The following is a 57671-nucleotide window of genomic DNA, read 5'->3' on the forward strand; positions in this document are numbered from 1 at the left end:
AGATGAGGTATGATTCTGCTTTAGCTGTAGGACGTGTAGCAGGCTTCTACCAAGAGCTTATGCTACAGATTATGGGTGATGATGATAGATTGATTCTAGACTCAGACTTACAATGGTATAACTCATCTGGTTTGATGGATAAGAAATCTAATTTTAATTTTTATATTACTACTGACTTTGCTACTTCTGAAAAGCAGTCTGCTGACTATTCATTTATATCTGTATGGGCTGTTAATAATAAGGGATTCTACTTTTGGGTAGATGGTATTTGTGCTAGACAGACCATGGATAAGAACCTAGATGATTTATTTAGATTGGTTTCTAAATATAACCCACAGACAGTAGGGGTAGAAGTATCAGGACAACAGGGTGGTTTTATTCCTTGGATTCAAAGAGAGATGATGGAACGTAATATATTCTTTACCTTGGCTTCTAACTCTAAAGATGGTCAGTTAGGCTTGAGACCTACAACCAATAAATTAGAAAGATTTAATATTGTTGTGCCTGATTTTAAATTAAAGAGATTCTTCTTTCCCATCGATAAGAAACATACCCCTGTAATGAAAGAGTTATTACTTGAATTATCACAGGCTGCTGTAGGTGGGTTTAGAAGTAAACATGATGATGGTCTGGATACCATCAGTCAATTAGCCTTACTTAATGTATGGCTACCTAGCAATGAAACAACCTATGTTAATAATAGTGGTATATGGTCTGATGAAGAAGAGGTTAATTCATCTTATACATTAGACAGTTATACAGTATAAGGAAACCAAATGATAACAATAAAAGAGTTAGTAGATAACTTAGTACAGACTGAACTACATAATCTAAAAATGAAAGATTCAGAAGGTGTACTAAGAGAGAATAGATTAGAACAGATTATTAATAATATTAATCTTGGTTTAACTGATTTATATACCAAGTTTGTTCTAAAAGTAGTAGAAGTTAAGTATATTGTTGAACCACATCAAAGAATGTTTAGTCCCGTGGTTAATACAGATAATGAAATACTAGAAGTATTGAGTGTATTCCATAATGATGAACGTTTATTTAATTCTGGTTTTAGGGCATATACCAGAATTAGTGCATCTAATGGTGCAGCTATTAAGCTTAACTACAGCCCTAATGAGGGTGATATTATTCGTATTATCTCTAAAGCTAACCATAGAAGATTTACTAAAGAAGACTATCACGATGAAACAAAATGTGAACTACCGCTAAGTTACATAACTGCATTGAACTATTTCGTAGCTAGTAGAATGTTTACCAGTATTGTTAATCAGTTAGATGGTGATTTGAATGAACCACAAAGATGGTATCAAATGTATCTTACTGAAATTAAAGAGTTAAGGGATGCAGGAATGGAAGCAGATAACCTAGACAGTAATTATTGGTTTCAAGAGAGAGGTTTCGTATGAAGGATATTAGTAAGATTAACGATGAACAACTAGCTAGGTATGTTGATTCAGGCGAATTAGAGAAAGATGTTAAAGAGCAAACGAAGAAAGTAAGACTCACTAAATGGAAGAAAGAACCTACACTACAACAGTTAAAGCATGACTTCACACAGGCACAGTATTCACAAAGTACTCATGTAGGTAATATCAATAAATGGGATACATTGTATGATGCACCTAAGAAACCAATGGATAAAAGAAGAGGTAGTAGGGTTGAACCTAAACTGGTTAGGAAGCAAGCTGAATGGAGATGTCCTGCACTATCTGAACCATTCCTAGCTACATATAATTTATTTGAAGTTAAACCACTAACCCATGAAGATACTCAAAGAGCTAAGCAGAATAGTTTAATTCTTAATAGACAGTTTAATACTGAACTTAATAAAGTAAGTTTGGTAGATAAAATTATTCGAGGTGTTGTTAAACAAGGTACAGTCATCGTACGTGTAGGTTGGGAATTTCAAGAAGATAAAGTTAAAGAAAAGGTAATGCAGTTTCAATATATGCCTGTACAAGATGAGCAAATGATGCAACAAGTACAAGCACAATATGAAGAACTAGCACATCTACAACAACAGTATCCTGATAGCTATGAGCAGTATGATGAAGCTATTAAAGCAGGGTATGAGATGAGTCAAGAACAAGGTCAATTACTGATTGCTCAACCTGTAGGAGAGATAGAACAAGAAGTAGTCAAACCTATTATTAATAGACCTACTGTGGAAGTATGCAATCTAAAGAACATTTATATTGACCCTACTTGCCAAGGTGATTTAGATAAAGCACAGTTTGTTATTCATAGTTATGAATCTAGTCTTAGTGAATTACAAAGAGTAGGTTACTACCAGAATCTAGAGTTTATTAAACATAGAGAAGAGATGGGTGGTTTTGACCATGATAAAAGTGACGATGCCAAGACTTTTACTTTTCAAGATAAAGCAAGACAGAAGCTAATTGTATATGAGTATTGGGGTTATTGGGATATTGATGGTACAGGTGATACTAAACAAATTATTGCTACTTGGGTAGGTGATACTCTTATTAGATTAGAAGAGAACCCATTCCCTGATAAGAAAGTACCATTCGTTGTATTTAATTATATCCCTGAGGAGAACAGTATTTATGGCATCCCTGATGCAGAGCTGTTAGAAGATAACCAAGCGATTGTGGGTGCTGTTACTAGGGGTATGATTGATTTGTTAGGTAAAAGTGCTAATAGTCAAACAGGTTATTCTAAACAGTTCCTAGATGCTTCTAACAAAGCTAAGTTTAGGAATGGCGAGGATTATGAATTTAATCCTAGCTCAGACCCTAGAGTTCATGTATATACACATAAGTACCCTGAGATTCCTGTATCAGCAATGAACATGATTCAAATGATGTATTCAGATGCTGAAGCTATTAGTGGTGTTAAAGCATTTAGTGGTAATGGTGGTATTACAGCACAATATCTTGGGGAAACAGCAGCAGGTGCTCGAGGTGTACTTGATGCAGTATCTAAGCGTGAGATGTCTATTCTAAGAAGAATCTCTGAAGGCTTCATTGTATTAGGCAAGAAGATTATCTCAATGAATAGTGAGTTCTTATCTGAAGAAGAAGTGGTAAGAGTAACTAACAGCCAGTTTGTTAAAGTAAGACGTGAAGACTTGTCAGGCAACTTTGACTTAGTACTTACTATTTCTACTGCTGAAGCTGATGATGCTAAGGCTAAAGAATTAGCATTTATGTTACAGACTATGGGTAACACTATGGGGCAAGAAGTATCACAAATGATTCTAGCTGAGATTGCTGAATTACGTAAAATGCCTGACTTAGCAGAGAAGATTAGAACATACGCACCTGAACCAGACCCAGTACAGCAAAAACTACAAGAACTAGAAGTAGCTAAACTAGAAGCAGAGATTGCATTACTACAAGCACAAGCACAAGAGAACAGTGCTAAAGCTGAAGTACAATCAGCTAAGGTGAACGTAGAACAAGCTAGAGCAGCAAGTCTACAAGGAGATGCTGATAATAAAGCATTAGACTTCGTAGAACGTGATAGTGGGGCTAAACACCTACAAGAGCTTGAGAAAGAGCAAGCCAAACAAGATGGTGCTAATAGATTACAGCAAACCAAGAATCAAGGTGAACTGGATAAACAGATTGCAGGGCATAATCATACATTACTACAACATCATGCAGATGTTGAGTTACAACAGCGTTTAGCACAACAACAAGCAATACAGCAATCACAGCAATTACCAACTAAAATTTAAAATAAATTTGGTATTGTACAAATAATTGTAGTATAAATTCACCGAATAATTAGGAAATAAGATAATGACTGATAAAGAAATACATAAAGTCAATGTAGAAAGGGCTAATCATTTTAGGTTGCTACAAACTAATATTAATTTCCAAGCACTGGTACTTGACCATTACTTTAATGGATATGTTCTAGAGTTGCATAACCAACTTAGCGAATACACACGTAACTCTGAACAATATAATGAAGTATTAAGAAAGCTAGATGCTATCAGTATTACTAAGTCTTATTTCCTTGGTTTAAAAGAAACAGGGCGATGGTCAGAAGAAGAGTTGCACTTTCTAATGATTAACCCTAACGGAGATATAGATGACTAACCTTTATGAACTATCTGATGAAGAACTTGCTAGTCTAGATGTTGCTGAAGTAGAACCTTTAAACGAAGAAGTCAATGAAGAGACTACAGAAGAAACCAATGTAGATAATCAAGATGCTACTGAGATTGAAACCCCTGCAACGGAAGTAGATGAATCTATGGGCGGAGATTCTGATACTCATGTGCAAGATGGGGGTGTCATGGAAGAACAAAGCTCAGGGGATGAGCTTGAAGTAGATACTACTGAATCAGAAACCACAGAAGATAAAGAAGTAGATGTCAATCATCAAGAGTTCTACAATACTCTGACTAAGCCATTTAAAGCCAATGGTCGTGAGTTCCAGATAACGAACCCTAATGATATGATTGCACTAATGCAAAAAGGTTTAAACTATTCCAAGAAAATGGAAGAGATGAAACCTAATCTCAATCTGATTAAAACATTAGAACAGTATGGTTTAACAGATGAATCTAAATTATCTTACTTGATTGATTTGCATAACAAGAAACCAGAAGCAATCGCTAAGCTAATTAAAGATTCTGAAATTGACTTATACGAGTTCGATACTGAACAAGCTAATCACTATGTACCCCAAAGTAAAGTAGTGCATAAATCACAGCTTGAGGAAGTAATCTCTGAAGTAGTAGATGCTAATCCAGAGTTTAATTCAGTATTGAATAGTATATATACAGATTGGGATAATCAATCTAAACAAGCTGTTATTGATAACCCTAACATTCTTAGAATCATTAGCGAACAACAAACTAATGGTATCTATGATAAGATTATGAATATCATGGAGTATGAAAAAGCAGTAGGCAGGTTACAGGGAACAGCTTATCTACAAGCTTACAGTGAGATTGAAAATAGACTTCTAGGTGGTAGTACAGAAGGTCAAGCATCACAACAACCACAACAGCAAGCCCAAGCATTTACAGCACCAAGACCCAATCAAACTAACAATAGTTCAAATACATCTGAGCAAAAACGTAAGGTAGCAAGTCCTAGTACCAATACTACCAAGCCAAGTACAGAAGTTATTGACCCATTGAAAATGTCTGATGAGGAATTGATTGCATACATGGAAAAACTCAATAAATAATTATAAAAGGATATTAATATGCACGTTTATGGTAATGAACAGCCACCTGTAGCACTAAAAGCACAACAACTACAACCTTATGCATTTGAGCGTAAAGCACTCATTGATGCACGTAAAGAGCAGTACTTTGGTCAGCTTTCTAATACTAAAGCCATGCCTAAGAACTCAGGCAAGACTATTAAGCAATACCACTACCTACCCATCCTAGATGACCGCAACATTAATGATATGGGTCTGGATGCTGCAGGTTCTAAGTATGCTAATGGTAACTTGTATGGTTCATCTAAAGACGTAGGCACTATCCCATCTAAGTTCCCAGTACTATCTGAAACTGGTGGTAAAGTGAACCGTGTTGGTGTTACTCGTAGAACCATCGAATCTAACCTTGAGAAATTTGGTTTTTATACCGATTTCTCTACTGACCTACTGGCAATGGATTCTGATGCAGAACTGCTATCTCACATTACCCGTGAGCTTATGAATGCTGCTGTAGAAATTCAAGAAGACTTGCTGCAAAAAGACCTTCTAAATGCAGCAGGTACAGTACGTTATGCAGGTACAGCTACTAACAATGACACACTAGATGAGACTTCAGTACTTACTTATAATGACCTAATGCGTCTGACTATTGACCTAGATAATGCCCGTTGCCCTAAGCAAACTACTATCATTACAGGTACTCGTTTAATCGATACTAAGACCATTCCTTCATGTCGTGTAGCTTATGTAGGCTCTGAACTTATCCCTACTCTAGAAGCTATGGAAGACCTACATAATAGACCAGCCCTAGTACCAGTACAACAATATGCAGCAGGTACTACTGTTCTTAATGGCGAGTATGGTACCATTGCAGGCTTTAGAATTGTTGTAGTACCTGAAATGATGAAATGGGCAGGTAGAGGTGCAACAGGGCTTAGAGGTACATTCTACGCTACTGGTGGTAAATTTGACGTATTCCCATTCCTAGTTGTAGGTGGTGATTCATTTGTTGATATTGGTTTCCAGACTGATGGTAAATCAAACAAGTTTAAAACCATCATGAAGAAAGGTGATGAGCTTGCTGACATGAACAATCCTTATGGTGATGTTGGTTTTAGTTCAATCAAATGGTGGTATGGCTTTATGGCTCTACGTCCTGAATGGATTGGACTAATCAAATGTACCGCTAAGCTTTAATGTAAGCTAAAACATACACCAAGTACGCAGTACTTGGTGTATATTCTTAAACTAAATAAAGAGAGAACCAATATGACTGAAGAAAACAAAACAGAACTACAACTACTTAAAGAGAAAGCAGATTCACTAGGTATTGAGTATAAGTCTAATGTATCAGCTAAGACACTCACTAAGCTTATTAAAGAATTCGAAGAACAAGAAGAACAAGACGATGGTCTAACAGATAATGAACGTATCAAGCAAACTATTGATGAGGCTACCAAGCTAGTACGTGTAATTATCACTCCTATGGATTCTACTAAACGTGATTATCAGGGCGATGTATTCTCAGCAGGCAACTCTGTAGTACCTACCATGACTAAGTACATTCCTTTTGGTGTTGAGTGGCACGTACCACAGATTATTCTAAATACCATTAAAGAAAAGGTAATGAATAAGTTTATTGCTAAGAAAGATGAACGTGGTCGTGAGTATCGTGAGTATCAAGAAGCTAAAGCATACTCTATTCAAGAACTTCCTCCACTAACTAAAGAAGAACTAGAAGAACTGGCTAAATCTCAAGAGATGCGGCAAGCTATTAAATAAGTATAAGGGTATCAAAGATGAGTATTACTATTCCTAACAGTACGATTAATGAAGAATTTAACATTAGTGAATTAACGGAAGTTAATGTTAATGGTAATGGTATCTTTGATACCCTAATGCGTTCTGTTAAACTCCATATTAAAGAAGAATGGGATAAGGAACGTATCAGAGACACTGATTATTCCAATGTTTATCTGGGGGCTTTAAAAGAAATCCTTGGTTTATCTGTACAGTATGCACAGATGAAAACAAAGCTAGGTATTGAGCTCGAAATACTACAAGCTGAATTAGATAAAATAAAAGCAGATATTACTTTTGTAGAAAAGCAAGGTAATTTAGTAGACGAACAAGCAAATAGAGAAAGAGCAGAAACTTCAAGAATTACATACGAAGTAGGTAATAAATTACCTAGTGAAGTTAAGAATATTGAGTCTAATACAGCTATTAATACCAAACAGCTAGATGTACTAGGTAAACAGATTGACAAAGAAACTGTTGCTACAGATATTCTATCTTACGAGTTGGCACATAAATTACCTACTGAAAAAGCTAGAATAGAATCAGATATTGAAAATACACAATCTAATATTCTAGCTACCAAACAACAGATAAAACTAACTGAACAACAAGTAAAAGCAGTTAAAGCAGATACAGACCTAAAAGAAGTAGAATTAGGTAATTTACCTAATAAACTTACTCTTGAATCTCAATTACTAGAAGCTAAAGTCAATCATACTGCATCAGAAACAGTATTGGTTACTAAACAAGGTGGTTTGGTAGATAGTCAATCTAACAAAGAAGATACTGAAACTGCTAAGCTACAGTATGAGATTCAAAATAGATTACCACTAGAAGTATTACATCTACAAGCTGAAACCAGAAGTATAGATGCTAAGATTAGAGGTATTGAAGCTGAAACACTACTAGCAGGTCAGCAATTAGAAATTGCCAAAGTAGAGCAACTAATTAAAGGACAACAGGTAGAACTGGCTAAAGTTGAACAGCAACTTAAAACACAAATGCTAGAACTACAAGAACGTGAAATGGATTTGAAAGAAGCACAGCTACCTATGATTCAAGCTGACGTAGAATTGAAGAAAGCCCAGCTACCTTTACTACAAAAAGATATAGAAGTTAAAGAACAACAGATTAATTTGGGTGCTGAAGATATTAAATTAAAGAAAGCACAACTTCCTATCATGGAAAAAGAACTGGTTATTAAAGATGCTCAAGTTCAAATGTCTGCTGCTGAAGTAGCTATTAAAGAAGCTCAATTACCTATTATGGCTTCTGAAGTTAAAATTAAAGAAGCTGAAGTTTCATTGAAAGAAGCACAGATTCCTTTATTAAATAAAGATATTGAACTGAAATCCAAACAGTTACTGCTAGCTGATGAAGATATTAAGACTAAGCAAGCACAATTACCATTAATTACTGAAGAGCTTAAACTTAAACAAGCACAGCTACCTTTAACACAGCAAGAGACTGCATTAAGACAAGCAGATGTACAGCTTAAAAATGCACAGCTACCAATTATGACTGAAGAGGTTAGATTGAAACAGAATCAAGTAACACTTGGCGAAAAAGAGCTAGATATTAAAGATGCTGAGATTGCCTTGAGTACTGCTGAAGTAAGTTTGAAACAAGCACAGCTACCATTACTACAAAAAGACTTAGTTCTAAAACAAGCACAGCTGGATTTGAGTGCTAAAGAGCTTGGATTGAAAGAACAACAAATTGCAGTATCTAAATCAGAAGTAGCTATCAGAGCAGAAGAGCTTAAACAAGCACAGTATGAATTAGCTAATAAACTGCCTGCTGAAGTTAAGAATGTTCAAGCACAGGCTGCATTATATGAACAGAAAAAGATTACTGAAAAAGCACAAGTAGATAATACCGTTGTAGGTGCACATTCTGTTATTGATAGAAATAATAAGCTAATTGGAGAACAAGCTAAACAGTTCCAAAAGCAAACACAGATGAACTTATCTAAGATTATGGTAGATTCTTGGGTTACTAGAAAGACATCTGATGATGCTACAAGAGCCGATGCTACAAACAAACTAGGCGATGAATATATTGCTAAAGTATTAACAGAAACTGCTAAACAAGCAGGAATAACACTCTAAAGCTAATGCTACTATAATAATAACCAAGCCGATAGGCTTGGTTATTTTATTAAGGAAAGATATTATGGGAGTGTTCAGCTCAAAGATTAGAGTACATGGTCAATCTGTATCCCAAAGGATGACAGATGATGACTCATTTATAGATTCTGTTAAGTATGCAACCATAGCTAAAAAACATTACAACTTACAGAATGATAAAATAGATTTAAATGAATCAGTATTTAATGATACTGTTAGAGAGAGGATTATACAAAATATACCTAATAAGTTTAATAAGGCTTATAGGATGGCTGAGGATACTTCTAAATATATATTTGGTAATCCTACGACAGCTTCAGTACATAAACCAGAAGAAACACTAAAACGAGCAGTTATTAGATACTTAGAAGATACTACAGGCAAGAAGGTTACTTTAGAGTACTTCTACGTAGGAGATAAAAGACACATACATTATGCGTATGATAAATTAACTAAAAGTTATAGATATAATCTAAATACCAATAAATTAGTTATGTATGGAAAGGAAGCAACCATAACCAGTGCAGTCATGCACATATCACCACAAACTAGAAAGGAATATAATGATGAACTATTCAGTGTCGATACTACTTGGTTTGATGGCAGTAAAACACCTAATTTTACAGAAGGCACTAGAGATGAGTTAGCAGTTAATTACTATACTGAATCCACATCAGAAGTAGTAGAAACACCTAGATTAACAGTTAATACTTTTTTAGAGGGTGTAATTACAGGATATACTCAAGCTAATGCTGAAGTATCTATAACCATAGATAATACAGTAACTAAGATTACTGCGAATAATAAAGGTTATTTTAATCATACTTTCTCTGGTTTAAACCAAGATACCGCAGTAGTAGTTATAAGTAAGAATAAACATAATAGAACATCTAATAGGGTTACTATTCAGTATCCTTATATCAATGATAATCCTGCTACACGAGGGCAGTTAGTTAAAACAGCAGTAAATAGAACTAACGGCTCATTTACCTTAGACTTATCTGATGTGAATCCTATAACACCTGATAATATTGAGTTGCCTTTAGAAAATTATATAGACTACATACAAGTAATGTATAAGACTACTGATGGTAAAGCATTATTTACTTATGGCTTGGGTCAAGGGATTGAATCTATTGATACAGCATTAAACGTATATTCCCGTAAGAGTAAAATATATCCTAGATTGTATATAAGAACAGATGGGGTAGATTTAGATAAAAGCAAAGATACTACTAAAAAGAATCATACTAAAGCACTATTTAAGAAGGTAGGTATTGACCTAACTCAGACTACCTCAGACTTAACTGAAGCACTAGGAGGTGATTATAGTAAAGTACACACTATGTATATTAGTTTAAGTGTGGGTATTACTGATTCATATAATGACCCTATATTAGCTGAATATTTGTATAGATACTTTAATAATCAGATTAAGTACAGCGTAAAGACAGAGTATGGCTATGGTAGAAAGGATGTTCATATAACTGATAACCATACTAATGTGGTAGTTAGCTATGCTAGGATACTAAAAGAAAGAGTAAAAGGGAGGGTATCAGAGGTAGGCAGATATAAGGCTAACAGTGAGCAGTTAAGTTATGAGAAAGCTACTAGTATATTATCAGGTAAAATCAATCAAATTAGGACTAGTAGTAGATTCGTTCATAACTTTATGTATCAAGAATCAGATACTCACTATATTAAGATTTCTGTTTTTGGTTTACAGGTAACACAGCAGTATGCTGATAGGTCAGAAAATCATAATGGCGATGATGAGAATATGGCTATACCCTTAGATGGGTTAGTAACCAAAGGTATGTCCGTTAAAGAAAAAGAACTGCTATACAATAAGGCATTAAGGGTACATATTTTAATTAGATACACTACCAAACAAAGGTGGTATCAGCGTGGTGTATTTAAAGCTGTTATTGCTATTATAGGTATTGCTATCACTGTTATCACGGTTGGTTTAGATGGTGGTACAGGCGCAATGATGGCTATGGCTGTTATTAAATCAATAGCAGTAGGCATGGCAATATCCATAGCCATAGATTTAGCTGTCAAGCTTGCAGTTAAACTAGGATGGTCATCTAAGCTTGTAACTGCTATAGCATTAGTAGGAGCTATTGTAGCTACGTATTACAGTAAGGGCAAATCTTTTAAAGGGTTTAAAGCTGTTGATGTAATGAAAATACTAAATACATCATTTGATGTACATAATAAAGCCATACAACTAAAGTTGATAGATTTTAAAAAAGAATACGAAGCATTTATGAGTGATATAAATGATAAGTACAAGAAATTAAAAGAGACCCAAGAGTTATTGAATACAGGTGTAGCTAAACCAGAACAAGAACTGATGCTTAGACCGCTATCTAGTTATATGTATAGCTCTCAAGTAAATTTGGGTGAATCACCTGAAACTTTTTATAATAGGTCAATGATGTATGATGTAAGTGAATTAGTCATGGATATGGCTACTAACTTTGTAGAGAACAGTATGTATATCCCAGTACAGCCATATAAAATTTATGAAGGTGAGGCTGTAGAAGATATATTATTAATATAAGGAAATTAACAATGAACCCACTATATAAAACACTAAATGTTAAACCAATCAGTACTTCTGGTTTATCAGGTATTTCTACTTACCCAACTACAGTTACAGCAGCCATGCCTTCTGTATTAGAATCTATTACCACACCTAATAACTTTACTTATGAATCAGGCATGGTAGAAAGTACACCTTATCTTAATACAGGGTATGACTATGGCGACATTAGTACTGGTGTAAGTATTAATAATACAGTAGCTAAAGCATACGCTAAAAACCCTAGACTAGGTGCATTTACAGAGAGAGCTACTAATCTAGGTAATAATATTCTATCTGGTGCTATGAACACAGGCAGAAATATGCAATCAGCAGTTAATGGTATGGATTCATTCCAAAAGATGAATGCAATAGCTTCAAGTGTTAAAGGTCTATGGGATGCTTATAACGGCTATAAAAATAATAAGATGATTAATAGGCAACTTAACTTCTCAATGGATATGGCTAATAAACAATATGAAGCCAATAGAAAAAGAATTAACTCACAACTGGAGGATAGACAGGCTAGAAGATATGCTGAACAACCTCACGCACATCAATCAGTTTCTGAATACATGAAGAAATACGGAGTATGATAATGGGTGTTAATAAAATTGATTTCACTTTAGGTAACTATAATCCTAATCAAGCAGTAGGGTTAATAGCCATGGCTAGAGAAAATGATAGACAAATATCAGATAGCCTTAAAGGTATTCTTGATGGTTTTGAAAAGACAGCTAGGCAGAATGCTGATGTACGAGCCATGAATTATATTAATTCATTAGACCTAACTGATTTAACGCCTGATAAGATGGCAGGACATACACAAGCATTACAAGACATCTCTGATGGTATGGGTGGATTAAACCCAAGTAAAGAGGCATTAACTGCACTAGATGGTAGAGGGAATGTAGTTGCTCAAAGGGCTAATAATTTAGCTAATCTTGAAGCACAGAATATATTAAATCAAACCAATCAAATTGATTTAAATAATAGACAAGATGCTCATGCATTAGATACTGCTGTTAAAACAGCGCTAAGTAAACCTGATTCTGTAGAAGTTATTAAAAATAATTTGCCTACACACTTACAGGGAATATTTAATCATGAATTTGAGTTATATAAGTTAAACCAACAAAATAATTATGGAGATGCTTTAAATAAAGTTAATGCCGTTAGGGATAATATAGAAAATTACAAAGCAGATGTAATAATCGATAAGTTAAGAACTGTCCTACCTAACTTTCAAGATGCTAATGGTACTGTTGATTATACTAAGTTATTTGCAGATAAAAATGTATTGACTCTGTTAGGGGAAGATACGCATAACCCATCTATCTTTGGCAAGGTACTTAATAAGTTTGATGCAAAAGAAGCCGAGAAAGTTAAAGTAGCTTTTGATAGAATGATAGCGAAGATGAAAGCAGATGCTGCTGCAGCTCAAGGTGAGGCAGCTATATGGAATGCTAAGACTAATGAAACGAAAGTAAATAATCAAAATAATCAATTTTATGCACAATCGAATGCAACAAAGATAGAAGAGGGAGATAAAAAATTTACAAAAACCCAAGAGAGTTTTAATAAGCATATTGTCAATACCCGATTAGGAACAGGAGGTGCAATAAGCCTTACTCGAGATGGACAGTATTCTATTGATAACGATAAACTAACAGCTAATTTTGTTAATTCTATCAAACAAGCAAGTGAGATAAAACCAATAGTATATAAATCACCATCAAAAGATGCTTGGTGGACTAACAATAGGAACTTTGGAGTATTTAAAGGATGGGTAGGAGGAGAAGGGCTTAGAAACAGCATTAAAACAAATTTGGATAATTATAAGAAGCCAAATGGTCAGCCTTTGACAAAAGATGAATACATTGGTATGGCTGAAATACTAAAATCAGACATGTATCAAGGCGATGTATTGGGTAGTTCTGGGTATTCTAATAGATTCCCTAATAAAAGTTATGTCAAAAATAATAAATTAGATATAGATGCTTTATACGCAATCTATAATAGAAACCTAATGACTGAATCAAGTAATAGAACTAGAGAAATAAGTAGGGCTATTTTAAAAGAAGCATCAACACTAGGAGTGGATTTAGGGATGATTAGGGATAGTTTACCTGATGGTTTCTTAAATCAGTATGCTGGTGTGTTAGATGCCGATGTTTTGGCAATACTTACAGGAACAAATGAGTTGAATAGGATACAAGGAAAATGGACAGGTACAGTTAAGGGTACTTTACCATCTCTACAGATGCCTGCTAGTACCAAAGGCAGTTTACCTAAACCTAAAGTAGGTATGCGATAGTTATTAATGCTTAAAAATACACCCAGTAAGTCACTGGGTGTATTTTTTGTATATATTATTTAGATTATTTTATACTTGGTTTCCATAAACCATATTTAATACAGGCAAGTAATATGACGGATTCAACCAAATTAAGCCAAGCAAGACAAAGACAAATAGTCAATGTGAATAATGCAAGTAATAGACTTACTATCACCCCACAATCAAGAATTATCCCCACAACAGAACAAGATAGGCTAGTAAGCCATATTGAAGACCACTATGCGCCACATAGACCAAATACTACTGGCTTAGATACAATAAGTGATGCTCTTCGTAGCGTAGATTTAGGGGTAAATAGTGGTGTTAATAATGTTCTAACAGGTCTGTATGGAAGCACTAAAGCTGCATATGATAATTTTTCTAGGTTAGTAAATACCCCAGTAGTAGGTGCTACGGCTCTTTTAAATGGGGAAGATGTCTCAGGTGCTATTAAAGAATCTTGGGGGTATGAATACACACCAAGCACCCAAAAAGTAGCAGAGGCATTAGAAAATGTAGGCTTAGTATCTACTCATAAATACGCAAAACAAGTAGAACCTTATCTTTCTGATACACTTAGATACGATAAAAACCAATTAGATAAAGCAAGCAATACAGGGAGTGAAGTACAAGATTTAAAGAATACTCTTACCCATTATTACAGTAATCCAAGACATTTAGCAATGACTCTAGTACAAGAAGTAGGTGATATGGGCACTTCTGCTTTAATGGGTAGTGCTGTTACTAAAGGTGCTGGTTTAGGTGGTAAAATCAGTGCTGCTTTAGTAGGTGAGGGTCTTAGCTCTTATGGCAATGCTTCTAATGAACTTATGCAAAGAGGTGTTAATCCAGACACTCTTAATGGGGTATTGACCGCAGGAAGTATTGCAGGGGTAAATATGCTTACCCAAAAAGTATTAAATACCAAATATTCTCCTGAAAATATTGCAGATAACTTATTAAAAAGTACCGCAAGTAGTGTGGGTAAATTCGGTAAGCCTACTAATTATGTTGGTGGTGTGGTTATTGGAGCAGGTTCAGAAGCATTAGAAGAAGCTCTGCATTCATCTTATGAAACAGGTGCTATTAACTACGCTAGTGGTATGCCTATTACTCAAGGCATGGGTCGTGCTGTTGGTGAAGGTGTAGCTATCGGAGGTACTCTTGGCGGTGCTTCATCTGCTATAGGTGGATTAAATGAACCATTACCCATCAAGGAAGACAATAGCAAACCAAACTTAGGCAAGTTATTTACTCAAGCTCAAGCCATCAATAAACAAAAAACACAAAAGATAAATGATGTAGCCAGTCAATATAATATCTCTACTATTTCTACATCTAATAAAGTAAATAAAGAGAATCCTATCCAAGTAGCCATCATGGGGGACTATTCTAAAAAGGATACAGGTAAAGGCACTAATGACCATTATGACTTAAGGTTAGCTCGAGATGCTAATGGTAAGCGTGGAGATATTAACCCTTATCTTGATAGATTCATAGTAAATGGTAAACCACTTAACAGTTATAAACAAACTGGTAAGTACATGGAGCAAAGAACAGGCTATAAACATGAGGGCGTAGACTATGGTTTTAATGGCTCATTTGGTAAAGACGCTAATGCTAGAAATCTATTTATCAATCCAAAGTATGAAGTAACTAATATCACTGCTTTTGATAATAATAAACATGGGGGTGGTTGGGTAACTCAAGTTACTTTCTCTGATGGTATTAAAGTTAATATCTTGCATCAAAACAAAGAAGGTGCATTGTCTATTGCTGATGCCTTTAAACAGAGAAAATCTGTAGGTAGTAGTCACTACATTAAACATAAAAACCTTAATTTAGGGGCTACACCTTATGATGATTTAATGAAGGAAATTTACACTAAATATGGTTATACAGAACAAGAACAGAGAATACTAAAAGCACAACTGGCTCAAGAATCAGCATTTAATCCAAACGCTAAGAGCCCTGCAGGTGCTAAAGGTATCGCACAATTTTTAGATGCTACTGCTAAACAATATGGCGTGAATGTCAATGATGTGGCTTCATCGATTGATGGTCAAGCCAGATTCATGCGTGATTTACTTAAAAGAAGTAATGGTAATTGGGAGATGGCACTAGCATTCTATAATGCAGGTGCAGGTAGTACAGATGCACAAACCAGATTTAATAAAGTTAAAAATATCAAAGAAACCAACCAATATTATAATAATATCTTAGCGAATGCAGGTGTTGATTTTGGTGGTACCAGCATAGATACAGCCAATGATACAAACAACGCTCTAAACGAACTTAATAACCTACTAAGCCAGTGGGAACAAGAAGAAGTCAATACTAAGAATGAAGAAGGTAAAGCAAAGCTACAAGAACAGATAGACACACTTAAAAACCAACTTGCTGAGATTACTGGTTTAGAACAACAAGAACAAGAAATCAAAGAGCAAGGTAAACAGATATTTGCTGGTTCATTTAATGATAAATTAACTGAATTAGAGATTGATGTAAATCCATTCTTAGATGATACAGAAAAAGCTGAATATAAAAAACAGCTAGGTATCCTTCGTGGTGATGAAACCAATATAGATGCAAGTGAACCATCTACCATCAAACCTAAGACTTATGATGAAATAGAGCAAGAATATGTAATAAATACCCCTAACTCAGAGGAGGATGGTACTACCAACCCAAAACAAACAGAGCTTATTAATAATGAACCCACTTTTACTCAAAGATTCTCATTAAGTAATACAACACCTGAAGAGATTGATAGTAATCCTAAGCTAACTGACAACCAAAAACGTGCTATCCATAAGATGATGGATGTACAAAGACAGGTAGCAAATACTAGAGATGTACAAGGTGTTACTGATGATATTCTCATAGGTAGTGTAGGTAATACTACTTTAGAAAGTAACAGAGGCTTACAAGATTATATTACTGGTTTTGAAAATGCTATTAATGCTAATAACATTAAAGCAGCTAGTAATTTATTAACTGATTTAGGATACCTAAGGGATACTCGTGTTTCTAAGAATAATGCAATAAATCAAGCACTGCAGTTAGTACAAGATAGTAATATTAAAGATATAAATGATGCACCTATCATTGCACAAGACGCTGATACAAAAGAATGGTTTGTTACTGAATATACTGGTTTAAGGGAAGCTTACCCAGAATTTGATGGTTCTAATGCTTTAACTGTATTTAAACCAAATAAACTTACTGAACAAATAAGTAAAGAAGCTAAGCTTGTAGATGATTTCACTAATGCTTGGGCTGATTATCTAGCTGACTATAATACAGAGAGTGCTCAAATACCTACACTAGATACTTCTATGTCTAGTGTAACCAGTAAGGCTACTAATAGAGCTACTAGAAGTTATGATGAAGCTGAAGCTACATTTAAAGGTAGAGAGTTCACCCAAGAGAGAGTTAAATCAGAATTACCTCCTTTGACTGAAACCAGTAAGAATTCTGTGGATGTTAAAGCAGGTAAAATTCAATTAGTACAGGATGTTAGTCAAGTACCTGAAGATGGTACATTCTTGGGTAGGGGTAGGTACACAGATGAATCTGGTAAATCAAGACCTAGCTCTATGTATGATATGGAACAAGGTAGAATCAATATCGGTGATTCTGGTTGGCTAGCCAGTCCTTATAACCCACCTAAGCAAGGATATAAGCCTAACCCATTTACCCTAGCCGATAGTAAGCCATCCACACACGCAGAAGCTTATGGAAGCTATTTTAAGCGTATGTTCATGAAGCATGATGACTTTGCTAAGGCAGTACTTGAACTTGAGCCTAACAAGCTTTACAGAACGAAATACAGCACTACTGAAGCACAATATATAGATAACTTCTTACAGAATGTACCAAGAGAATCTGTAGAAGATGCTAGAGCATGGATGAAAGATAAAGTGTATGGTATTGAAAAAGGTAAACCTGCTTTTAATTTAAGTAAAAATACTGTACCTCAACAGGATGAAGCTAACTCTAATAAAAATACTAAAGTTAATACTAAAGCCAATAGTGAAGTTAAATCTAATAATGTGGTTGATAATACTCCTGTAGATACTTCAGAGGAATCAACCAATCTCAAATTAGATAAGGGCATTCTAGCTTCTTTCAAAGCACAACTTACGGGTAAAGAGGCTAAGACTGAAAGTAATGTTACTAAAGTTGAAGATAGTCCTGTTGATATCTCAGATGAACTAACTGACCTTAAGTTAGATAAAGATACCTTAGCATCTGTTAAATCTCAACTTACAGATAAACCAGTTAAAACTGAAAGTAATGATACTAAGACTAAAGATACTCCTATAGAAGTCAATACTAAGGAAACCAATACTGATAATAATGAAATAGCTAGCAAGTCTAATGAACCTTCTCTTACTGGTTTTAAGAAAGAAAGTACTACTGTTAATACAGTATTTAATATTACACCTGAACAAGTAGAACAGGAGAAATCTAAGCACTGGCAATCACAAAACCATCTTATTCTTGGTTTCAAACAAGAAGCTGATAAGCCTCTAGTAAGCATATTAAATTTAGCAAGTAATCTAGAAAATAATTTAACTACAGGTATTGAAGAATTACTTCCTAATATTAAAGCTACTGAAGCACAAATTAAACAAGTAAATCACTTCTTAGCTTTTAATAAAGCGTTTGTTAAGGCATTAAAAAATTCATATCACAAAGAAGCTATTGGAGCAGATGGCAGAGATTATTCATTTAGAGATTTTAAAGGTTATTTACAAAAAGAAGATGGTAGCTTTGATGAGAATACCCTAACTGCTCTATCTCTATCTGCTTACTCTCACTTTATTGCTAACAATAAAGACAGTAACTCATACAAAGATATAGGTAAATTACTAAATTACCCTGAAGATATTAGTATACCTTCTGAGTTACTATCTAAATATAAATATGTAGGGGATAGATATAATAATACAGTTAATAGTATTGGTAGAACAGCTTATGAGTTACTTGGTTTAAAAACCAATAAAGATGTTAGTGAACTATATAGAGGTAGAATGATAGCTTCACTAGGTAACTGGGTAATCTCTTCATTGGTTAATGTAGGATTGATGTATGAGACTACTATCAGTAATGACGAGCTTAAAAAGGATTCATATGCCCTAGATAGTAATGATGATAATGAAGCTGCTGATGACCATTCTATAGTTACCTTCTTATCGTTTACTACACCTGATGGTGAAGGCAAAAAGAAATTGTTAGATGATATTACAGAAATCAATAAAGGTACACAAGGATTCTTAGCTAAGTTATTTGGTGGTGATGTAGGTTTACGTTCACCTACGCTAGAACCTACAGATACTGTTAATAGGGATATCAGAGGCACTACTGCTAAAGTATCTAATACTCAAGCTAAGCTGCAAAAGCATATGCAACAAGAACCTATAGTAATTAACAAGGATTCTATTAATAGTTTACAAAAGCTAGTAGAGAAGTTCCCTGAGCAAGCTAAAACCATGATTGGTGCATACATAAGTAAAGATACTTTAGATGATATGCATGAAAGTAAGCGTGTAGGTGCTGAAGCTAAAGCAGAAGGTAATAATAGGGAGCTTGAGAGACTTATAGGTTTTACTTCTGGCTTAAAAAGAGATGAAGAAGGCAATTACCAAGAGTTCTTTGATTCTAACTATGTAACTAAGAATAATCGTGGTCAGTATAATTCTAATGAAGTAAATATGCAGACCATGAAGATTCATAGAGCAATGGTTGATTATAAGAACTTTGAGCAAGTAATTGAAGCTGATGTTCTAAATAATCTTACAGGCACTGAAACAGACTTTGTTGTAGATGGTCAGCTTACTGACTTAGGGCATCTATTTAGTGCTGTTGCTGAAAATGCAGAAGGTACAGAAGATGTTATTAAAAGTATGTTAAATAATCTAACATATCGTAGAGGATTCACTGTAGATAAAGTAAGAGCAGAAGACTTCTTACCTGCCTTCTTTGAACACTTAGAAACTGATGAAGCCGTTCAGACTGCTGTTACTAGTACACAAAAGTTACTAGAGGACAAAGAATTAAATCAATCTGATATGGATAATATCCAAACAGTTGTAGATGCTTGGGCTATGCAAGCTTTATCATTCAGAGCTTTAGTTGAGTATGCTAAGTTTAAACAAGCACAGAAAGATAATACTGACCTTATTACTTCATTTGGCTTAGGTGCTGATGGTGTAAACAATGGCAGTGCTATTTCATACACACTTATGGGTTTAATGGTTAATAAGGAAAACCCAGATTTAATGAATCAGATTGGTGTGTTTACTGAAGAATCTGGTTTTAGCAATTTTCATGAAACCAGATTAAAAGGTTTAAATGATTATTATGAAGGTCTTGGTACTATTATGGAAAAAGAGCTTAGTACCTATAAACCAGACCGTAAATTAAGAGTTAATCTATTCTATAGAATTAATCCATCTATTCAAGGTAGGCAAGGTGCTAAAGAAGTACTGATACCTGCAGGTTATGGTGCAGGTGTTAAAAGACTATTGGAAGTTGCATTTGAGTCATTAATTAGAGATGTCACTAATTCATATGAGTCTTTACATAATACACATAAGAGCCTAGAAGCTAATAAGAGCTCTATGAGTGAGGCTGAGTATAACAGAGAACTAGAAGCTTTTGTAGATGATTATAATGAATTACAGGATGACTTAAGAGCAGCACTTAATGACAGAGAATTTAACTTACCACATCCAAGTGATATGCTTAATAGTGATGTATTCTTAACTAAGCAACAGCAGAAAAAATTAAAAGATGCTTATAATGATGTCATTGGAGGAATTATTATTGAATCTTTTAATAAATATAGTAAGTCGTTTAATGAAGCTAGAAGAGCTAATATTAGATTCCATGAAGCATCAGCTAATATTTATCTTACTTTACATAAGACACAGCTAGATAAAGCACTAGAAGCCAAGAAAGAAAAGATTAAAGAATCTTTGAATACTACCCATAAAAAGCTAGTACAAGATAGACTTACTAGTATAAATGCTAGACGTGCTAAAGATAAAGAACCTTTAACTTACGAAGATATGTTAGAGACTATGGCTACAGACCAATTAGAATTTGAAGGTCTTACTAAACAAGAATACAAAGAGCAAGTGGAGAAACCATTGCTTAAAGTATACCCTACAGTAAATACAGCATTTAACTATGCTGAACCTAAACATAAACGCAAGCTTAGTGATATTAGAATTCTAAAATCTAAGACTATTACAGTTGATGTCTCTGATAGTTATCAAATGAAAACCATAGGTGCTGATGGTAAGGTTAAATATAAGAAGGCTTCTGTATTAACTCAAGAATGGGTAAGTGCAGCAGTAGCACCTAACTCAGCACAAGTACAAGGTGTAGATGCTAGGGTTGCATTTGAAGCTGCTGCGATGAATGGTGATGTAAGTCTTAACGTACATGATAACGTTATTGCTGGTAGACGTAACTATGTGTCTATGGTAAGAGTTCTTAATAAAAAGTTCTATGAAACTACAAGAGATTATCATGCTAACTTAGCTAGTGTCAATGCTTTCTTAGATACTCTTGATGGTTTAGTAAACATTAGAGAAGATATCGGTGAAGAGGTATTCAATGAAACTATGATTGAATCCTTAATTGATTTTCTCAATATGAATTCTAAAGAGAAGGAAGAATATTTAGATGCAACTGACGGAGAGTTTGATAAGATTATCTCAGATGTAAGACCCCGAGTAATCAATGAAGTAGAGATGGCTATTAATAGGGATATTTTAAAGATACAACATTATGAGAAAGTAAATGTAGTTCATCAGTATGCAGGTTATGGTGGTCAGTATGAATTAACTGCTGAAGATAAAGCCAAAGAAAAGGAAGAATTAGAGAAGCTTGAGAAAATACAGAAATCAGTTAAAGCAAAGGTAACTACGTTATTAGCTAGATTAAGTAAACCAAATAATAGTATCTTATCAAACATACCTACAAGAGAGGAATTAAAAGAATTAGAAATTGAAGCCAACGAGCATAATGTAGAAATTAGCTACCGATATAATAAAAACTCTTTCGGAGAAAGAAGTAATCTAAGAGAACTTCCTGACATACCTGTTGTAAAAATTAAAACTAAACAACTTGGTTTTAAAGATACTAAAAAACTGGCTGATGAAATTTTAAGACAAATTCAAAAGACAGATGGTCTATATAATAAAGATACGGGATGGGTGCTACAAGTAGGTAAAAAAGACCGTAAGAAAATGGGTAATAATAAAGAATTATCCCATACCACCAGTCAATCAGTACAGGGCATCGAAGAGCTTGTTACCAATGCTGTAGTAGCAGAAACTCATGAAGATATTAAGCATCAAAATACAGATGTCATTGCAGTACATCGTTTATATGTGCCTGCTCTTATTAATGGGAATTTACACAGAGTTAAACTTACAGTTAAAGATTATATCTTGACAGATGGCTTAGAAAGAAAAAATCTCCATGCTATTGAAGCAGTGGAGATTGAAACTTCCGTTGCTGGGAACAGTACCACCCAACCTGTAGGTAGCTCAACCAACCACAACGGAAGCAAACTAAGTATAACCACTCTGCTTAAAGGTGTCAAGCATGATGGTGATGACGGGATATTCTTTGGAAATCAAAGAAAAATAGGTTTTAAAGACCTAGAGATTGAACAACAAGAACAATCATTACCAAAACCTTATAGCCTAAACCAACTACAAAAGAGTGTGGGTAAGCTAAGAGATGATAGTGCTGAATTTAAGTTATTTGATTACTTGATTTCTGTAGCTAAGAATAATAAAGGATTAGCCATCATCATGACAGAAGACTTTCCAAGTGAAGCTGATGGCATGTATGACAATAAAACCAATACCATCTATCTAAGACCCTCTATCATGTCTAATAATGAATTATCAGCAGATAGAAAGATTAGACTGATTAACCATGAATTACTTCATGCCTTAACAGAGACAGGAATTAGACTTGGTAAGGAGAAAGGTTCTAAAGCATATAAAGATATGCAAAAGATGTATGAGCAAATCAAACAAAAAGCAAATGGTCAATATACCAAAGAACTGGCAGATATGAATGAATTTATTGCTTATGGTTTGACTGATGTTAAATTCCGTGCATTCATTGCTGATAATTTAGACACCAGAACGCTAGGTATCAAATCATCTAAGATACAATCAGCCTTAGATACATTCTTAAAAGCTGTATATTCTATTCTTGGTTTTAATACGTCACATAATTTTAATGTATTTGCAAAGACTGTAGATGCTCTTATTGTCCCTTATGAGCCTATACAAGGTACTGGGGTGCTTCGTCATAGTGCATCTGCTATGAAGAGCAATAAAGCTAATATACAGCGTGGTATAAAAGCAATGAATCAAGTCATTACCACCAAAGCAGATAAGAAAAGAGCCATGTATCGCAATGATATTGGTTGGATTGATTTTGTATGGGGTAGTACAGGTGTATTAAAAGCTAATGGTAAAACCAAAGGTGCAATGGGTATTAGCCATATCATTGAAGCCAGAATGCGTAAAGATGGTATGGATTACCGTGAAGTAACTAGAATGCTAACAGAAGATATTGTTAAAACGATTGCTTTGGGTGTTGAATATAAAAGAAATATAGCACCTGATGGTAAGTCTTCTGTGCTAAAGATAAGACATAATGGTTATGAAGCAAATCTTGTTAAAAACTTAGGAAATAATGCTTGGGTTCTTACAGGATATGAGCTTCATGATAAAGATGTACCAAATGGCGGTGATAGAGTAGGTGGAGATACTTCTAACCCTACGCACATTACCCCTACACGAACTCGTGATAATGTGGGAGCATTTGGTACATTTAAGGAGTCAGATGGTGATATAGTGAAGAGTATAGGTTCATCTACATCTACGCATACCACCCCTACCCTTCATCGTGATGGTATGGGAGCATCTGACAAAAACAGTATAGCACCCAAAGACATTCCATTCAAGCAAAGATATTCACAATCAGATATTACTTCTGATATGAGTACTGTAGAAGTTATTCAATCTTTAGATAGTTCTATGATTGGTAGTGAGCATAACCAAAGACTTAATGATTTAACTCAAAGAATCATTGGTACCTTTGGTATGAATAGCAACCAAGATACCATAGTAGATAATGATAAGATTCTACAGTCTGATGCCTTACTACATGGTTTTAAAATGAGTGATAAAGAGATTGCTGTATATAACTCATTACACGCTGTATTCACAGCCATGGAAAACCATAGGGCAAATCAGAATTATCAATCACTAGTTAAATTATATAGTGATGCTAAGAAGCAATTAAGCTATAAAGACTTTTTAACAACTGATAGACCAACATCTGAAGATGCCTTAGAAGCCAAGAGAAAATATGAATATGTATTTAATTCAGAAGAGCACTTAAATGATAGGATAGCTGTATTTGCCTCTCTTGGTTTAGCTAATGAAGAGATGGCTAAAGTACTTCAGAAACCAAGACAAGTGAAACAAAGAGAAGCAGAGTCTTGGTTTGACAAGTTAATGACTATCTTTGATAAGGTATTTAAAGCACTAACTGAGCAAGCATTCTTTAAAGGGGGTAAAGACTTCCAAAGTCAGCTTGATGTACTAAGTAATAAACTACTTAAAGTGGATGCCGATGTAAGAGCTAATAAGCGAGCATTACATGAGATTGCTTGGCAAGGTGTAGGTTTAATGATTAAACCGCTTAATAAAGCAGTGCATCTTGCTATGGGTCTTGCTGTCAAACAAGCATCAAAGCTAGAAGGTTCAAGTAATCCTCATCTAGATAGCATAGGTAAGATATCTAGAGAGTTCGCAAGAATTAAAGAAAAAGATAACCAAGTATATATGACTGATATTGTTAATATGATTAACGAGAGTAGCTCTAGAGGTAGGTTTAATGAAGTAAGGGAACTTGTTAATGAAGCTACTGGTATTGTAGGTAATACTTCTAAAGTTGTGATGGAGAAAGTACTAAGACTGACTCAGAACATTGGTAGAGGTAGGGAGAAGCACAGAAAAGCTGTTATAAAAAATATCAGAAGTTACTTCCCTAACAAAGGTAAGGATTTAACTGTAGATGAAACCAGTGCAGTAACAAGAGTATTACTTAGAACTGATGTAAGTAGTTTACTTAATGATGATAACCAAGCTGAAGTACTTAAACTAATTACTGATGATAAGCACAGACAGAGTACCATTGAAGAACTACACTCCTTGGTTTCATCATTTAACCTATCTAAACCTAAAACCAATGGCATTATTATGAGTGCTATGGACTTAGCAGCTTATTTAGCTAAAGAGGAAGTACCTAATAATCTGTATAAGAATGCTGAGGGTATTGCTAGATTCTATGGTCAAGAGGGCAACATTAAGCTTATTGAGGCTATTGACAAACTAGCTACACTACAAGCACTAGAGTACGTAGATAGAGTAGACTTAGATACTGCTAAACATATGATGAAGTCTTATCCTGATGCTATGTGGAATGTGTTAAATCTTCATAAAGCATATACCACCATCAGTAAAGAACAGGAGTTTAAATATAATAAGTACAGCTATCAGAAAGGTTATTTACCTCAAGATACTAACAGCTTACGTTCATTGGTTTATGCTAAGAGTATGGATGAAGTATTAAAACTACAGGATGAAGGGTGGGAATTATTAACTCAAAGTCCTGATGGCATGAAGCAAGATAGTGCTGACTTAACAACACCAAAGTACTTAATGTTCCATAAGAATAGTAATTATAGAAACTATAACTCTGGTGCATTAGATATGAAAGATACCCATGCCAAAGGTTCTGTGATTTATACCTATAGAGACCATAAAGACATTACTAGATATATCAAAGATAAAGATGCTTTAATGATTAAAAGGAATACTACTGTAAATCCTAAAGATTATAATCCATTTAAAGATACTGGTAATATGGTAATGGCTTATGACCCTTATGGTGCTATTATCAATGTACACTATGAGATGAGAGGTGCTACTAGAGATAAATATCTAGAAAGGAATAATAACTTTATTGACTTGATGGGTTTATATGTATCAGGTATTGATGCTAAACCACTACTTATGGAACAGCAAGCAAATGTGGCTAAAGTATTATATCAAGATTATAAATTAAATTATAAACAAAGACCCTATGAGTTTATTGTACTAGACCCTAGAAGTAAGGATGAAAAGACACTAGAGACTTTAAGAATGATGCCCTACAGTTTTAGGGCAGAAGCTGAAAGATTATTTGGTAAAGGTGAACCAATCGTAGTTAAGAAGTCTGTATTCTTAATGACATTTGGTTATAGACAGTTGTCTATAGGTGATTTATTTGATAAACACTTTGATGATTTAGGTGCTTTCTCTAAAGCATTTGTAATAAGTAGTAAAGCAATACTAGGTAATAAGGCTAAAGGTAGGCTTATGATTGCTGAATACTTTGTATCAAGATTAACTAGTTTAGCAAATGATTTTGTTGTTATTAGAAACCCTGAAGTTCTTAAAGGTAATATAATCTCAAACTCACTAATGCTTATGCTTAGAGGCGTTAATCCAGTAGATGTTATTAAAGAGTCTATTAGGGTATGGAAGCAAGGTAGGGACTATGTTGAGTTAGAGAATGAACTGAATGACCTAAGGGTTAAATATCAAACAGTTAAAGATAAAACTCAAATAGAAAAAGAGATGAGGGATATATTTGCAAGAATGGAAAGACATCCATTAAGTGTTTACTTTAAACAAGGCTTGATGTCCTCTATTGTTGAGGATGTCAAGATTGATGACAGGGATACTTATGGTTCTATTTGGGAAGAGAAGTTTGATGAGTATAAAGATAAGCTCATACCTAAAAAAGTACAGGAAGGGATAGATTTTGTCATGATGAATCGAGGTTCACCATTACATAATATGATGACTCATGCTACCCAGTTTTCTGATTTTAGTGCTAAGGTTATCTTAATTGAACACCTTAAAAAACAGGGCATGAGTGAAAAACAAGCCATAGCAGAAGCACAGGATGTGTTTATTAACTTTGATATTCCTACAGGTCCAGTTATGGATTATGCTAATAGAATGGGGTTAATGAGGTTTACTAAGTTCTTTGTTAGATTCCAAAAAGCAATGGTAAGAGCATTAGGTAAAACCCCTGCAAGTACACTGCTACAACATACCTTAGTTGAACAGTTCACAGACCAAGCAGGCATATTAGACCCATTTGCACTTAATAGATTGGGCAATAACCCATTTGACTTAGCACCTCTAAGCTTGCCTAGCGTAGCAGATGATATACTGACACTGAAGATGGTAGATGCTATGATACCTGATGTATTCTAAGTTACAAAAATTAGCTTGAGATAATAAAGATAAGACCCTATAATTCATGCTAATTGTAGGGTTTTTCATTTCAGGAGGTGTATATGAGCAAAGCTGCAAGATATGCCCAATCTGTTTTAGAAAAATATTGGGATAGAAAGTTGCCCATCAACCTAGAAAAGATTATTGAAAATATTCAAAAATCAATGAATAAGTCTGATATTAATTTCAGCTATGAATCTCTAGATGAAGGTATATCTGGTTCTATTAACTATGATAAAACCAACGAATATTTTCATATCAAGGTTAATGATAATAAGCATATTCATCATCAAAGATTTACTTTGGCTCATGAATTGGGTCATTATGCCTTATCTCATGGTGAAAAATATGATAATGAAAAAACTTTATTTCATAATGGGCATTCTGACCCAGATGAAGTTGAAGCCAATGCTTTCGCTGCTGAAATCTTAATGCCTAAAGTTGTGGTTAATATGTTGATATTTGAAGAAGGTATTACTGAAGTCCAATCTCTTGCAAATATTTTTAAAGTATCTGAATTAGCCATGCGTTATCGTTTAAAAAATCTAGGTATTTTATGATGACATCACACAATAATGAGGACTATGCCAGAATCACCAATCTTGATAAAAAATTACAAGATAAAGATATTCATGAAAAAAATATAGAATATCAACTTACCACTAAGCGTATAGAAGTATTTGGTAATGTTGTAAAATATAGTATCGGTGCTGTCGTACTTTTTTCATTACTATTAATAGCGGTGATTGACAGATACTTACAACATTTTACAGAGGGTACTGTTCCTGATAATTTTTGGCATATTCCTTTGATGTTATGTTTTCTTATCAGTACAATATTAGGTTTATTGTTGACATCAGCAGTTAAATTTGGCAACACAACTAAAAAGGATGAGACTGATAATAATTCGTTAAAAGAGAATATACCACTTATTAAAGATATTATTAGTCTGACAAAACCAGATAATAAATAGAGACCTACAGTAGTAGGTCTTTTTGTTTGGCTTGTTGTTTTAATTATCACCTATACAAAAATATCTTTTTATTTTATAATGACCACCTAGTTACACCTATAGATTAGGTGTAAAAGCGTTACCCTAAAATATACTTGAAAGCCTTGAAATCCCATTATATTACACCGTATCAATCTGACGCTTTATAAGTTAGATGCCATTATGGAAGGGGATTTGGGGGAATTATTGGATGCACTCTTGCGTGAACACCAAGCTGACCTAATGGCTAGCGTTGGTGGTGAGTAACTAAGAGTATACAGCATGAAAGGTTTGTTCCTGCCAAATTTACGCCAATTGTCTTTGCGTTTTATATGTCTGGCATCATGGCATTCTGGATGTCGGCGGTGTCGGTTGCGGTGAATACTGGCTTTGGTGGTAAGTATTTCACACGTGTGATTGGTGCGCATTTGATTGCCTTTCTCATTGCTTTTGTTTGTGTGGCGATACTAAGACCAGTTGTGATAAAATTGGTGGATTTAACCATCAAAAAATCGTGAGACCAATATAATGAGATTGAAACTTGTGATGATATTGGCATTTTCCATATTAGGCTGTGCCCACTCACCCAATATAGAAAATGTGAAAATCACACCCAAAGAAGTAAAATTTCAATCCAAAAACGCAAGCCCTGCCGAGATTGACGAATGTCAAAAACAAGGCGGCAAGGTGAAGAAAGTGGGTGTGCTACAATTTGATAAATGCATCATCACTTATCCCGATGCAGGCGAAACGTGCACCAAAGGCGATGATTGCCAAAGTGGGAGATGTGAGCCAAAATCGAATAATGCGCTCAAGCCAACCAAGGCAATCATAGGCGTATGTAAAGTGGATAGCAATCCGTTTGGCTGTCGCAGCTTTATCGAGAGCGGGCAGGTGCTGACACTGTGTGTGGATTAAATCTCTTGATCGTGCTAGGCTGATTGATTGAGATTTAAAGCGTTGGCTTGGAAGTGAATTAGTATCAGAAGCAATAGTTAACCAAATTTAAAATTTAATGTAATGTTCTAAGGCGTAATTATGTCAAACAACCAACCTCAAACCGAACTTATCGACACCAACGAACTCATTCGCCAACGTCTTGAGAAGCTAGATATATTAAAACAAAAGGCAAGCGAACAAGGCAAAACCGCTTATCCAAACACCTTTAAACCTGCCGACTATTGTGCCGATTTGCAAGACAAATTTGCCAAGGTCGATAAAGCAACCTTAGAAGCGGCCGCAGAAGCAGGCAATAAGACTTGTGCCAAAGTCGCTGGGCGTGTCATGCTAAACCGTGGCTCGTTTATCGTGATTAGCGACATGACAGGGCGTATTCAGTTGTATGTGGATAGAAAAGGGTTGCCTGCCGAGACCTTGGAGCTGATTAAATCCTTAGATTTGGGCGATATTGTTGGGGCGAGCGGTTATATTGGGCGTTCGGGCAAGGGTGATTTGTACATTCATCTAGAAGACTTTGAGCTTTTGACCAAGTCGTTACGCCCCTTACCTGACAAATTTCACGGCTTAACCGACACCGAAGTTAAATATCGTCAGCGTTATTTAGATTTAATGGTAAACGAAGACACCCGCAAAACCTTTGAAATCCGTGCCAAAGTGGTGGCGGGCATTCGGGCGTTTTTGGTGAGCGAGCGCTTTATGGAGGTAGAAACGCCGATGATGCACGTTATCCCTGGCGGTGCGTCTGCTCGTCCGTTTGTAACGCACCACAATGCCCTTGATATGGAGCTGTTTTTGCGTATCGCCCCTGAGCTGTATCTAAAACGCCTTGTTGTCGGTGGGTTTGACCGTGTGTTTGAGATTAACCGCAACTTTCGTAACGAAGGCGTATCTACTCGTCACAACCCTGAATTTACGATGATTGAGTTTTATCAAGCCTATGCTGATTATAAGGATTTGATGAGCTTAACTGAGCGTATGCTTGAAAAATTAGCAACTGATATTTTGGGTACGACCGATCTGCCTTATGGCGATGAAGTGTTCAGCTTTAAAGGCCCATTCAAAAAAATCACGATGTTTGATGCGATTTTGGAACACAACCCGACCTTTACCGCCGACAATGTCAATGACCGTGAGTTTTTGGCAAATTTTGTCAAAAATGAATTAAAAGAAGAAGTCAAACCGTCTTTTGGTTTGGGTAAATTGCAGACGATTGTCTTTGAAGAGACGGTAGAAACCAAACTTCGCCAGCCGACTTTCATCACCGAATACCCTGCCGAAACGTCGCCACTGGCCCGCCGTAATGATGACAATCCGCACGTTACCGACCGTTTTGAGATGTTTATCGGTGGGCGTGAGCTTGCCAATGGGTTTAGTGAGCTCAACGACCCCATTGACCAAGCCGAGCGTTTCCGCCAGCAAGTTGCTGAAAAAGACGCAGGCGATGATGAGGCAATGCACTATGATGCCGACTTTATCGAAGCCTTAGAATACGGTTTGCCCCCAACCGCAGGGCAAGGCATTGGCATTGACCGTCTGGTGATGCTCTTTGCCAATGCACCAAGCATTCGTGATGTGATTTTGTTCCCGCACATGAGACATAAGGGCTGATCAAACCTTAAAAATAGCCTTATTTAACAGTAAGGCTATTTTTATTGTGGGCGTGATGATGGAAGATATTTTTGAAGTTGTTATTAAAGCTATTATCAAATTATTACGGACATTTGGCGGAATTTTTCAATTTTTTATAGAAGTTTTTGGCGATTTAATCAGTCATTTGATTGAGAAATGTTATAAAAAATATCCCAAAACGATCATTTTTATTTGTATTTTGCTATTAATTGTGGTTATTTATGTGCTTGTCATGGCGTTTGCACGTTAAATTTTTAAAAATGATTTATCAGGGTTTATTCATAAATTTTTTAGCTTGCCATTGCCATTTTTAAAATCCCAAAAGTGCGGTATAATGGCACAAATTTATACCGCTCATCTGTCAATCTCTCATGTCCGAATACCAAGTCTTAGCACGCAAATACCGCCCCAAAAATTTTAGCGAATTATTGGGGCAAACCCATGTCTCCCAAGCCCTATCGCATGCCATTGACACGGGGCGACTGCACCATGCTTATCTGTTTACAGGTACTCGTGGCGTGGGCAAGACGACCATTGCACGGATTTTGGCAAAGTGTCTAAACTGCGAAACGGGCATCACCAGCACGCCCTGCGGTGTGTGTGACACCTGCGTGAGCGTGGATAATGGGCGGTTTATTGACCTGATTGAGATTGATGCCGCTAGCCGTACCAAAGTAGAAGACACTCGGGATTTGTTAGAAAATGTCCCTTACGCCCCCACTCAAGGTCGGTACAAGGTGTATCTCATTGACGAGGTGCATATGCTCTCCACACACTCGTTTAATGCTCTGTTAAAAACACTAGAAGAACCCCCCGAGCATGTCAAATTTATCCTAGCGACCACCGACCCCCAAAAGCTCCCTATTACGATCATATCGCGTTGTCTACAGTTCGTGCTTCGTCCGATGTCGCAAGAGCTTTTGCATGAGCATCTAAGTAAAATACTTCAAAATGAAAACATCAGCCATAGTTATAATGCTGTCTGGCAGTTGGCACAATCCGCCAAAGGCTCGGTGCGTGATGCACTGTCATTAACTGACCAAGCCATTGCTTTTGGCGGTGGTAGCCTGAATGACGAGACTGTGGTCAGTATGCTGGGGCTTGTGGATGGGCTAGATGTGCTCGACCTGATACGGGATATTTATCTGGATAATCGAAGTAGCGTGGCAAATCATATCTCAAGACTACGCACTCAGATGGTGGATGCGGTCGCGGTACTTGATAGACTGGTTGATAGCCTGCATGAACTTGCCATGATGCAGTTCTTGCTGGCGCCACTTGATAAGAATGATACACAAAAACAAGCCTTCACCCAGCTATCTGCGCAGATACCTGCTGATGTGTTGCAGCTGTATTATGAGATTGCCATCAAATCGCGTGACAGCGTGCGCCTGGCGACCACGCCGATGCAGGCGCTTGAGATGGGAATTTTGCGATTGCTTGCGTTTCGTCCGCTTTTGACGAATGAAGTATTAAACGTTGAGCGCGCACCAGTAGTTGGCTCTGACATTAAAGATGTAGAATCGCCTGATGGTAATCAATATCACAACGATCATTCTTCTACAGGTGTCGCTCATGGTGATGATACGAATGGCGAAAATCTATTACAGACTGATGATCTTAAGATTGATAACGAGATTAATGCAGTAGCCCATGACAATGACCTGTCATTAGATGAACTTCATCAAGAGGAATCAATTGAACTAAACTCGCATGATCCAGCTTCTGATAAGCTGACTTACGATGATAAACAAAGCGACGTTAAGACAGTTGAAGCTGAACCATCCGCTGAATTTGCCTCTAATGATACGATTGGATACAAAGAACTATCAGATGATGTTGGTGGTCATATCGTCGATGACCAAATCGACATCCAAGAGGAGATGGCTTTAGAGTCATCACCTGCAAATCCAATTAAGACCAATCATGCAATCAATCAACAAGATGAGCTCATTTCCGAAACGCTTTCAGCTGACAACCAAACAAACTTAGCCACTAACCCAAAGCAAGCCTTAAGAGCCAAACTGATCGCACCTCAGGTTGAGCTATCAGGCGAGTGGACAGCACAAAAATGGGATTATTGGCTGGCATTGGCGCGTCAAGAGCATCTGTTCAACAATGACGAGTTGGCGCTCTTGCACAGCAGTCGCATGGTGGGGGAAATAGATGGCAAAAGCACGCTGCATGTGGACAGCCATAACTCGCAGGTGGACGTTAGCTTTAACTCTGCCAAAGCAAAAATCGCCGAGCGACTACCGAACATGCAGCTTCAAAACGACTTGCCATTGTTGGATGTTGCAGAAAAAGCAGACATTCCGTACCAATTACAAAAGAAGCGCGATGCTCAGGTGATGATAGATGCCCAAAATCAAATCATTCAAAGTCCTGTAATTCAGACCTTATGGCAGCAAGGATTCATTGATGACCATGGAGAGGATACGCACATCCTATCAGGAACGAAATTAACCTTAGACGATTAATATTTACCATATTTAACATATGTAAATTATTGATTTTAATAAATAATTATAAGAAATTGACGGTTGTTTGACCTAATATGTGAAAATTATTACTAAATCATTACAAAAGACGTGGATTTGTTGCAATTTATTCAAAAAATATGTATAAATTGTTTACTAAATGCACATAATCTCTGTTATAATATACATTTAATTGGTTTGTGTAACGGGGAAATTAAGGCAGGCGTATAGAGGTTTTGGCAGATAACCAAAACAGCATCATAAAAGCCAGCCTGCCCTGATGGATTTAGAATAACTTTGAAGGTTGAGTATGTTGGATAATTTGCGTGGTATGGCAGTTTTTGCCAGCGTGGTGCGGCATGGGTCTTTTAGTGGTGCTGCCAAAGAATTGGGCATTACAACAAGTGCTGTCAGTCAGCAGATCCGCTCTCTTGAATTGGATTTGGGCGTGGCGCTACTACATCGCTCAACGCGAAAACTAAGCTTGAGCGAAGCAGGTGAAAGCCTTTATACCGCTGCCTTGCAGATGGTAAAAGCGGTTGAGCAAGGGCGCGACAGCGTTAGTCAATTAAAGGATGAGATTGCAGGCAGTCTTCGTATCGCAACATCGCCAGAGATTGCGCGCGAATATCTGATTTCTGCGCTGAGTACGTGGCTTGACGAGCATGAGAACCTGTCTTTGAATTTGATCGCACGCGGCGAAGAGCTTGACATGATCGAAGATCGCATTGATTTGGCGGTTGTGTTAGAAGAAAATCCGCAAGGTGTAACACTGACTAAAGTCAAGCAGTTGTTGCTTGCATCGCCAAGTTATCTGGATGTGCATGATGCCATCGGCGCGCCAAAAGACCTGTCATCACACGTCTTCATCGCCCATGGTGACAAACAAAACGAAAATCTAGAATTTCAAAAAGGCGAGGATAAATTTAGCATCCGTGTCTCGTCACGCTTGATGAGCAACAATCAAGCCATCGCGCTTGATTTGGCAGCAGCGGGTTATGGCATCGTTAAGTCAAGCGAATTGAACGCTAAGGCTCTCATCGAGTCGGGTGAATTGGTGCCAGTGCTTGCTGATTATCAGCTGCCAACACTGACCTTAGGCGCATCTACTGTCGCCAAAGAACAGATGCCCACCAAAGCAAAAAAATGCCTCGAAATGCTCATTGCTTATTTTGACAAATAAAGCTAAAAAGACCTTGATTACTTAAGGTCTTTTTTGTTGCTAATAACTGTGAAATTTTTATCTCAATCGTTTAAAAACTTGTCGCATTTGCGTCATATTTTAGTATAATTGAGTATCATTTTTGATGAAGATTAGGGAATAACGATGAAAATAAGCCAATCAAGTGGTCGATTTAAGACTTTATTGAAGCCTTGCGTGCTATTGGTGGGTGCAGCGATGCTGGCCGCTTGTCAAAATACCAGTACGTTCAACGATTCAAATACCGCCAATATGGCACAAGCCAATTTGGCGAGCAGTCATGCTGCTGATGCCCATGCATTATTTAGTGATCAGTTATCATCGCCCATCGTGCGTAACAAGGCAATGCTGACCGAAGCACTGGCGGCGCATTTATCATCAGAAAGACATACGTTAGGCACGTATCACTATAAGGCAGTAAGCATCGGCAACCCTGATGGTGTCGATGCTTCGGCAGATACTTTGCTCGCCAGCGCGATTAAGACCTACGAACACAAGACCAATCAGGACATTCAAGGCTACGAGCCAGATTATTATCGCTCAAGCACGGATTATATTTACGCTGATAGTGATAGCATGGATAATAGCCTGTCCGAGCTGCCTTATCTGCGCTATGATGATGAGCAGCTGGGTCGCACACCTGATAGCACCGTAACACGAGGCGAAGGTTTGGTGTTCGAAGGCGATTATCATACCAAGCGTAGTCTGGCGAACAGTGCGATTAGCGGTTTCCATAGCTGCATTGCCTCAGCCTCATCTGAAATTGATAATTTGGTACGAGATGAGCCAAATATTAGTATAAGCAAGCAAGCGGTAAAAGGCCAACTAAAAGCCATCAGTGATTGTCAAAAAGTATTTAACCAGTCCGTTGAAGATGAGGAGTTGTTATCAGGCTCTGGTTATATCAGTTCCGATGTGGCGCATTTCCGTGGTTGCGCGCTGAATTTTGACAAAGGTGTTCGCCAAGTTCTTGCGCCAAATCGCCAAATCAAATCTTACGATGACGACAGCTATGCTTATTATGATTTGGTGTACATGGATTATTTTGTGTGCAATGAAGTGGATAATTTTAATCGCGCGCTTGAGCCATGGGATTATCTGAATCAGACTTCTGAACAAGATTTGAAATTAATCGTTGCTCGAAAAGAGTGCGCATTGACACATCAGGCAGGAGTGCAAGAGCTATTCGCGCGTGGTAAATCATACGATAAAAACAAAGAAGAGTTCGCTGATAATTACATCAGCTATATCAATTGTGTTGATGGCTCCATTAAGGATAATACCGATAAGGATTACAACCCTGAGCCGATTAATGAGCTATCAGAAGTATCTGTTCGCACGTCAGAGCAGTATTCAGCCGTGCATGGTTATGGCAGCTATGATGATTACGAACCGCAATCTCGCATCTCATCATGGTTCGATGCCTATAAGAGTATGAAAGCCGCACAACAAGAAGAAAGAAAACTTCGCCTGCCGGCGGGTCAGATGCCGAACATTTTTGGTAGTGTATTAAGCAGCATGCTAAATCATATGAAAGTATCGCCTGAACAGGTGCTCGCTCAGAATCTGTATCGTTATAATAACACAGCGCTGACCATACTTAGTCACCATCGTCCGCAGCAGCGCCAAAGCAAGATGCTGTATTCGATGGATTACTACTCTCCCACCGCCGAGCAGTCGATTCAGCTGCCTGTTCTGTTAGACTTCGAGCATTCAAAAGCCAAGGCGGACGTCGCTGCGCTATTGCCGGTCATCGCCATGCTCACCCCAAAACATGCACCATTACCCAATGAACTGCCTGATCAAGAGATGACTTTTACACTACCAAATGATCTGCATAAGCAACTGCCGATGACGGTGATCTATGATGCGATCCAAAAAGGCGTTCTAAATGCCTTTAATGAGCTTGATGGCGATCAATTTACCGCTATTGACATCAGCGATGATAAATTTGCCAAAGATATTGGAGCGAGTCGCGCTATTAAGGTGAATTTTGACGCGTATGGAACGGGTCAGTTCATGGGTGTGATCATCAAGCACATTGGCAAAGCCTTAAAATCATACGTTGATGCACATCCTGAAGTGTATGAACAGGGTGATAAAGGCGATAACATCAAGCGCGCCATTGACGACTTGGCGATCATTAATGATGGCTATCACACGCGCGATCTGGGCGGTCTGATGCAGATCATTGAGGGTGTTTTACCCGTGGACTTTCATCAGGCGAATTATTTTTACCTGAATCGCCAAGGCAAAATCGTTGGCATGCAAGTGATTGGTAGATTTGATGATGTGATGCAGCAGATTCGCGTTGAGACTGTGGGTCAGGTGCGTTATTCTAACATGCCATTTAAGCATCCATTGAATGACAAATTTGCGAATAGCTTTAGCACAGCAGAAGAATTTGATGGTACGGTTTGGCTATCAGACATCAGTCAAGAAGCCAAACTTAAAAAACAGGCATTAGAAGAGCGACTGTCTTATGAAGAATCATATGATGAGTACGGCGATGATGATCTTTATGATGATGCTGAAGGTGCAACCACCGCAGCTGAAGCAGCTACTGCCGCTGCGCAATATAGCCAAGACTAAATAATAAGGACATATGATGACTTTAATGAAATTTACACCCTTTGCGATCGCTGCGTCGCTTGCCTTATCAGCTTGCACCACAACAGGACAAAGTGCGCTAACCCCTGAAGAATCCAAAATGCCCACCGCGCCAGATGCCAAATCAGCGTTAAGCCAAGCAATTCAATCTCAGCTGCGCTCATCTTTTGATTATCAAACGACGGTCTACGCCTCCAATCATATTCGCCGTGATGCATTGGCGAATACCACGCCCGAGCAGCTGTCTGCCTCTGACGACATGATGAGAGTGTGCGAAAATGAACACGAAGAAGCGTACGCTGCACTATTAAAATCAGAACCATCTGACGATTTAGATGATCAAAAACAAGCCATTAAAGAGCGCTATCTATCATGTGTAAGTGATCAATATGGCGTGGATGCTTACGAGAGCTTTGATTTTGAAGAGTTTTATCAACAGTCTAAAGACTTAACTCCTGAAGAGATGAGAACGGTACTTACCACTGCCATCTCTGCTCATGCAGAAAGCCAAAAGCTAAAACTCCAAGAAGTCAATTCTGCTGAGCATGACGGCAATCATACCGCACTTGATGTCAAGAAAGCCAAGCTGTTGAACGAATATCTCATCAAGCCCGCCAAGGCTACGATGGTGGGGCGCTATCAGCCGCTATCTGGCATAATGACTGCTTTGCCAAGTGTTGAATATCATTCCAAGAATCTCAATATGGCCATGAATCAGCCTGTTTATGTTGATCTAAAAGCAGGAATCATTTACCTGTGGGCGGACAATTTCGCGTTGGCGAACAGCAATCTGGCTGACAAGAATCTTGGCGATAAGTGGCATAATAAATGGCTTGCCATCCCGCTAAATGACGGTAGCCTACCTGAGGGCTTTGCCAAAGAATTCATCCGTGCCTACCTTAACGCCAAAAAAGAGAGCTTCCAAGGCCTCGATGATACATCTATCAAGCAAGTCTCTGCGCAGGCGCTATACGACTTGCCGTTCTTTGAAGAGAATGTCAATGACACAGTCAAATCTCGCATCAATGACAGTACCCGCATTATTCAAAATGCACCAACTGCCAAGGCACGAGCCTACAGCCGCTATATCTTTGCTGACACATTGTATAATGATATCACTGCCAAATACCCGCAGCTTCAGAACGAACCGACTTATCGTGAGTACGACTTGATTGATGGTGAAAGCATCATCAATGTGAGCGCACCCATCAGTCAAAGTGAAGATGAGTCAGACACTACTGATAAGCCGAAATTCAGCAGTGAAAAATTCATGGGCTTGCTACTAAGCATTCTAAGAGTTCAAATTGACGGCTATTATGACAATCTAAATCAGTCAGAGTCAGCAGCTGAAGAAAGCGAGGCGTCTACATATACACCTGTTTGGCATTACGGCATCAAATCAGGTCAGATCAACTGGATGCATTATCGCCATTATCTGACTAAGCAAATCAAGCAAGGTCAGTTCGCTAAAAATGTGATCTCTGCCAAAGAGCCGATGTTTGTGGATGTATTTACGACCATCAATCCTAAGGCCAGCCATGACTTTGATCGTCTGCCAAGTCATCTGCGTGTGCCAAATGCCCAAAATAGCGTAAACGTGTTTGAGTACGGTAACAAATTCATTGAACGCCTAAAGTCCAGCGATGATAAATATCGCCAAATCATGCTACAGTTGCTAATGGGGGCAGAAGATGCGCAGGAAGATCATTAATCGACGCAGACAACGACCACATCCCGCCAAGCTAAGAGCCACTCGCTTGGCAAGGCGTAATATTCGCCAACAACATCTCGTGGCGAAGAGACGTCAGCTCTGGCGCTTTATCTGCATCAAAAAGTGGTTTTGGCCGAAGGTTAATTCGTTGTAACTTGACAAATAAATAAGGGTGCCGATCGCACCCTTATTTGATTATTTGCTGTCTTGTGGTTTTAGTAGATGATTTTCTAGATAATGAATGTTTTGTGCTTCATTAACAAAATTCTCATCTTGGAGAATGACATCGCGATGTAGTGGAATGTTGGTCTTGATGCCTTCGATGATCAGCTCATCCAATGCGTGCAATGTCTTTGCAACGGCTTGACTGCGTGTTTGCGCATGGCAGATCAGCTTACCAATCATTGAGTCATAGTAGCTAGGGATGTTATACCCTTGATACAGATGACTATCAAAGCGTACGCCAGAACCGCTTGGTGCGAACAGATTTTCGATCTTGCCAGGGCAGGGCATGAAAGTCTTAGGATCTTCCGCATTGATACGGCATTCGATGGCATGACCGCGGATGGTGATCTCGTCTTGATGATAAGACAGTCCATAACCTGCGGCGATTTTTAATTGCTCAACGATGATGTCGATGCCTGTAATCATCTCAGTAACAGGGTGTTCTACCTGAACACGTGTATTCATCTCAATAAAGAAGAATTGACCGTCTTCATATAGAAACTCAAAGGTGCCCGCACCGCGATACTTAATCTGCTCACAAGCACGCACGCACGCATCTAGAATTGGCTGTCTGATGTCATCAGGAATGCCAGGTGCTGGCGCTTCTTCTAGTACTTTTTGGTGGCGGCGCTGTAGCGAGCAGTCACGATCGAACAGGTGTAGGGCATTACCATTACCATCGCCAAGTACCTGAACCTCGACATGGCGAGGGTTCTTTAAGAATCGCTCCATATATACGGTATCATCACCAAAGGCGCTTTCAGCCTCTGCCTTGGCAGCTTGTACTTGGTTGATGAGTTCTTCGAAGCGTTCTACCACACGCATGCCACGACCACCACCGCCAGCTGCTGCTTTTACGATCAGCGGAAAGCCGATGTTCTTAGCCTGCTCTTCGGCGTTGTGTAGAGTGATTGCGCCAACAGAGCCTGGCACAGTCGGCACGCCCGCTTTTTTCATGGCGTTAATGGCTGATACTTTGTTACCCATTAGGCGAATGTGATCAGCATGAGGACCCACGAAGGTTAGGCCCGCTTCTTCTACTTTCTCAGCGAAGTCAGCATTCTCCGACAAAAAACCATAACCAGGGTGAATCGCATCCGCGCCAGTCACTTCAGCAGCTGATAGGATGGCATTCACGTCAAGATAACTTTGCGAAGAAGGGGCGTTACCGATGCATACCGCCTCATCTACGAATCGCAGGTGCATGAGATCTTTATCGGCTGTCGAGTACACGCCCACGGTAGAGATGCCCAGCTGCTTACAGGCACGTACGATGCGCAGGGCGATCTCACCACGGTTTGCAATCAATAGTTTTTTAATCATGGTTCACCTACGCTTTGTAGCGGATAACAGGCTGACCGAATTGTACCACGTCGGCATTATTTACCAGAATCTCTTCGATGATGCCGCTTTGGGTGGCTTCTAATGGGTTCATGATTTTCATTGCTTCGATGATACCTAGTTGGTCGCCTGCTTGGACTTTTTGACCGACTTTAACGAACGGAGGATCATTTGGGCTAGGTGCTGAATAGAATACACCCACCATTGGCGAGGTTTCAACTTTGCCGCTCGGTGCCTTTGGTGCGGCGGCCGCTGCAGGTGCAGCTGTGGTTGCGACAGGTGCGGCGATGGTCTGTACAGCAACGTTACGGGTTAGATTCACGTAGTTATCATCATGACCGTATTCAAGATTGACCAGATCTTTTTCTTCCATTAAATCAATGAGTTCACGAATTTTTTTGATATCCATAGCCATCACCTTTTAACAATGGGTTGAAATTAAAAAATTAAATAACACTGTTTATTGTAACAAATTTTTTCAAAAACGCCTAGCGTAAAACTGGGATTGCGCCATTTAACTTGCTAAAAATTGTTCAAAATGCGCCAACAAACACGCAAAAAAACAGATTGAATATAGTGTACATTCGTTTTATTTTATTGCAAGTGTTTTTTGTATGAATTTTGATGATTTCATCAAAAAATGCTCAATTTTTAGCAATATTTCATCAATAATTACCAAGTTGGGATGTCTTGTTCGCCTAGCCAACTTGGGCGTACCCATTTGGGCGCATCTTTAAATTCAAAGCTTGCCATTTGCTTTAATAATTCTGCAGGATCATCAGATACACAGATCAGATCCATGTTCGACTGCGGCATGAAGCCTTCATCTGCGCATCGCTGCAGTGTCTCTAAGAACGGTGTAAAAAATCCTTTGGTGTTAAGAATGCCGATCGGTTTGGCGTGCTGACGTAGCTGTAGCAATGACAGCACTTCATAAAGCTCCTCCAAGGTGCCAATACCACCTGCCATGGCGATAAATCCATCAGCAAGCTCAATCATCTTGTATTTTCTGGTTGCCATGTCAGGTGTCTCGATTAATTGGGTCAATCCTAAATGAGCAACTTCTTTTTGCTTTAAGAATGTAGGAATCACACCCGTCACTGTTCCGCCATGCGCCAGGGTAGCATCTGCAATGGTGCCCATCAGACCTACTTTACCACCGCCGTAGATGAGATGCATGCCTTGGAAGGCCAGAGTTTTGCCCATCTGCTTGGCTGCTTCGTAATAATCGGGTGTTGTCCCGAAGTTTGAACCGCAGTAGATGGTGATGTTTTTTAGAGTGTTCATATAGCCTCCCATGATTAAGATGGTGTGTTAAATTAAGAACGATTGAGCCAGCGCCACGGCTGTACCGTGCCAAGCCCCATGCCAATGAGACCGAGCACCATGACCGTGCTAAGTGGTTCACCCAGCAGTGGTACAGCGAGCAGGGCAGACATAAAAGGCGCAAGTGACGATAGCCCGCCCGCCTGAAAAGCACCCAATCGCGCCACCGCCATGGCATAAGTAACTGTGGCAACAATCATCACCAGCACGCTATGAAAGATGCCTTGTATGCCCAGGTGAATGATGCTTGCGTTCGGCGAAGAAAATCCAATAAAAAATGCATAGATCGGCAAATAAATAACCGCCGACCAAAAGACCGTACTGCACATCGCTTGCCATGGAGTTAGTTGCCATTCTCTAAGTAGGACGCTAAAGCCCGCCCAACAAAAAGCACAAGCCACAAAAATCGCATCGCCGATATTGAAGTGATACGCGCCTGTCATGATCATTGTCGTCATCGCCAATAAAGTCATGATGATGATACCAAGTGCGATTTTGGTGTTGTGATCCGGCTTAACCCGAAAGAATGCCCACAGTAGCAGCGCAGTCGCCACAGGAATCATACCATTTAAGAATACAGCACCGTGAACCACAGGCGCAAGAGCAAAGGCGGTATAAACCAGACAGCTATACCCAGCACCACCCATTAGCGCTAGGACAACAGATCGTCTCGACCATAGGGATTGCCAGCCTTTTTGATGGTGGATGACCGGAAGTAGAATCAATGCAGAAAAGGCAAAGCGCATGGCGATCACATCCCAAGGCGAGATTTGCCATGCCACGGTAACTCGTGATAGCAGGCTAAAACTTCCCCATACACACATGGTAAGTAGCACCAGAAGATAGCCTTGGGTTCTTTGTGATAATTGGTTAAATAAATGGCTTGGGTGAAGCATGATTGTATTAATTTGAATTTTTATTATTTATTTAAAGGTATTATACGCCAAAAAGACAAATCCCCAAATATGGCATTTGGGGATTTTTGATTAGTCTTTGGCATTTTGAAGTTCGGGATCGGCGAATACCACCACCTCTTCTTCAAATTCAGGCTTAACCTGTACGACAAAGTCCTCTCGAGACAGACCCATGCGCAGCGGAATTGAGCTGGCAACATAGATTGAAGAGTAAGTACCTGCAATCGTACCGATAAACTGAGCCAGTGCAAACCAGAACAGACCATCACCACCCAAGAATAAGAGCGCAAGCACCACCACAAAAACGGTTCCTGTGGTCATGAATGTACGTCTTAGCGTTTCGGTCAGTGACAGGTCAACCACTTGATAAGGCGTCAAACCACGAACACGGCGGAAGTTCTCACGAATGCGGTCATAGACAACGATCGTGTCGTTCACCGAATAACCAATCAAGGCTAGAACAGCTGCTAGCACGGTCAAGTCAAATGGCCAACCAAAAATAGCAAACAAGCCACACACCACGATCACGTCATGAAACAGTGCCAGTACCGCACCCAAAGCCAGCTTAAACTGGAATCGGATCGATACATAAACCATCATGAGCAACAGCGCCAAACCGATGGCAAGTAATGAATTTAGATAAACTTCATTACCTACCTGACTGCCAATGATGTTAATGTTCTCAACGGTGGCAGGATTTGATGGTAAGTTCAGTGCTGAGGTTAGCGCTTGGCTAAGACCTTCAGGGTCTTGCGTATCCTGAGGTGGTAGGCGAACCAATAGTTCACTACGTGTACCTAGATACTGTACAACAGCATCATTAAAGCCTTGCTGTGATAATGCGCTGGCAACTTGTGCCTGCTCAACAGGCTGACCATAAGAGACGTCAGCCGACACACCACCGGTAAAATCAAGACCAAGGTTTAATCCCTTAACTGCGATGGCGACCACACTTGCAATCACCAGTAGCGCTGATAGGATAACCATCGGGATCTCAAGCTTCATGAATGGCAGGATGCGACGGTTGCCAATCAGCTTGGCGCCACCTGCTTTTTCAGCGGCTTCATCAACAGCGATGATGTCTTGATTGGCAAGCGCTTCTTCGTTCGCGCGAGCATTACTGCCTTTGCCATCGCGGCGTGGACCACGGCGACGACGCACCTCTTTAGCGTTTAGTTCGTCGTGGTTATCGATTGGATTATTATCATTTGTCATCATATACTCCTAACCGATGCTGATTTTTGTCAAGTTTTTACGATAGCCATACCAAATCTGCATGAGTGCACGCGTCACGATGATGGCGGTAAATAAAGACGTGATGATACCAATGGCAAGCGTAATGGCAAAGCCTTTGACAGGACCTGTACCAACCGCGAACAAGATAAACGCCACCAATAGCGTGGTCATGTTACCATCTAAAATGGAGCTAAACGCACGGTCAAAACCTGCCACGATGGCTGATTTGGCTCTGGCGCCTGCGTCAATCTCTTCACGAATACGCTCAAAGATAAGTACGTTAGCATCGACCGCCATACCCATGGTCAATACGACACCGGCAATACCTGGCAGTGTCAAAGATGAGCCAATGATCGACATGATGGCAGCCAGCATGACAATGTTAAAGGCAAGCGCAATACTGGCAATCACACCACAAGCGCGATAGAAAACGATCATCCACAAGAAGACGAGTAGATAGCCGATTTTTGAGGCGAATAGACCCTTATCGATGTTGTCTTGACCCAATGATGGGCCGATGGTGCGCTCTTCAACGAAATACATTGGTGCAGCCAGTGCGCCAGAACGAAGCAGTAGGGCAAGTTCATCAGCTTCGGCAGTAGAGTCTAGGCCCGTAATCACAAAAGATGAACCTAGTACAGCATTAATCGTCGCGCGGTTGATGACACGTGTCTCAGAATATGGCGTACGAACTTCTGTCGTCTCTCCAGTCTGAGGGTCGGTCTCGTAGCTTACGCGCTGTTTGTTTTCGATGAATAGCACCGCCATTTGTTTGCCTACAGCAGGAGCTGTGGCGTTTTGCATCAGCCTACCACCTTGAGTGTCAAGGTTGATCGATACTTGTGGGCGGCCATTTTCATCCAGACCTGCTTGAGCGCCTTGAACTTTTTCACCAGTAACGATGGGCTGGCGATTCAAAAGTACAGGCGGGCCATTTAAGTCACCAAATGGATAAGCTTCGGTGCCAGCAGGCGCAATGCCACCGGTAAAGCTATCAGCGTCATCGCTCACCATGCGAAATTCTAGGTTTGCCGTGCGACCAAGTACACGCTTAGCTTCAGCGGTGTCTTGTACACCAGGCAGCTCGACGACGATGCGGTTAGCGCCTTGTGATTGAACCAAAGCTTCAGCGACACCAAGCTCGTTAATACGGTTACGCAGGGTCGTTAAGTTCTGACCTACTGCATATTCATTAATCTCATTAAGACGAGCTTCGGTGTAGCTTAGTTGTAGTGCTGCGCCTTCGGTATCAGCCAATGGACGCAATGTGAATTCGTTCGCCATCTGGGCTTGTAAGATGCTCTGTGCGCGATCACGAACGTCATTGCCATCGAACACAAGCATCATACCATCTTCGGTGGTACGTAGGCTTTTGATGGCGATCTTGTCGGCGCGTAGGGCGCGTCTTGCGTCTTGGCTTGCGGTTGCTAGGCGTTGCTCTAGGGCTTTTGCCATGTCCACTTCAAGCACGAAGCGCACACCACCACGCAAGTCTAGACCTAGCTTCATCGGTTTTGCGCCGATGTTACGCAGCCATTCTGGGGTGGTTTGGGCAAGGTTTAGAGCGACGACATAGTTCTCACCTAGTTCACGGCGCAAAACTTCTTGAGCTTTTAATTGATCTTCGGCGGTTGATAGACGCACCAAAGCACTGTTATTACTAAAGCTGCCGCCATGATGGCTAAGTCCTGCTTTATCAAGCAGTCCTTGAGATTCGTTTACAACATCTTCTGTTAATTGCACGCCAGCCGATGCACCAGTAATCTGTACCGCAGGCTCATCAGGGTATAAATTAGGCAGGGCATACAAGCCAGAAATTACGAGCACTACAGCGATAAGTATGTATTTCCAAGCAGGGTAATGCATAGGTTTTTCTTATGGTTAAGGCGCAATTTAGCGTTGCGCAAAATTAAAACAATGAAAAAAACAAAACCTGCCAAAACAAGTCTTGTTTTTGTTGCTTAGATATTGTCGATTGTACCAGCAGGTAGAACGCTGATGACGCTTGCGCGTTGAACTTTAATAGAGTTGGTTGGGTTTAAAGCGATGACCGCATAATCACCTTCGATTTTGGTGATTTTACCCATAAGACCGCCGGCAAATACCACTTCATTACCCGCTGCTAAGCTATCTACCATCGCGCGATGTTGTTTTCTTTGCTTTGATTGCGGGCGAATAATTAGGAAATAAAAAATCGCAAAAATAGCCACCATTGGCAGGATTTGCAATAGAGCGTTTGGTTGTGCTGGGGCAGCAGCTGCGTGTGCGCTGGTGATGAATAATTCCAACATATTATAACTCCTTCAATAAAAAATGAGTGAATAAAAGGCAAAAATAACGCATATCATACCACAAAAATACCTTATAAAACCATGTAATTTCACGGATAATCTGAATGATAGCAGGTGATTTTTCTTAGAATCAGACCAAGCTTGCCAGAATGTGCGCCAAATCATTTCACGGCATTTAAATTTAAAAATAAGCAAGGTTTTGAATCTTTAAAGGATTTTTATAAAAATACCACATAACAATGCTTGCAGTTGTGGTGATTTTGGCTTAATATTACATTTCCGTTTTTATTAATTTTCCTTTATGTCCCGTCACCGATCACGCGTTATCCCTTATTTTCTTATTTTTAGTCTTTGTTTGCCTTTGGCTGCCCATGCCAATCAAAGTGCACAAGTCAGCACGACCAACATCATTTTGCTTGTGTTTTTTATTTCCTTATCTTTGGTCGCGTCATTTATTTGTTCAATTTCAGAAGCCACGCTTTTGACGATGACGCCATCTTATGTTGATACTCTTCGAGAAGAAGATCCAAAAGCTGCAGCGCTCTTGGAGGATGTTAAGGTCAATAACATCGAAAAATCCATCTCGTCTATCCTTACATTAAATACCATCGCGCATACTTTGGGTTCCCTTGGTGCTGGTGCGCAGGCGACGATCGTTTTTGGCGATGTGTGGTTTGGTGTATTTAGTGCGGTGATGACGATTGCGATTTTGATCGGTACAGAGATTATCCCAAAGACGCTAGGCACGACTTACTGGCGACGTTTTGCCATTCCGGTGGCGTATTATGTGTGCGCGATTAATTTTGTATTAATGCCGATCGTGTGGTTCGCCGAGAAAATCTCTCGGTTGGTGACACGTGGTAATACAGAATCGACTTTTAGCCGTCATGAGTTCATCGCGCTTGCCAATCAGGGCGAGAGCTTGGGGCAAATGAGTGAGCTTGAGACGCGTATTATTAAGAACTCTTTGGCGCTTAGCATGATTAATGTCGAAGACATCGTGACGCCACGTTCTGTGATCATGGCGTTCGATGAGACGATGACGGTCGGTGATATTTTTGCCAATCATCCTAAGCTACCGTTTTCTCGTTTTCCGATTTTTAGTGAAGATTTGGACAATACTACAGGTTTTATTCTAAAGTCCGACCTGCTCATTGCCAAGGCCAACCAAGAAAATCACACGCCGATCAAGCATTTCAAGCGTGATATTAATTTTGTGTTTGCTAAAATGAAGCTGTTTGATCTGCTTGATCTTATGCTAAAAGAACGTGTTCATATCGCGTTGGCTGTGGGTGAATTTGGCGAGGTCAAAGGTTTGGTAAGCCTTGAAGATGTGCTAGAGACGCTATTGGGTCTTGAGATTGTTGATGAATTCGACCGCGTGGATGACATGCAGGCATTGGCACGTCAATTAATGGATCGCCGCATGAATCGCATCGGGGCCAAGCTTGAAGAAGTTGAATCATTGGATAATGATAAATAGAGCAGCACACATTAAGCTCTTAAAACTGCAACAAGTTGTTACAATTAGCCATGATTGATTAAAGATAATTTGTTATCTTGACCTTATCTCGTCACACCGACGATAATAATTCATCTACATGAGGTGCAACATGAGCATCAAGAACAATAAAAAAACTTACCTAAAAACAGGCATGAAAATCGGCGCATTCGCCACCGCGATCTCGGCGGTGACGAAACTACCCATGAATAAAGTTAGCCGTTCTATGGGACTTGGCTTGGTAGCAGCATTTGGTGCAGCGACATTAATCAGTGCGCCAGCCCATGCGATCAGCGAATCATCTGTTCAAGCTTATGCTGCTGCCATGAATCAAGCAGCTAATAGCCAAAACATCGGGCAAATCTCACGCCTTATCTCTGATGAAGTCATTGTCTCTTTGACTCGTAACGGCAAAACTGCCAACCTAGATAAGAATGGCTATCTACAGCTTCTCCAAACAAGCTGGTCAAAATCAGACAATTACCGCTATGACATCCGCATCAGTGATGTGGTGATCACAGGCAACCAAGCCCGAGCTCAGGTAGTGACCACAGAGACATGGACAGAAAATGGCAAGCCTGTTAAGCTCATCACAACATCGAGAGCGACACTGTCAGAATCTGGTTCCAATGCGGTGCTACTACGTTCGGTATCGCAGGTAACGATTAACTGATTTTTGGCGTTGTGAGTTGATGGTGCTACTGCTCAAAATATAGTTATTTTTTCAGATACTTTACCGTCAGTTGTGTTTTGTAAAATAAGCACGACTGACGGTATTTTTATGGTAAATTTTTGATTTGATGGTTGATAATGCACAAAAAATCAGGCATTATTAAGCAGTTATTTTTACATTGTAAGGTTTGATGTTTGCTTGGGTTGTACTAAGTGATAATCTACCGATGTTTATAGCGCCTAAGTGCTGATTTATGTTGTGCTTGGGCGGATAAATTATTTGTAAAATATGGAATTTTATTCATTATTTTTTATTTTATGTTTTGGCAATTAAGGCTTATCCCATATGTCACATTCATTGTCTACCAACGACCACCCAGACCGCACAAAAAACCAAAAAAATTCACGCACAGTGGGGCTGATGAAGCCATTGACGCTTGCGGTGTCGGCTTATTTTTTGGCAGCATGTAGTAGTACAGGCACCAGCACGCCAACCAACAACACTGCACGCACAACCGCAACGCCAGCCACACAAAGCCAATCAAGTGGCTATAGCGGCGTGTTGGATGAAGCGATGCTTGATGAATTAGAAGATTTATTGCAAGCCACAGACATGAGCATGGTGCAAGGCGATGCTTTGACGGTTCAACGCTATGGTAACTTATGGGATCGTGTACGCCGTGGCTACAAGATGGGCGATACCTATAATGCTCGTATCGAAGCTCAAAAGTCATGGTTCTATAGCCGTCAAAGCTACCTTGATCGTCTGACTGCGCGTGCATCACGTTATCTGCACCATACAGTAACGGAAGCAGAGCGTCGTGGCATCCCAACTGAGCTTGCACTACTGCCAATCATCGAAAGTTCGTACGATCCATCTGCCACCTCTAATGCGGCGGCGGCAGGTCTGTGGCAGTTCATCCCAAGTACAGGTCGTATCTATGGTCTAAATCAAAGCTCAAGCTACGATGGTCGCCGTGATGTGATCGAGTCGACTCGTGCTGCCTATGATTTCTTGACCAGCCTTTATAATCAATTTGGCTCATGGGAGCTTGCCTTAGCGGCTTATAACGCAGGTCCTGGCAGGGTGTCTCGTGCTATTCGCGCTAACGAAGCGGCGGGCTTACCAACTGATTATTGGTCATTGAATCTACCTACTGAGACGATGAACTATGTGCCACGCTTTATCGCGGTGTCGCAGATTGTCGCATCGCCATCTAGCTATGGCGTAAACTTGCCTGCCATCGCCAACCATTCGCATTTTAGAACTGTACCTGTGAACTATGGTGTTAGCTTGCAAGAGATCGCTAACATCACTGGCGTGCCTTTTGATGAATTGCGTCTACTCAACCCGGCATTAACGAATTTTACGGTTGATAGTGCAGGCCCAAATCGTATCGTAATTCCTGATAGTCTAAATAGTAGTGTTGATGATCAGCTGTCTGCACTGACTGGCTTTGGCTATGGCGGTTCATATTCAGCCACAGCGCCTGCGCAGACGACTCAGTACGTTCTACCAAATAAAGGCGCTACTGTCAATTCAACATCACAGCAAGAACTGATGCAGTCTAATACCTTGCCGACCACCATTGCGCAGGTGACTGCCAATAACACCATCGTTCAGGAGCCGCCATTGACTCAAGAAGAGCGTGACTTTATCGCTGCACAGATCCAAGCGACAACACCTGAAGCGGCACAAGCGGTAAACCCTAACGACGGCAATATTCAGCTAGACGCACTACAGACAGCTCAGTCTGTATTAGAAGCACGTGGCCAGTCCAAATCACTAAGCTACTCAGCACCTGCCACGACTGTCGCAGTTGCACCACAGCCACAACCTGTTGCATCTGAGCCTGTCATTGAGCCAAGTTATACACCACCACCTGTGGCAGCTCCGCAGCAGCCACGTCCACAGACGAATGCCAATACATCTCGACCTGCAGAGCGTAAACCTGCAGAGCGCAAACCTGCAGCACGTCCTGAGAGTTATACCGTGCGCTCTGGTGATACATTGACAGGCATCGCTGCAGCGAATAATCTGACAGTAAATCAATTAGCAAGCTATAACAACATCAGTACGAACACCTATGTTCAACGTGGTCAGAAATTGTGGCTGGTACCAGGTAAGGTCAAACCAGCACCTAAGCCTGCACAAACAGCCACCAATACAGTCACTAAGACTAATAACACTGCCAATAACACTAAGACAGCAACACACCGCGTACAGGCAGGTGAGAGCCTAACTTCTATCGCACGTAAATACGACATTAGCGTGCATCAGCTGGCTGAGCTGAACAGTCTGTCGCCAACTGATGGCCTATTGATTGGCCAGCAGATCAAGGTACCTGCCGCAAAAGTGACAAATGTCGCGCCTGCCGCCAATACAGCACCGAAGCCTGTCAGTCAGCGTGCAAGTTCTCAGACGGGTACTTATACTGTTAAGCCAGGCGATACGCTAACAGGCATTGCTAATAGCTTGGGTGTGTCTAATGCGGATATCGCAGCGCTGAATAACTTCCAGCCAAATGCTCGCATGATTGCAGGTCAGGTCATCAAGGTGCCGGTATCAAATGCAACCGTTGCTCGCAAACTAAATAATCAACCGATCAAGTACACCGTCAAATCTGGCGATAGCTTGACATCGGTGGCATCACGTCACGGCATTACCATTAAGGAATTGTCGAATGCGAATAATCTAAATACCAATTCAAACTTGCTATTAGGTACGACCATCACCATTCCTGCTGCAGGTTCTGCTAAGCCTGCCGCTATTGCCACACCTGCTCGCAGCCAAAGCGCAAACACTCAAGCGACGCCATCACAAGCAGCGCCTGCAGGTAACACCATCGCCAATACTGAAAATTACACCGTTCAATCTGGTGAGCACTTAACAGGGTTGGCGACCAGATTTGGTGTGTCTGTCAATGATTTGGCGAAGACAAATAATCTTGCCACTAATGCTCAGTTGCGCCGCGGTCAAGTTATTAAGGTGCCAAAGCTTACCACAACCTATAAGGTAAAATCGGGCGATAATCTGATCTCGCTAGCACGTCGCTACGGCATCAGCACTGAAGAGCTTGCAAAGATGAATAATCTTGAGAATAACGCAAGTCTTCGCATCGGTCAGAAGCTAACTGTACCGAACAAATAAACCAAACAAAAAACCGCACATAGAGTGCGGTTTTTTATTATTTAAATAAATGCTACATGCTAGAGCCTAAATCTTGTTTATTTACAGCCTAATATCATGCAGGATTGTCAATATCTACAAATACCACTTCCACGCCCATCTCCTTGGCGACGACCTCGCCAAGCGCACGAATGCCATCGCGTTCGGTGGCATGATGCCCTGCGGCAAAATAATCTATGCCTAGCTCACGCGCACTATGTGTCGTGCGCTCGGAGATCTCTCCTGAGATGAACGCATCGCAGCCCATCTTGGCGGCTTGTTCGATCATGTCCTGAGCGCCACCTGTACATAGTGCGATCTTGGCAAGGTGGGATTTACCACTTGCGATATGTAGTGGGGTGCGACTCAGTTTGGCAGTGATCTTGTCAGCAAAATCAGCAGGAGTAATCGGCTCGCATGTAGCGATGTTACCAATCGGATGCTTCTCATAGGGATATAATGCGCCAGTTACCTCAAGGTCAAGCGCCTTGGCAAGTAGGGCATTATTACCGATAATAGGATGGGCATCTAAGGGTAAATGATATGCGATGAGCGATATCCCATGCTGCATCAATGTGCGCACACGACGACCTTTCATGCCAACCAAAGGCGCGGGTTCACCTTTCCAAAAATAGCCATGATGCACCAAAATCGCTTGTGCATCTTTACGGATGGCTTCATCAATGAGTGCTTGACAGGCGGTCGTTCCAGTGATGACCTTGGTGATGGGCGTTTCTGCATCGACTTGTAGTCCGTTAGGGCAGTAGTCGTTAAATTCATCCGCGCCTAGGTATTCATCACAAAAGGCGCTCAGAGCGGTAGCGGTAATGGCGGTCATAATAATTCTACAATAATAAAATAAATTATTTTAACGATTTTTTGTTTATTGTGCAAATGCTGGGTTTTTGTATTGATTTATAAAATTGCAGCCTCACTCAGTGATTAATCGTATAATTGAGTAATAATTTTATTTAAATTCACTTTATCTTCGCAAAATTATCCCAATATTTATCCATTATAATACCGAAGATTTAATTTGAATAAGGATACCGAATGAACCATCCGCAGCATTCACCACGTCGTGAGAAGGGCGCAAGTATTTGGCTGATTTTGCCATGGCTGATCGCATTAGTGTTGGCAGCTGTTTTATATTGGGCCTTTTTTATGCGTACGCCTCAGCAGGCGATAGCACAGCCGACACATGAGAATCAAGCTTGGACGCCCGTAACAGCTGAACCTGCCCAAATCTCCAACGCAGCACCCGCCATCAGCTCATATAAAGATGCGGTCAATCGTGCCGCTAAGTCAGTGGTTAATATCTATACAACTCAGACCGTTCGCCATCCTTATATGAATGATCCGGTGTTTAGGGAGTTTTTTGAGCAGTATTATGGTGCTCAGATGCAGCAGGGCGCAAGCTTGGGTTCGGGGGTGGTTGTCTCAAAGGATGGCTACATCGTCACCAATGCGCATGTCGTCAGTCAGGCTGATGACATCATCGTCGCGCTAAACGACGGACGCAAGACGCGCGCGAAAGTCATTGGCAGTGATGCAGACAGTGATCTGGCCGTGATTAAAGTAGAGCTTGATGATCTAGAGCCGTTAGCATTTCGCAGTTCGCCCATCAGTGTTGGCGATGTGGCACTTGCTATTGGCAATCCTTTTGGTGTTGGTCAGACAGTTACTCAAGGCATCATCTCAGCGACAGGGCGTACAGGACTTGGTATCAGTAGCTTTGAGGATTTTATTCAGACGGATGCAGCGATTAATCCTGGTAATTCAGGCGGGGCGCTCGTTGATTCTGAAGGCGCGCTTGTTGGGATTAATACGGTTATTTATTCGCGTTCTGGTGGGTCGATGGGCATTGGTTTTGCTATTCCAACAAGCATTATTGAGCAGGTCATGAACGCGCTCATCACCAATGGCAAAGTCAACCGTGGTTGGCTTGGTGTTGGCATTGCTCAGAATCAAGCCAATCCGATCAGCCTAGAATCAAGCCAAGGCGTCTTAGTGACGCAAGTCTGGGAAGGTGCGCCTGCTTATGCTGCAGGACTACAGGCGGGCGATATTATCGTGGAGCTAGATGGCGTTGCGATCAAGGATGCCAATACTCTATCAGGTGTGGTGTCTCGGCACACACCAAATACCACACTAGCAGCAAAAATCATTCGTGATACAGAGCTAATGACGCTTCAAATCACACTTGGAGAACGCCCAAATCTAGACAGATAATCCAAATAATAAACCTGCCACATGAGCAGGTTTATTATTTGTAAAATCAATCAACCAATGATCTTAAAAGACTGAAATAAGAACAGCAGGGTGAATGCTAACAAGAATGCGATACCTGCGATGGCGTACCATTTCATGACCGGTGTTAGTTTGTTTTCGCTTTTGATGAGTGAGTAGTTTAGGTAACCAAAGATAGGCGCGGTAACGAAAGCGCTGATCATGGCGAATTTTAATAATGCGGCCAATTGACCCATAAAGAAGGCAATCAATACATAACCTGCGATCGCGGTGAATGTCGTCCATAGTTTGACATACTTTTCAGACAATAGGGTGTCGCCTGATTTAATCAGTGATAGGCTCTCTGCGTTGGTACGTCCATAGCCGTCGATACACGTGATCACCGTGCCGAACATGCACAAAAATGCAATGAAGGTAACAAGCAATCTTGACCATTCGCCGATGGTCTGCGTGTACATCTCGATCAGCTGACCAACATAGGCGCCGCCTTGCATGGCAATCTCTTTGCCTGAGCCATATTGTACGAATACGCCAAGCGCCAAGAAAAATAGCGCCAAAATCGCCGATGTCATATAGCCTGCATTGAAGTCAACCATGCCTTGATAGCGGCTGGTGTGATCGGTGCGGATTTTCTTGGATGTCCAAACCGATGTGATCGCTGAGAATTCTAGTGGCGCAGGCATCCATCCCATGAGTGCGATTATAAAGCCAAGCGTTGCCAGATTCCAAGGCGACGCCTCAATAAAATCAGGCTGCATCACAGGAGGCTTGTCCACGGCAACCGCGACTGCGGCAATGGTTGCGACAGTCAGCGCCATGATGATCCACTTGGTAATGTTATCAAGTGCTTTATAGTGACCAGCCACCAACAGCACCCACGATGCAATCATAACCCCCGCCGCAAGTGGTAATGTGCCAAGCTCGAACGGCAATAAATGACCTAAAATCACAGCACACAGCAGGGCGACCGCACCCGTACTGATGATGCCCGACATGGTGCACAGAATAAAGAAAATCCATAAGTAAACACGTGATTTTTTGGCGTAGCCGACAACCAAGCTGTCACCAGTACTGTAAGCATATTCGGTACCGAATCGATAAAATGGGTACTTAAAAACGTTCGCCAAAATAATCATGATGGCAAGCTGCCAACCATAAAGCGCACCAGCTTGCGTTGATGAAATCAGATGCGAACCGCCGATTGCTGCTGACGCCATCAGAATACCAGGACCAAACGCACGCCAGTTTAACGTTTTGCTCGTGCCTACTTGTGATAAATCTCTCATAATCTACCAAATTCCAAAAAATAAAAACAACATACTAAAACAAAAGCGCAAGAAATACCATCAATTCAATCATGAATTATTGTAATGCCAAATCAGACTAACGGTTTTTAATGGGCAATATAAATCAAGCATGGCGAATATGGATCATAAGATTGGTGGATTTATTAATAAAATGATAGTATAAACTAAGATAAAAATGATTTAATTAAAGGTCGATAAAAGCTTCTATCACTATTTTTATTATTTAACATAATATAGATTATGCGAAGTATAACTAATCGGTTCTGGTAATTTTGGACATTCGTAATTTTAAATGAATCACCTGTAAGGTCCATTAGTTTACACGGTTTTTAATATCAGATTTACCCATTTACCAAAAACTACACATTATTTATAGATTTGTTTTATAATAGCTTTGATTCCATTTACTTTATTTGGGAATTAATCATGAAAAAATTTGCCGCGTCAGCTTTTGTTTTAGCCTTTGTAAGCCTTACTGCCCACGCCCAAAGTCTACCTGTCGATCCAGATGCGCGCCTTAGTTTTGGTGTGAATGTCGGCTACACCGCCAGCGCTTATAAAGCTGATAATACAGTTGGCTTTGCTCCACAAGGTTTTTATGACAATAACCGCTGGTACATTGAAGGTGGCGAATTGGGCTTTTATCCTTATAAAGACAATAAACATCATGCGCGCATCGGCGTCGGCTATGATGGGCGTAGCTTCGATCCAGATGATGCTGATGATGAGATTAAAGGCTTGGATGAGCGTAAAGCCTCCGTCCTTGCACATGCCAGCTACATGCACATCACGCCAATTGGTGGATTCAAGGCCAAAGTTGCTACCGACGTTGGCGGTCGTCATGATGGTACGGCTGTGACCTTGTCGCACGTTAGCCGCTTTAATGTAGATAAATTCACCATTTATCCATCATTTGGCGCGACATGGCGCGACAAGAACTACAACAACAACTACTACGGCGTGACTGAGCGTGAAAGCGCACGCACTGGTGTACAGGCTTACCAAGCGGATGATGGCATCAGCCCATTCATCTCTGCGATGGTCAATTATGACATGAACAACAATATCGCCCTATTTGCCAATCAGCGCTTTGAATGGCTGTCATCAGCCCAAAAAGACAGCCCAATGACTGATGGTAGTATCGAGAGTACAACTCGCCTTGGTGTGAATTATAAGTTCTGATAAACCACAAAAATCCGCTCAATGTTGAGCGGATTTTTGTTTAATTAATTGGCTGTAGGGTTAATTTTTCGGCCTGTTGGACGGCAGCACGAGCAGCGATGCGTTTTGCCCATTTTTGGACATTTGGATAATTGTCCACATCCAAGAAAGTCGCCGCATCATAACTGTCCGTCACGTATAATTTACCTAATACCAACCAGCCATACCAAGGATAAATCGCCATATCTGCAACGCTGTACTCGTCAGCTGCGATGTAATCATGATTCGCCAAGTGTTGATTTAGCACATCAAGCTGACGCTTGGTTTCCATTGTGTAGCGGTTGATGGCGTATTCGATTGGCTCCGGCGCATAAGCATAAAAATGCCCAAATCCACCACCCACAAAAGGCGCAGAACCCATCTGCCACATGAGCCAAGACAATACTTCGGCATTCTTGGCAGCATCTTTTGGTAAAAACTGGTCGTATTTTTGGGCAAGGTATAACAAAATCGCCCCGCTTTCAAAAACATTTACAGAATCATCGCCAGTATGATCGACAAGCGCAGGAATCTTTGAGTTTGGATTGATTTCAACGAAGTCTGAACCAAACTGATCGCCCGCCATGATATCAATCTTATAAGCATCAAAATCAAGCAAACCTTGAGCCTTTAATTCCTCTAGAATGATATTTACCTTAACGCCATTTGGAGTGCTTAGGCTGTATAGCTGATACGGCTTATCGCCGCTTGGTAATGTCTGTTCATGTCGTGCGCCGGCGGTTGGTCGGTTCGTGCCGCCAAATTTGCCGCCCATATTAATGGAATTAATATCCCAAACTTTTGGGGGTATGTAGGTTGTCATGATAACTCCTAAGATTGATATATTGATGAATTTATCGTAATTTCAATATAATTATATATTAATTACTTTGTGTAGCTTGATTTATTTTAAACGCTTGCAAACACCGCCATAGCCATTTTCAAAATAAAAACGTTGCGTGTCTTTATCATCGAATGCCACATAATGCCAATTGTTCTCTTGAAAGCTTTCAACGATGTATTCTTGATATTCGGCGGTTTCGCTGTCATCTACTCTAACGAGCCCACCTGGCAAGAAGTAATACTGCTTATAATAATCCAAGCTGTTCAAGCCATCCATATGTAGCTTATCACCCTCTAGGCGCCAGTTGTAATGTGTCTCGATAAATTCTAATGTGGGGCTAGATGGGCTTTGATATATTATCTCATTATATTCATCGGCCGTGCC

At 39.8% G+C, this 57671-nt stretch carries 38 protein-coding genes and 1 pseudogene (2 of these 39 cut by a window edge); 28 read left to right on the forward strand and 11 right to left on the reverse strand.

All coding sequences use genetic code 11. The features are described 5' to 3' along the window. The 23 genes and pseudogenes from DYD54_RS05335 to DYD54_RS05445 form a co-directional block, all read left to right on the forward strand. Positions 1-767, forward strand: the 3' portion of a protein-coding gene (locus DYD54_RS05335; protein ID WP_063514049.1) for a hypothetical protein. 808 nt of this gene lie to the left of the window's left edge; only the last 767 of its 1575 coding nucleotides appear in the window; its start codon lies beyond the left edge, outside the window; it ends in the stop codon at positions 765-767. 9 nt (positions 768-776) lie between these two features. Beyond that, positions 777-1421 (forward strand): hypothetical protein, encoded by a 645-nt coding sequence (locus tag DYD54_RS05340; RefSeq protein WP_063514050.1) that lies wholly within the window; start codon positions 777-779, stop codon positions 1419-1421. Continuing rightward, positions 1418-3718, forward strand: a complete 2301-nt coding sequence (locus DYD54_RS05345; protein WP_063514051.1) for a portal protein — start codon at positions 1418-1420, stop codon at positions 3716-3718. The genes DYD54_RS05340 and DYD54_RS05345 overlap by 4 nt, the downstream gene beginning before the upstream one ends. Before the next feature lie 64 nt (positions 3719-3782). Continuing rightward, the gene (locus DYD54_RS05350) at positions 3783-4085 is read left to right on the forward strand and encodes a hypothetical protein (protein ID WP_063514052.1); all 303 of its coding nucleotides are present in this window, start codon (positions 3783-3785) and stop codon (positions 4083-4085) included. Further along, positions 4078-5187 carry a hypothetical protein gene (locus tag DYD54_RS05355; protein WP_063514053.1) on the forward strand — a complete coding sequence of 370 codons (1110 nt, stop codon included), beginning with the start codon at positions 4078-4080 and terminating at the stop codon, positions 5185-5187. The genes DYD54_RS05350 and DYD54_RS05355 overlap by 8 nt, the downstream gene beginning before the upstream one ends. Positions 5188-5205: 18 nt before the next feature. After that, positions 5206-6363: a N4-gp56 family major capsid protein gene (locus DYD54_RS05360; protein WP_063514054.1), complete on the forward strand. Its 1158-nt coding sequence runs from the start codon at positions 5206-5208 to the stop codon at positions 6361-6363. A gap of 72 nt (positions 6364-6435) precedes the next feature. Further along, on the forward strand, positions 6436-6948 hold the full coding sequence (locus tag DYD54_RS05365) for a hypothetical protein (protein WP_063514055.1): 513 nt from the start codon (positions 6436-6438) through the stop codon (positions 6946-6948). A 17-nt stretch (positions 6949-6965) separates the two neighbouring features. Further along, positions 6966-9077, forward strand: a complete 2112-nt coding sequence (locus DYD54_RS05370; RefSeq protein WP_063514056.1) for a coiled-coil domain-containing protein — start codon at positions 6966-6968, stop codon at positions 9075-9077. Between the two features lie 37 nt (positions 9078-9114). Beyond that, positions 9115-11664 (forward strand): hypothetical protein, encoded by a 2550-nt coding sequence (locus DYD54_RS05375; RefSeq protein ID WP_147285070.1) that lies wholly within the window; start codon positions 9115-9117, stop codon positions 11662-11664. Positions 11665-11675: 11 nt separating this feature from the next. After that, complete coding sequence (locus DYD54_RS05380; protein ID WP_063514058.1) at positions 11676-12281, forward strand: hypothetical protein; 606 nt, start codon at positions 11676-11678, stop codon at positions 12279-12281. 2 nt (positions 12282-12283) lie between these two features. Continuing rightward, on the forward strand, positions 12284-14002 hold the full coding sequence (locus DYD54_RS05385; protein ID WP_063514059.1) for a hypothetical protein: 1719 nt from the start codon (positions 12284-12286) through the stop codon (positions 14000-14002). 113 nt (positions 14003-14115) lie between these two features. After that, positions 14116-27408, forward strand: coding sequence for a transglycosylase SLT domain-containing protein (locus DYD54_RS05390; protein WP_063514060.1), 13293 nt, complete (start codon positions 14116-14118; stop codon positions 27406-27408). 83 nt (positions 27409-27491) lie between these two features. Further along, positions 27492-27989 carry an ImmA/IrrE family metallo-endopeptidase gene (locus tag DYD54_RS05395; protein WP_063514061.1) on the forward strand — a complete coding sequence of 166 codons (498 nt, stop codon included), beginning with the start codon at positions 27492-27494 and terminating at the stop codon, positions 27987-27989. Next, positions 27986-28402: a hypothetical protein gene (locus tag DYD54_RS05400; RefSeq protein WP_063514062.1), complete on the forward strand. Its 417-nt coding sequence runs from the start codon at positions 27986-27988 to the stop codon at positions 28400-28402. Before DYD54_RS05395 ends, DYD54_RS05400 begins: the two co-directional genes overlap by 4 nt. Before the next feature lie 162 nt (positions 28403-28564). Next, a pseudogene (prfA, locus tag DYD54_RS11570) lies at positions 28565-28687 on the forward strand (peptide chain release factor 1); the annotation flags it as partial. Between the two features lie 47 nt (positions 28688-28734). Continuing rightward, positions 28735-28938 carry a DUF2798 domain-containing protein gene (locus DYD54_RS05410; protein WP_502243679.1) on the forward strand — a complete coding sequence of 68 codons (204 nt, stop codon included), beginning with the start codon at positions 28735-28737 and terminating at the stop codon, positions 28936-28938. 82 nt (positions 28939-29020) lie between these two features. Continuing rightward, positions 29021-29338, forward strand: a complete 318-nt coding sequence (locus DYD54_RS05415; protein WP_063514064.1) for a hypothetical protein — start codon at positions 29021-29023, stop codon at positions 29336-29338. A gap of 120 nt (positions 29339-29458) precedes the next feature. Then, positions 29459-30988 carry a lysine--tRNA ligase gene (gene lysS / locus DYD54_RS05420; RefSeq protein WP_063514065.1) on the forward strand — a complete coding sequence of 510 codons (1530 nt, stop codon included), beginning with the start codon at positions 29459-29461 and terminating at the stop codon, positions 30986-30988. Between the two features lie 58 nt (positions 30989-31046). Continuing rightward, on the forward strand, positions 31047-31259 hold the full coding sequence (locus DYD54_RS05425) for a hypothetical protein (RefSeq protein WP_172459592.1): 213 nt from the start codon (positions 31047-31049) through the stop codon (positions 31257-31259). Between the two features lie 121 nt (positions 31260-31380). Further along, on the forward strand, positions 31381-33489 hold the full coding sequence (gene dnaX / locus DYD54_RS05430; RefSeq protein WP_063514067.1) for a DNA polymerase III subunit gamma/tau: 2109 nt from the start codon (positions 31381-31383) through the stop codon (positions 33487-33489). Positions 33490-33799: 310 nt separating this feature from the next. Then, on the forward strand, positions 33800-34672 hold the full coding sequence (locus tag DYD54_RS05435) for a LysR family transcriptional regulator (RefSeq protein ID WP_063514068.1): 873 nt from the start codon (positions 33800-33802) through the stop codon (positions 34670-34672). Positions 34673-34816: 144 nt separating this feature from the next. Beyond that, positions 34817-37282: a hypothetical protein gene (locus DYD54_RS05440; protein WP_063514069.1), complete on the forward strand. Its 2466-nt coding sequence runs from the start codon at positions 34817-34819 to the stop codon at positions 37280-37282. 16 nt (positions 37283-37298) lie between these two features. Beyond that, complete coding sequence (locus DYD54_RS05445; RefSeq protein WP_063514070.1) at positions 37299-39011, forward strand: hypothetical protein; 1713 nt, start codon at positions 37299-37301, stop codon at positions 39009-39011. Between the two features lie 195 nt (positions 39012-39206). Here DYD54_RS05445 and accC read toward each other — a convergent pair whose 3' ends face one another. The 7 genes from accC to yajC all read right to left on the reverse strand — a co-directional run bounded on the left by accC (position 39207) and on the right by yajC (position 46341). Continuing rightward, positions 39207-40559: an acetyl-CoA carboxylase biotin carboxylase subunit gene (gene accC / locus DYD54_RS05450; protein ID WP_036362582.1), complete on the reverse strand. Its 1353-nt coding sequence runs from the start codon at positions 40557-40559 to the stop codon at positions 39207-39209. 7 nt (positions 40560-40566) lie between these two features. Beyond that, positions 40567-40986: an acetyl-CoA carboxylase biotin carboxyl carrier protein gene (gene accB, locus DYD54_RS05455; RefSeq protein WP_063514071.1), complete on the reverse strand. Its 420-nt coding sequence runs from the start codon at positions 40984-40986 to the stop codon at positions 40567-40569. Positions 40987-41249: 263 nt separating this feature from the next. Beyond that, entirely contained in the window at positions 41250-41864 is a 615-nt protein-coding gene (locus DYD54_RS05460) for an LOG family protein (protein ID WP_063514072.1), read from the reverse strand. 32 nt (positions 41865-41896) lie between these two features. After that, the gene (locus DYD54_RS05465; RefSeq protein WP_063514073.1) at positions 41897-42799 is read right to left on the reverse strand and encodes a DMT family transporter; all 903 of its coding nucleotides are present in this window, start codon (positions 42797-42799) and stop codon (positions 41897-41899) included. A 90-nt stretch (positions 42800-42889) separates the two neighbouring features. After that, positions 42890-44032, reverse strand: coding sequence for a protein translocase subunit SecF (gene secF, locus DYD54_RS05470; protein ID WP_063514074.1), 1143 nt, complete (start codon positions 44030-44032; stop codon positions 42890-42892). 9 nt (positions 44033-44041) lie between these two features. Next, positions 44042-45919, reverse strand: a complete 1878-nt coding sequence (secD, locus tag DYD54_RS05475) for a protein translocase subunit SecD (RefSeq protein ID WP_063514075.1) — start codon at positions 45917-45919, stop codon at positions 44042-44044. Positions 45920-46014: 95 nt separating this feature from the next. Beyond that, positions 46015-46341 carry a preprotein translocase subunit YajC gene (yajC, locus tag DYD54_RS05480; RefSeq protein WP_036363174.1) on the reverse strand — a complete coding sequence of 109 codons (327 nt, stop codon included), beginning with the start codon at positions 46339-46341 and terminating at the stop codon, positions 46015-46017. A gap of 358 nt (positions 46342-46699) precedes the next feature. Here yajC and DYD54_RS05485 point away from each other — a divergent pair, with 358 nt between their 5' ends. From DYD54_RS05485 to DYD54_RS05495, 3 genes are all read left to right on the forward strand, one after another. Continuing rightward, the gene (locus DYD54_RS05485; protein WP_228703526.1) at positions 46700-47827 is read left to right on the forward strand and encodes a CNNM domain-containing protein; all 1128 of its coding nucleotides are present in this window, start codon (positions 46700-46702) and stop codon (positions 47825-47827) included. 130 nt (positions 47828-47957) lie between these two features. Then, positions 47958-48518, forward strand: coding sequence for a hypothetical protein (locus DYD54_RS05490; protein WP_063514076.1), 561 nt, complete (start codon positions 47958-47960; stop codon positions 48516-48518). Positions 48519-48938: 420 nt separating this feature from the next. Beyond that, complete coding sequence (locus tag DYD54_RS05495; protein ID WP_407662078.1) at positions 48939-51668, forward strand: LysM peptidoglycan-binding domain-containing protein; 2730 nt, start codon at positions 48939-48941, stop codon at positions 51666-51668. A gap of 94 nt (positions 51669-51762) precedes the next feature. On the opposite strand, the gene DYD54_RS05500 is transcribed toward DYD54_RS05495, so the two are convergent. Next, positions 51763-52524, reverse strand: coding sequence for a Nif3-like dinuclear metal center hexameric protein (locus DYD54_RS05500; protein WP_063514078.1), 762 nt, complete (start codon positions 52522-52524; stop codon positions 51763-51765). 215 nt (positions 52525-52739) lie between these two features. Here DYD54_RS05500 and DYD54_RS05505 point away from each other — a divergent pair, with 215 nt between their 5' ends. Then, positions 52740-53918: a S1C family serine protease gene (locus tag DYD54_RS05505; protein ID WP_063514079.1), complete on the forward strand. Its 1179-nt coding sequence runs from the start codon at positions 52740-52742 to the stop codon at positions 53916-53918. A 50-nt stretch (positions 53919-53968) separates the two neighbouring features. On the opposite strand, the gene DYD54_RS05510 is transcribed toward DYD54_RS05505, so the two are convergent. Next, entirely contained in the window at positions 53969-55222 is a 1254-nt protein-coding gene (locus DYD54_RS05510; RefSeq protein WP_063514080.1) for an NRAMP family divalent metal transporter, read from the reverse strand. Positions 55223-55669: 447 nt separating this feature from the next. Between DYD54_RS05510 and DYD54_RS05515 the strand changes: the two genes are divergently transcribed. Next, positions 55670-56425 (forward strand): MipA/OmpV family protein, encoded by a 756-nt coding sequence (locus tag DYD54_RS05515; RefSeq protein WP_063514081.1) that lies wholly within the window; start codon positions 55670-55672, stop codon positions 56423-56425. 40 nt (positions 56426-56465) lie between these two features. Here DYD54_RS05515 and yghU read toward each other — a convergent pair whose 3' ends face one another. Then, positions 56466-57266, reverse strand: coding sequence for a glutathione-dependent disulfide-bond oxidoreductase (yghU, locus tag DYD54_RS05520; RefSeq protein WP_063514082.1), 801 nt, complete (start codon positions 57264-57266; stop codon positions 56466-56468). A gap of 81 nt (positions 57267-57347) precedes the next feature. Next, positions 57348-57671 carry the 3' portion of a hypothetical protein gene (locus DYD54_RS05525; RefSeq protein WP_063514083.1) on the reverse strand. Its footprint extends 153 nt past the window's final position, so only the last 324 of its 477 coding nucleotides appear in the window; its start codon lies off the right edge, out of view — the gene reads right to left on this strand; its stop codon occupies positions 57348-57350.

This window comes from Moraxella ovis, from assembly GCF_900453105.1.
Classification (GTDB): Bacteria; Pseudomonadota; Gammaproteobacteria; order Pseudomonadales; family Moraxellaceae; genus Moraxella; species Moraxella ovis.

Coding starts and splice junctions, on each gene's coding strand:
- DYD54_RS05505 (WP_063514079.1), top strand. CDS start 52,740: ATGAACCATCCGCAGCATTCACCACGTCGTGAGAAGGGCGCAAGTATT.
- DYD54_RS05385 (WP_063514059.1), top strand. CDS start 12,284: ATGGGTGTTAATAAAATTGATTTCACTTTAGGTAACTATAATCCTAAT.
- secD (WP_063514075.1), bottom strand. CDS start 45,919: ATGCATTACCCTGCTTGGAAATACATACTTATCGCTGTAGTGCTCGTA.
- accB (WP_063514071.1), bottom strand. CDS start 40,986: ATGGATATCAAAAAAATTCGTGAACTCATTGATTTAATGGAAGAAAAA.
- DYD54_RS05495 (WP_407662078.1), top strand. CDS start 48,939: ATGAAGCCATTGACGCTTGCGGTGTCGGCTTATTTTTTGGCAGCATGT.
- DYD54_RS05345 (WP_063514051.1), top strand. CDS start 1,418: ATGAAGGATATTAGTAAGATTAACGATGAACAACTAGCTAGGTATGTT.
- DYD54_RS05490 (WP_063514076.1), top strand. CDS start 47,958: ATGAGCATCAAGAACAATAAAAAAACTTACCTAAAAACAGGCATGAAA.
- DYD54_RS05360 (WP_063514054.1), top strand. CDS start 5,206: ATGCACGTTTATGGTAATGAACAGCCACCTGTAGCACTAAAAGCACAA.
- secF (WP_063514074.1), bottom strand. CDS start 44,032: ATGACAAATGATAATAATCCAATCGATAACCACGACGAACTAAACGCT.
- DYD54_RS05355 (WP_063514053.1), top strand. CDS start 4,078: ATGACTAACCTTTATGAACTATCTGATGAAGAACTTGCTAGTCTAGAT.
- DYD54_RS05390 (WP_063514060.1), top strand. CDS start 14,116: ATGACGGATTCAACCAAATTAAGCCAAGCAAGACAAAGACAAATAGTC.
- DYD54_RS05365 (WP_063514055.1), top strand. CDS start 6,436: ATGACTGAAGAAAACAAAACAGAACTACAACTACTTAAAGAGAAAGCA.
- DYD54_RS05435 (WP_063514068.1), top strand. CDS start 33,800: ATGTTGGATAATTTGCGTGGTATGGCAGTTTTTGCCAGCGTGGTGCGG.
- DYD54_RS05395 (WP_063514061.1), top strand. CDS start 27,492: ATGAGCAAAGCTGCAAGATATGCCCAATCTGTTTTAGAAAAATATTGG.
- DYD54_RS05400 (WP_063514062.1), top strand. CDS start 27,986: ATGATGACATCACACAATAATGAGGACTATGCCAGAATCACCAATCTT.
- DYD54_RS05500 (WP_063514078.1), bottom strand. CDS start 52,524: ATGACCGCCATTACCGCTACCGCTCTGAGCGCCTTTTGTGATGAATAC.
- yghU (WP_063514082.1), bottom strand. CDS start 57,266: ATGACAACCTACATACCCCCAAAAGTTTGGGATATTAATTCCATTAAT.
- DYD54_RS05380 (WP_063514058.1), top strand. CDS start 11,676: ATGAACCCACTATATAAAACACTAAATGTTAAACCAATCAGTACTTCT.
- DYD54_RS05515 (WP_063514081.1), top strand. CDS start 55,670: ATGAAAAAATTTGCCGCGTCAGCTTTTGTTTTAGCCTTTGTAAGCCTT.
- DYD54_RS05350 (WP_063514052.1), top strand. CDS start 3,783: ATGACTGATAAAGAAATACATAAAGTCAATGTAGAAAGGGCTAATCAT.
- accC (WP_036362582.1), bottom strand. CDS start 40,559: ATGATTAAAAAACTATTGATTGCAAACCGTGGTGAGATCGCCCTGCGC.
- DYD54_RS05465 (WP_063514073.1), bottom strand. CDS start 42,799: ATGCTTCACCCAAGCCATTTATTTAACCAATTATCACAAAGAACCCAA.
- dnaX (WP_063514067.1), top strand. CDS start 31,381: ATGTCCGAATACCAAGTCTTAGCACGCAAATACCGCCCCAAAAATTTT.
- DYD54_RS05440 (WP_063514069.1), top strand. CDS start 34,817: ATGAAAATAAGCCAATCAAGTGGTCGATTTAAGACTTTATTGAAGCCT.
- lysS (WP_063514065.1), top strand. CDS start 29,459: ATGTCAAACAACCAACCTCAAACCGAACTTATCGACACCAACGAACTC.
- DYD54_RS05370 (WP_063514056.1), top strand. CDS start 6,966: ATGAGTATTACTATTCCTAACAGTACGATTAATGAAGAATTTAACATT.
- DYD54_RS05510 (WP_063514080.1), bottom strand. CDS start 55,222: ATGAGAGATTTATCACAAGTAGGCACGAGCAAAACGTTAAACTGGCGT.
- DYD54_RS05425 (WP_172459592.1), top strand. CDS start 31,047: ATGGAAGATATTTTTGAAGTTGTTATTAAAGCTATTATCAAATTATTA.
- DYD54_RS05445 (WP_063514070.1), top strand. CDS start 37,299: ATGACTTTAATGAAATTTACACCCTTTGCGATCGCTGCGTCGCTTGCC.
- DYD54_RS05460 (WP_063514072.1), bottom strand. CDS start 41,864: ATGAACACTCTAAAAAACATCACCATCTACTGCGGTTCAAACTTCGGG.
- DYD54_RS05340 (WP_063514050.1), top strand. CDS start 777: ATGATAACAATAAAAGAGTTAGTAGATAACTTAGTACAGACTGAACTA.